Origin of the sequence: Helicobacter sp. WB40 (assembly GCF_027859275.1) — a bacterium.
Taxonomy (GTDB): Bacteria; Campylobacterota; Campylobacteria; order Campylobacterales; family Helicobacteraceae; genus Helicobacter_D; species Helicobacter_D ibis.
Genome location: NZ_JAQHXS010000009.1, coordinates 1 through 57,671 on the forward strand (window position 1 = coordinate 1; position 57,671 = coordinate 57,671).

Annotated in this window: 57 protein-coding genes, 4 tRNA genes and 1 pseudogene (1 of these 62 running past the window's edge); 35 read left to right on the plus strand and 27 right to left on the minus strand. The window is 32.5% G+C overall.

Annotated elements, in window-relative coordinates; genetic code table 11:
• Both PF022_RS07125 and PF022_RS07130 read left to right on the plus strand, forming a co-directional pair.
• Nucleotides 1–2,337: autotransporter outer membrane beta-barrel domain-containing protein (locus tag PF022_RS07125; RefSeq protein WP_271023340.1), on the plus strand; the 2,337-nt coding region annotated here is incomplete at its 5' end.
• A gap of 161 nt (nt 2,338–2,498) precedes the next feature.
• Nucleotides 2,499–3,203 (plus strand): SIMPL domain-containing protein, encoded by a 705-nt coding sequence (locus PF022_RS07130; protein ID WP_271021811.1) that lies wholly within the window; start codon nt 2,499–2,501, stop codon nt 3,201–3,203.
• Nucleotides 3,204–3,509: 306 nt separating this feature from the next.
• Here the strand turns inward: PF022_RS07130 and PF022_RS07135 are convergent.
• The 4 genes from PF022_RS07135 to PF022_RS07150 all read right to left on the minus strand — a co-directional run bounded on the left by PF022_RS07135 (nt 3,510) and on the right by PF022_RS07150 (nt 3,896).
• A tRNA-Ser gene (locus PF022_RS07135) sits at nt 3,510–3,597 on the minus strand.
• Between the two features lie 4 nt (nt 3,598–3,601).
• Nucleotides 3,602–3,676, minus strand: a tRNA-Cys gene (locus PF022_RS07140).
• Between the two features lie 19 nt (nt 3,677–3,695).
• Nucleotides 3,696–3,782 (minus strand) — tRNA-Leu (locus PF022_RS07145).
• Nucleotides 3,783–3,821: 39 nt separating this feature from the next.
• Nucleotides 3,822–3,896: transfer RNA gene (locus PF022_RS07150), tRNA-Gly, on the minus strand.
• A gap of 122 nt (nt 3,897–4,018) precedes the next feature.
• On the opposite strand from PF022_RS07150, the gene PF022_RS07155 reads away from it, so the two are divergent.
• From PF022_RS07155 to PF022_RS07170, 4 genes are all read left to right on the plus strand, one after another.
• Entirely contained in the window at nt 4,019–4,594 is a 576-nt protein-coding gene (locus PF022_RS07155) for a TlpA family protein disulfide reductase (RefSeq protein ID WP_271021812.1), read from the plus strand.
• Between the two features lie 2 nt (nt 4,595–4,596).
• Entirely contained in the window at nt 4,597–5,484 is an 888-nt protein-coding gene (ftsY, locus tag PF022_RS07160) for a signal recognition particle-docking protein FtsY (protein WP_271023341.1), read from the plus strand.
• Nucleotides 5,485–6,825 carry a DNA repair protein RadA gene (radA, locus tag PF022_RS07165; protein WP_271023342.1) on the plus strand — a complete coding sequence of 447 codons (1,341 nt, stop codon included), beginning with the start codon at nt 5,485–5,487 and terminating at the stop codon, nt 6,823–6,825. It abuts the gene before it with no gap.
• A 208-nt stretch (nt 6,826–7,033) separates the two neighbouring features.
• Nucleotides 7,034–7,351 carry a hypothetical protein gene (locus tag PF022_RS07170; RefSeq protein WP_271023343.1) on the plus strand — a complete coding sequence of 106 codons (318 nt, stop codon included), beginning with the start codon at nt 7,034–7,036 and terminating at the stop codon, nt 7,349–7,351.
• On the opposite strand, the gene PF022_RS07175 is transcribed toward PF022_RS07170, so the two are convergent.
• The 6 genes from PF022_RS07175 to PF022_RS07200 are packed head-to-tail and all read right to left on the minus strand — an operon-like array spanning nt 7,348 to nt 11,511.
• Nucleotides 7,348–8,499, minus strand: a complete 1,152-nt coding sequence (locus PF022_RS07175; RefSeq protein ID WP_271023346.1) for a sugar transporter — start codon at nt 8,497–8,499, stop codon at nt 7,348–7,350. The two genes, PF022_RS07170 and PF022_RS07175, sit on opposite strands and share 4 nt — an antisense overlap.
• Entirely contained in the window at nt 8,500–9,327 is an 828-nt protein-coding gene (locus PF022_RS07180) for a UDP-N-acetylmuramate dehydrogenase (RefSeq protein ID WP_271023348.1), read from the minus strand.
• Nucleotides 9,327–9,593 carry a flagellar biosynthesis protein FliQ gene (fliQ, locus tag PF022_RS07185; RefSeq protein ID WP_271021818.1) on the minus strand — a complete coding sequence of 89 codons (267 nt, stop codon included), beginning with the start codon at nt 9,591–9,593 and terminating at the stop codon, nt 9,327–9,329. The genes PF022_RS07180 and fliQ overlap by 1 nt, the downstream gene beginning before the upstream one ends.
• Before the next feature lie 9 nt (nt 9,594–9,602).
• Nucleotides 9,603–10,424 carry an enoyl-ACP reductase FabI gene (gene fabI / locus PF022_RS07190; protein WP_271023350.1) on the minus strand — a complete coding sequence of 274 codons (822 nt, stop codon included), beginning with the start codon at nt 10,422–10,424 and terminating at the stop codon, nt 9,603–9,605.
• Entirely contained in the window at nt 10,425–11,132 is a 708-nt protein-coding gene (locus PF022_RS07195; RefSeq protein WP_271021820.1) for a triose-phosphate isomerase, read from the minus strand.
• Nucleotides 11,107–11,511 carry a DUF1090 family protein gene (locus PF022_RS07200; protein ID WP_271023352.1) on the minus strand — a complete coding sequence of 135 codons (405 nt, stop codon included), beginning with the start codon at nt 11,509–11,511 and terminating at the stop codon, nt 11,107–11,109. The genes PF022_RS07195 and PF022_RS07200 overlap by 26 nt, the downstream gene beginning before the upstream one ends.
• Nucleotides 11,512–11,598: 87 nt before the next feature.
• Here PF022_RS07200 and PF022_RS07205 point away from each other — a divergent pair, with 87 nt between their 5' ends.
• A complete protein-coding gene (locus tag PF022_RS07205) occupies nt 11,599–12,678 on the plus strand; it encodes an FUSC family protein (RefSeq protein ID WP_271023353.1) in 1,080 nt (359 codons plus the stop codon).
• A gap of 24 nt (nt 12,679–12,702) precedes the next feature.
• On the opposite strand, the gene dcd is transcribed toward PF022_RS07205, so the two are convergent.
• Complete coding sequence (gene dcd / locus PF022_RS07210) at nt 12,703–13,263, minus strand: dCTP deaminase (RefSeq protein ID WP_271021823.1); 561 nt, start codon at nt 13,261–13,263, stop codon at nt 12,703–12,705.
• A 71-nt stretch (nt 13,264–13,334) separates the two neighbouring features.
• Here dcd and accB point away from each other — a divergent pair, with 71 nt between their 5' ends.
• The 4 genes from accB to dapF all read left to right on the plus strand — a co-directional run bounded on the left by accB (nt 13,335) and on the right by dapF (nt 16,757).
• A complete protein-coding gene (gene accB, locus PF022_RS07215) occupies nt 13,335–13,796 on the plus strand; it encodes an acetyl-CoA carboxylase biotin carboxyl carrier protein (RefSeq protein ID WP_271021824.1) in 462 nt (153 codons plus the stop codon).
• Nucleotides 13,796–15,142: an acetyl-CoA carboxylase biotin carboxylase subunit gene (locus tag PF022_RS07220; RefSeq protein ID WP_271023355.1), complete on the plus strand. Its 1,347-nt coding sequence runs from the start codon at nt 13,796–13,798 to the stop codon at nt 15,140–15,142. The genes accB and PF022_RS07220 overlap by 1 nt, the downstream gene beginning before the upstream one ends.
• 75 nt (nt 15,143–15,217) lie before the next feature.
• Nucleotides 15,218–15,970 (plus strand): flagellin, encoded by a 753-nt coding sequence (locus tag PF022_RS07225; protein ID WP_271021826.1) that lies wholly within the window; start codon nt 15,218–15,220, stop codon nt 15,968–15,970.
• Nucleotides 15,971–16,007: 37 nt separating this feature from the next.
• On the plus strand, nt 16,008–16,757 hold the full coding sequence (gene dapF / locus PF022_RS07230) for a diaminopimelate epimerase (RefSeq protein WP_271021827.1): 750 nt from the start codon (nt 16,008–16,010) through the stop codon (nt 16,755–16,757).
• On the opposite strand, the gene PF022_RS07235 is transcribed toward dapF, so the two are convergent.
• The 4 genes from PF022_RS07235 to PF022_RS07250 all read right to left on the minus strand — a co-directional run bounded on the left by PF022_RS07235 (nt 16,741) and on the right by PF022_RS07250 (nt 20,497).
• On the minus strand, nt 16,741–16,950 hold the full coding sequence (locus PF022_RS07235) for a hypothetical protein (RefSeq protein ID WP_271023356.1): 210 nt from the start codon (nt 16,948–16,950) through the stop codon (nt 16,741–16,743). The genes dapF and PF022_RS07235 overlap by 17 nt on opposite strands.
• Nucleotides 16,950–18,179, minus strand: a complete 1,230-nt coding sequence (locus PF022_RS07240) for a malic enzyme-like NAD(P)-binding protein (protein WP_271021829.1) — start codon at nt 18,177–18,179, stop codon at nt 16,950–16,952. The genes PF022_RS07235 and PF022_RS07240 overlap by 1 nt, the downstream gene beginning before the upstream one ends.
• A gap of 94 nt (nt 18,180–18,273) precedes the next feature.
• Nucleotides 18,274–20,181 carry a hypothetical protein gene (locus PF022_RS07245; protein WP_271023357.1) on the minus strand — a complete coding sequence of 636 codons (1,908 nt, stop codon included), beginning with the start codon at nt 20,179–20,181 and terminating at the stop codon, nt 18,274–18,276.
• A 10-nt stretch (nt 20,182–20,191) separates the two neighbouring features.
• Nucleotides 20,192–20,497 carry a hypothetical protein gene (locus PF022_RS07250; RefSeq protein WP_271023358.1) on the minus strand — a complete coding sequence of 102 codons (306 nt, stop codon included), beginning with the start codon at nt 20,495–20,497 and terminating at the stop codon, nt 20,192–20,194.
• Nucleotides 20,498–20,608: 111 nt separating this feature from the next.
• Between PF022_RS07250 and ileS the strand changes: the two genes are divergently transcribed.
• Nucleotides 20,609–23,377: an isoleucine--tRNA ligase gene (gene ileS, locus PF022_RS07255; protein ID WP_271023360.1), complete on the plus strand. Its 2,769-nt coding sequence runs from the start codon at nt 20,609–20,611 to the stop codon at nt 23,375–23,377.
• Nucleotides 23,368–23,502 (plus strand): hypothetical protein, encoded by a 135-nt coding sequence (locus PF022_RS07260; RefSeq protein WP_271021833.1) that lies wholly within the window; start codon nt 23,368–23,370, stop codon nt 23,500–23,502. Before ileS ends, PF022_RS07260 begins: the two co-directional genes overlap by 10 nt.
• A 7-nt stretch (nt 23,503–23,509) precedes the next feature.
• Here PF022_RS07260 and metK read toward each other — a convergent pair whose 3' ends face one another.
• Nucleotides 23,510–24,667 (minus strand): methionine adenosyltransferase, encoded by a 1,158-nt coding sequence (metK, locus tag PF022_RS07265; protein ID WP_271021834.1) that lies wholly within the window; start codon nt 24,665–24,667, stop codon nt 23,510–23,512.
• 201 nt (nt 24,668–24,868) lie between these two features.
• Between metK and PF022_RS07270 the strand changes: the two genes are divergently transcribed.
• A complete protein-coding gene (locus tag PF022_RS07270; protein ID WP_271021835.1) occupies nt 24,869–25,465 on the plus strand; it encodes a peroxiredoxin in 597 nt (198 codons plus the stop codon).
• 80 nt (nt 25,466–25,545) lie between these two features.
• On the opposite strand, the gene PF022_RS07275 is transcribed toward PF022_RS07270, so the two are convergent.
• On the minus strand, nt 25,546–26,406 hold the full coding sequence (locus tag PF022_RS07275; protein WP_407081418.1) for an HDOD domain-containing protein: 861 nt from the start codon (nt 26,404–26,406) through the stop codon (nt 25,546–25,548).
• Between the two features lie 141 nt (nt 26,407–26,547).
• Between PF022_RS07275 and PF022_RS07280 the strand changes: the two genes are divergently transcribed.
• The 8 genes from PF022_RS07280 to mshL all read left to right on the plus strand — a co-directional run bounded on the left by PF022_RS07280 (nt 26,548) and on the right by mshL (nt 31,990).
• Complete coding sequence (locus tag PF022_RS07280) at nt 26,548–27,246, plus strand: MqnA/MqnD/SBP family protein (RefSeq protein ID WP_271023361.1); 699 nt, start codon at nt 26,548–26,550, stop codon at nt 27,244–27,246.
• An 80-nt stretch (nt 27,247–27,326) separates the two neighbouring features.
• Nucleotides 27,327–27,740: a nucleoside-diphosphate kinase gene (gene ndk / locus PF022_RS07285; RefSeq protein WP_271021837.1), complete on the plus strand. Its 414-nt coding sequence runs from the start codon at nt 27,327–27,329 to the stop codon at nt 27,738–27,740.
• Nucleotides 27,741–27,748: 8 nt separating this feature from the next.
• Nucleotides 27,749–28,114, plus strand: coding sequence for a hypothetical protein (locus PF022_RS07290; protein ID WP_271021838.1), 366 nt, complete (start codon nt 27,749–27,751; stop codon nt 28,112–28,114).
• Nucleotides 28,115–28,117: 3 nt separating this feature from the next.
• Nucleotides 28,118–28,270 carry a 50S ribosomal protein L32 gene (gene rpmF, locus PF022_RS07295; protein ID WP_271021839.1) on the plus strand — a complete coding sequence of 51 codons (153 nt, stop codon included), beginning with the start codon at nt 28,118–28,120 and terminating at the stop codon, nt 28,268–28,270.
• Between the two features lie 5 nt (nt 28,271–28,275).
• Nucleotides 28,276–29,265 carry a phosphate acyltransferase PlsX gene (gene plsX / locus PF022_RS07300; protein ID WP_271023385.1) on the plus strand — a complete coding sequence of 330 codons (990 nt, stop codon included), beginning with the start codon at nt 28,276–28,278 and terminating at the stop codon, nt 29,263–29,265.
• 16 nt (nt 29,266–29,281) lie between these two features.
• Entirely contained in the window at nt 29,282–30,286 is a 1,005-nt protein-coding gene (locus PF022_RS07305; protein ID WP_271021840.1) for a beta-ketoacyl-ACP synthase III, read from the plus strand.
• An 8-nt stretch (nt 30,287–30,294) separates the two neighbouring features.
• The gene (locus tag PF022_RS07310) at nt 30,295–30,558 is read left to right on the plus strand and encodes a hypothetical protein (protein ID WP_271021841.1); all 264 of its coding nucleotides are present in this window, start codon (nt 30,295–30,297) and stop codon (nt 30,556–30,558) included.
• Between the two features lies 1 nt (nt 30,559).
• Nucleotides 30,560–31,990, plus strand: a complete 1,431-nt coding sequence (gene mshL / locus PF022_RS07315; RefSeq protein WP_271021842.1) for a pilus (MSHA type) biogenesis protein MshL — start codon at nt 30,560–30,562, stop codon at nt 31,988–31,990.
• Nucleotides 31,991–31,992: 2 nt separating this feature from the next.
• On the opposite strand, the gene recG is transcribed toward mshL, so the two are convergent.
• The 4 genes from recG to bamA are packed head-to-tail and all read right to left on the minus strand — an operon-like array spanning nt 31,993 to nt 38,460.
• Complete coding sequence (recG, locus tag PF022_RS07320) at nt 31,993–33,837, minus strand: ATP-dependent DNA helicase RecG (protein ID WP_271023362.1); 1,845 nt, start codon at nt 33,835–33,837, stop codon at nt 31,993–31,995.
• A gap of 2 nt (nt 33,838–33,839) precedes the next feature.
• Nucleotides 33,840–35,081 carry a M16 family metallopeptidase gene (locus tag PF022_RS07325; RefSeq protein WP_271023363.1) on the minus strand — a complete coding sequence of 414 codons (1,242 nt, stop codon included), beginning with the start codon at nt 35,079–35,081 and terminating at the stop codon, nt 33,840–33,842.
• A gap of 50 nt (nt 35,082–35,131) precedes the next feature.
• On the minus strand, nt 35,132–36,220 hold the full coding sequence (locus PF022_RS07330; RefSeq protein WP_271021845.1) for a dehypoxanthine futalosine cyclase: 1,089 nt from the start codon (nt 36,218–36,220) through the stop codon (nt 35,132–35,134).
• Nucleotides 36,220–38,460, minus strand: a complete 2,241-nt coding sequence (bamA, locus tag PF022_RS07335) for an outer membrane protein assembly factor BamA (protein ID WP_271021846.1) — start codon at nt 38,458–38,460, stop codon at nt 36,220–36,222. Before bamA ends, PF022_RS07330 begins: the two co-directional genes overlap by 1 nt.
• A gap of 130 nt (nt 38,461–38,590) precedes the next feature.
• On the opposite strand from bamA, the gene PF022_RS07340 reads away from it, so the two are divergent.
• The 3 genes from PF022_RS07340 to ispG all read left to right on the plus strand — a co-directional run bounded on the left by PF022_RS07340 (nt 38,591) and on the right by ispG (nt 42,740).
• Nucleotides 38,591–39,418 (plus strand): prephenate dehydrogenase, encoded by an 828-nt coding sequence (locus PF022_RS07340; RefSeq protein ID WP_271021847.1) that lies wholly within the window; start codon nt 38,591–38,593, stop codon nt 39,416–39,418.
• 66 nt (nt 39,419–39,484) lie between these two features.
• On the plus strand, nt 39,485–41,674 hold the full coding sequence (locus PF022_RS07345) for a WD40 repeat domain-containing protein (RefSeq protein ID WP_271023364.1): 2,190 nt from the start codon (nt 39,485–39,487) through the stop codon (nt 41,672–41,674).
• A complete protein-coding gene (gene ispG, locus PF022_RS07350) occupies nt 41,664–42,740 on the plus strand; it encodes a flavodoxin-dependent (E)-4-hydroxy-3-methylbut-2-enyl-diphosphate synthase (protein WP_271023365.1) in 1,077 nt (358 codons plus the stop codon). The genes PF022_RS07345 and ispG overlap by 11 nt, the downstream gene beginning before the upstream one ends.
• Before the next feature lies 1 nt (nt 42,741).
• Here ispG and PF022_RS07355 read toward each other — a convergent pair whose 3' ends face one another.
• The 5 genes and pseudogenes from PF022_RS07355 to PF022_RS07390 form a co-directional block, all read right to left on the minus strand.
• On the minus strand, nt 42,742–42,918 hold the full coding sequence (locus PF022_RS07355; RefSeq protein ID WP_271021850.1) for a hypothetical protein: 177 nt from the start codon (nt 42,916–42,918) through the stop codon (nt 42,742–42,744).
• A 69-nt stretch (nt 42,919–42,987) separates the two neighbouring features.
• Complete coding sequence (locus PF022_RS07360) at nt 42,988–43,278, minus strand: NAD-binding protein (RefSeq protein WP_333770893.1); 291 nt, start codon at nt 43,276–43,278, stop codon at nt 42,988–42,990.
• A gap of 139 nt (nt 43,279–43,417) precedes the next feature.
• Nucleotides 43,418–44,720, minus strand: a pseudogene (locus PF022_RS08850) (potassium transporter TrkG).
• 1 nt (nt 44,721) lies between these two features.
• The gene (locus PF022_RS07385) at nt 44,722–45,984 is read right to left on the minus strand and encodes a glutamate-5-semialdehyde dehydrogenase (RefSeq protein ID WP_271023370.1); all 1,263 of its coding nucleotides are present in this window, start codon (nt 45,982–45,984) and stop codon (nt 44,722–44,724) included.
• Between the two features lie 4 nt (nt 45,985–45,988).
• Nucleotides 45,989–48,094 (minus strand): RNA degradosome polyphosphate kinase, encoded by a 2,106-nt coding sequence (locus PF022_RS07390; RefSeq protein ID WP_271023371.1) that lies wholly within the window; start codon nt 48,092–48,094, stop codon nt 45,989–45,991.
• A 117-nt stretch (nt 48,095–48,211) separates the two neighbouring features.
• Here PF022_RS07390 and purM point away from each other — a divergent pair, with 117 nt between their 5' ends.
• The 3 genes from purM to PF022_RS07405 are packed head-to-tail and all read left to right on the plus strand — an operon-like array spanning nt 48,212 to nt 50,954.
• On the plus strand, nt 48,212–49,201 hold the full coding sequence (gene purM, locus PF022_RS07395) for a phosphoribosylformylglycinamidine cyclo-ligase (protein ID WP_271023372.1): 990 nt from the start codon (nt 48,212–48,214) through the stop codon (nt 49,199–49,201).
• Between the two features lie 56 nt (nt 49,202–49,257).
• A complete protein-coding gene (locus PF022_RS07400) occupies nt 49,258–50,166 on the plus strand; it encodes an SH3 domain-containing protein (protein ID WP_271023374.1) in 909 nt (302 codons plus the stop codon).
• Nucleotides 50,166–50,954, plus strand: coding sequence for a shikimate dehydrogenase (locus PF022_RS07405; protein WP_271021855.1), 789 nt, complete (start codon nt 50,166–50,168; stop codon nt 50,952–50,954). Before PF022_RS07400 ends, PF022_RS07405 begins: the two co-directional genes overlap by 1 nt.
• On the opposite strand, the gene PF022_RS07410 is transcribed toward PF022_RS07405, so the two are convergent.
• Nucleotides 50,943–51,725 (minus strand): pyridoxine 5'-phosphate synthase, encoded by a 783-nt coding sequence (locus PF022_RS07410; protein ID WP_271021856.1) that lies wholly within the window; start codon nt 51,723–51,725, stop codon nt 50,943–50,945. The two genes, PF022_RS07405 and PF022_RS07410, sit on opposite strands and share 12 nt — an antisense overlap.
• A 73-nt stretch (nt 51,726–51,798) precedes the next feature.
• On the opposite strand from PF022_RS07410, the gene PF022_RS07415 reads away from it, so the two are divergent.
• From PF022_RS07415 to ftsH, 7 genes are all read left to right on the plus strand, one after another.
• On the plus strand, nt 51,799–52,608 hold the full coding sequence (locus PF022_RS07415) for a 3'-5' exonuclease (RefSeq protein WP_271021857.1): 810 nt from the start codon (nt 51,799–51,801) through the stop codon (nt 52,606–52,608).
• A 9-nt stretch (nt 52,609–52,617) separates the two neighbouring features.
• Nucleotides 52,618–53,526: a PDC sensor domain-containing protein gene (locus PF022_RS07420; protein ID WP_271021858.1), complete on the plus strand. Its 909-nt coding sequence runs from the start codon at nt 52,618–52,620 to the stop codon at nt 53,524–53,526.
• Nucleotides 53,526–54,131, plus strand: a complete 606-nt coding sequence (gene hisH / locus PF022_RS07425; protein ID WP_271021859.1) for an imidazole glycerol phosphate synthase subunit HisH — start codon at nt 53,526–53,528, stop codon at nt 54,129–54,131. Before PF022_RS07420 ends, hisH begins: the two co-directional genes overlap by 1 nt.
• Before the next feature lie 2 nt (nt 54,132–54,133).
• Nucleotides 54,134–54,844 (plus strand): 1-(5-phosphoribosyl)-5-[(5-phosphoribosylamino)methylideneamino]imidazole-4-carboxamide isomerase, encoded by a 711-nt coding sequence (hisA, locus tag PF022_RS07430; RefSeq protein ID WP_271021860.1) that lies wholly within the window; start codon nt 54,134–54,136, stop codon nt 54,842–54,844.
• Between the two features lie 118 nt (nt 54,845–54,962).
• Nucleotides 54,963–55,337, plus strand: coding sequence for a chemotaxis response regulator CheY (locus tag PF022_RS07435; RefSeq protein WP_271021861.1), 375 nt, complete (start codon nt 54,963–54,965; stop codon nt 55,335–55,337).
• Nucleotides 55,338–55,339: 2 nt separating this feature from the next.
• Nucleotides 55,340–56,176 carry a 50S ribosomal protein L11 methyltransferase gene (prmA, locus tag PF022_RS07440; protein ID WP_271021862.1) on the plus strand — a complete coding sequence of 279 codons (837 nt, stop codon included), beginning with the start codon at nt 55,340–55,342 and terminating at the stop codon, nt 56,174–56,176.
• A gap of 9 nt (nt 56,177–56,185) precedes the next feature.
• On the plus strand, nt 56,186–57,671 hold the 5' portion of the coding sequence (ftsH, locus tag PF022_RS07445) for an ATP-dependent zinc metalloprotease FtsH (RefSeq protein ID WP_271023375.1). Its footprint extends 443 nt past the window's final position; only the first 1,486 of its 1,929 coding nucleotides appear in the window; it begins with the start codon at nt 56,186–56,188; the stop codon falls past the right edge of the window.

Consider the following 57,671-nt stretch of genomic DNA (forward strand, 5'->3'; position numbering starts at 1 on the left):
ATAGCTACACTTAATAATACTGGAAGCATTAATGGTAATATCAACCTAACTGATGTTAGTGGAAATGGTATTGGAACCCTTAATAACTCAGGAACAATTACTGGAAAAATTACTTTAAATGGTGGCAAACTGGATGCTTCTTCTGTTGCAACTATTAATACGCTTACTAACTATGAAACAGGTTCAATTGGTGAAATATTAGTTGGTGGCAATAGTGGTGGTCATATTGGAACTCTTAACAACTACGGAACAATTACAAATGGTATAACTATAGCTAATGGTTCTGGTTCAATTGTAAACTTAAACAACTACTCTACACTTGGAAATGTTGATACTGGTAAAGTTGGTTTAACTAACAATAACACAATCGACAATCTAAGAAACTATGAGACAGGTTCAATCGTATATGCTGGAACTGGAACAATCGATAAGCTTCTAGATAACAAAGGAACAATTGCTTTAGCAAATAGTGCAAATTCTATATCATTAAACAATGGTGTAAGAGTAAATAACTCTGGAGTAATTACTGGCTCTCAAAATGGTTCAGGTGCTATCCTTCTAGCTAGCGGTGGTGCAGCTATTTCTATTAACAATACTGGACTAGTTAATGTTAAAAACTATAAACAATCTCAAATTGGTGTTGACGGTGCAGATGCAAGTGTTAATATTGAATCTTGGAAACTAACTCTAAATGAAAGCACATCAACATTTAACAACACTCCTGGATATACATACAGAGTAAGTGATGAAAGATATCTATCAGGCACATTTATTCCTGCAGAAGTAACTCCTCCAACAGATGGAAGTGGTGGTGATACAGGTAGTGGTGCAGATGTTGCAACTCCAAAAGGTAAGTGGGTATTTACAACTATTGGTTCTGGTGCTAATACAGATTCAAATAAGATGAATGCTAATTCACATATCTATGTATCTACAAGTAATGAAGGTAAGTTTGAAAATGTAAACTTCCTAAATAATTCTATAGTGCTAGATCTATCAACTCAAGGCTTTGAAATAGGTCAAGTATATAATATGGATAATCTAGTATATGGTGTTGATAATAACGGTCTATTAACAGGTATAGGTTCTGCTGAATGGACCATTAAAGACAATGGTAGTGGCAATGGAACACTAGTATATGAATTAGATAGTGGTGCTTCAAGTGTTAATGGTGGTAGAGGTCTAACATCTGCTAACTTAGCAATCCAAGATGATCTATACACTATTAGTGATACATTCATTGATACAATAACTTCTGAAAATGGTGATGGAAAGAGAGTAAGAGGTTTCTCAATTGGTGTAGATGTAGCAAATGGTGCAGGTGCTATCTTGGCTCAAGGTTTAACAAATGTTAGTGCTAGAAGATCTCTATTTATTGATTCAATTACAACAACAGCTATCCAAGCTACAATTGATCAAACAAGTAGAACACAACAAGTTAGCTACAATGATAGTGATGTTAATTTTGAAAACCTAGCTAAATATGCTCAAATCTCTACAGATGCATATAGTGCGACATCAAATAGAGATACATATTTCTATGCGATACCTTACTATACAGCTGATAGCATGGATCTACAAGGTGGATTTGAAAACCTAAAAGGTAACACTTATGGTCTTGTTGCTGGTGCTCAAAAGAATCTATATGATGCAGGTATCGTTGGTATCTTCTTTGGATTTGAAAGTGGTAGCTATGATACAAGTGCTAGATTTACATCATACAACCAAGATGACTTAACATTCTATGGTGGTCTAAACTACTATAAAGTATTAGGTGGAACAGAAAGCAGAGAATACTATGTAAAAGCTATAGCTAAAGCTGCGTTAATTAGTTCAGATGTTTCAAGAAGCACAACAGCAGGAAGTGGAACTGGTGATGCAAGCGTAGATAGTGCTAACTTTGGTGCTGGCGCTGATTTAGGTATCAATTTCTATCTAACAGATGCTCATGTAATTTCACCAGAAATTGGTATAAGCTATGATAGATTAAATACTGATAGTTTTGTAATAGGCAATCAATATTATGAAGAAAGCGATGCAAATCTATTACAAGGTAAAATAGGATTTAACTGGTTAGCTCAATGGTCACCAGTATTTAGCACAAATTTCGGTGCAGGTATCAAAAACAACTTCACAGGTGATATTGATACAGCTGTAAGAATTGACAATAATCACATTAGCCAAACAGTTGATCTACCAAGCACATATCAATATGTTCAGGGTGGTCTAAGCTATATGATTACTAATAATGTTGAAGTTTCTCTAAACTACAATGGTAACTATTCAAGCGATACATCATCTCACTCAGGTCTATTAAGACTAGGTATGTGGTGGTAAGCAATTCTTCCCTCTAAGGGAGGAATAAATTCAATTCTTCACAATCTTCTTTCTTAAAAGTCTAAGCTTCAACACTAAGTTGGATCTTAGCTTTTAGAATTAACACTCTTTTTATTTTTTGTTGTAAAATCAAGTTTTAATTTAGAGAAAATGGAGTTTTTATGTCTAGAAGTAGTGCTTTTATATTGGGATTAGCATTTATAATTGGTAGTATAGTAGTCTTTTTTGGTGGTCTGAAACTTGGAGAGGAGTTTCTATCTAAAGAAAGAAGTGTTATTGTTAAGGGGCTAAGTCAAAGGGAAGTGGAAGCAGATATTATTGTCTTGCCGATACAATTTAGCAAAGCCAGTAATGATTTAAACGCTTTATCAATAGAGCTAGAGAGTGATTCTAAGAAAATTTATAACTTTTTGCTTGAATCTGGCTTTAGTAATGATGAAATAACCTTTATGCCAAATACTATAAATGACAAAATAGGTAATTCATATAATAGCGACGCTCAAATTGCGTATAGATATGATGGTTCTGGTGGACTTACTCTATATACTGATAAAATAAAACTTGCAAGAGATGTGATGAATAATTTATCAAGTTTGAGCAAACAAGGCGTTATCATACAAATTAATAATTATGAAATAGAATATTTATATACAAAACTAAATGATATAAAGCCTTTGATGATAGAGGAGGCTACAAATAATGCAAGAGAAGTTGCAAGTAAGTTTGCACAAGATTCTAATAGCAGTCTAGGTAAGATAAAGAAAGCTTCTCAAGGTCAATTTAGCATACAAAATAGAGATAAAAATACAAAGCATATAAAGACTATAAGGGTTGTATCTACTATTGAATACTATTTAAAAGATTAAGTTGTTCTTGTGTTTGTTAGTATGCTTTAATCTAAATAAGCTATAAAAGCTTTGTTTGGCTTTTGTCTTTAGTTTGTTAGTGGGAGTGATGTCTGCTTCCACTATATCTACATAAAATACTTAATAAGAAGCGTTTATATTTTGGTTTGCTCTAGCAAATAATAGTTAAAGTTTTATATTTCAATACAAACAAAATTTAGCATTTTGTAATATCGCTTGAATCTTTTCTTTTTACTTTTGTATTGACTTTACTTGTTGTGCTTGAACAATGCTAGAGAACAATGAAAATAAAGTGTGAAAATAAAGTGGCCGGGAGAGAGGGATTCGAACCCCCGGAGGTGTGACCCTCAACGGTTTTCAAGACCGCCGCTTTCGACCACTCAGCCATCTCCCGATAATGGAGGCGACACCCAGATTCGAACTGGGGAATCAAGGCTTTGCAGGCCCATGCCTTACCGCTTGGCTATGTCGCCAACAAAACAACAAAATAAGTGGTGCCCAGAGCCGGACTTGAACCGGCACGGACGCAATGTCCGAGGGATTTTAAGTCCCTTGTGTCTACCATTCCACCACCTGGGCTTATAAACATAAAATAAAAACTTATACTTTTTATGATTATGGAGCGGGAGACGGGGATCGAACCCGCGGCCCCAACCTTGGCAAGGTTGTGCTCTACCACTGAGCTACTCCCGCAAATTAAAAAAGAAATGTGATTATAGCTATGGTTTTTTTAAAATTTTATAAAATTTTACATTTAATAGTAAATTTTACAAAAAATGTTAGAATCGGCAAATTTTATTTTTTAGGTTTATGATATGAAATTAATTGTTATGTTGTTTATGATTTTTATGATTGTTGGTTGTGATACAAGAAAAGATATAGATGATGCACAAATCAAAAGTGAAAAATTAATAAATCTCACATTAAGTGCAAATAATGGTGAAAAGGTAGAGATAAAGCAGATACAAGCAACAAGCGATAATTTATTAGAAAATTTAGAAGTTAAAGGAAGTAGCGAGATTGTTTTGTTGTTTTTCTTTACTACTTGGTGTGAGCCTTGTTTGGGTGTTATGCCACATATGGAAAGATTGTCTATGCAATTTGATAACAAAGTCAAGATTTATGGAATCCCTATTGATGATTTTGTTGGAGAAATTGAGAATTTTGAAAGTAGTGTTATGCTGTTTGTAAATAGCAATGAAATTAAAATGCCAATCATTGTTGATAATTTTAGGCTTGAGTTGTTGGAATACTTGCAAAATATAGAAGGAATACCGTTACTAGCTTTATATGATAATGGATCATATGTTATTGATTATTTGGGTGCTATACCTGAAGAAATGCTTGAATTTGACATTACACAATTATTAAATAAAGATAATCAAGGATAGATATGTTTGGAATCTTTAAAAAAACTCTGCAAAAAACAACAGAAAATATAAAAGAGCTAATACCAAAAGCCAAGAAAAAGCTAAGCAAAGATGAGCTTGAGGAAATTTTGATATCTACTGATATGGATTATGAATTAGTCGAGCTAATACTCTCTCCTCTTGGTGATGAGATAAGTAAAAATGAACTTGAAGTTGCATTGCTTAGGTTATTCCGCGGAGAGAGCTATTATGATAAGGTAAAGGAAGTTAAAGTAGAAGCTAAGCCTTTTGTGGATTTGATAGTTGGGGTAAATGGAGCTGGTAAAACAACCACAATAGCAAAACTTGCAAATTTATATAAAAAGAATGGAAATAGCGTCATTTTAGGGGCTGGAGATACATTTCGTGCTGCTGCAATTGAGCAGTTGCAATTATGGGGAGATAGGCTAAAGATTCCTGTAATAGCTTCTAAACAAGGACATGATCCTAGTGCGGTCGCCTTTGATACTATAAGTTCTGCAGTGGCAAAAAATATAGATAATGTAATAATAGATACTGCAGGAAGATTGCACAATCAAAGTAATTTACAACAAGAATTAGAAAAAATAATGAGAATCTGCAACAAAGCAAAAGAAGGCTCACCACATAGGAAAATACTAATACTAGATGGCACTCAAGGCACTTCAGCAATAGAACAAGCAAAGATATTTAGCCAAACACTAAATGGTGTAAATGGTGTTATCATAACCAAGCTTGATGGCACAAGTAAGGGTGGGGCTATATTTAGCATTATACATACTCTAAGAGTGCCTGTGTTATACATTGGCGTAGGAGAGGGTGCTGATGATTTGGTAGAGTTTGATGAGAGTGAGTATATAAATACTATTTTAGATTCAATATATGGCAACTAAATGGCAAAGAAAAAAGTAGTAATTTATGAATGTCAGCATTGTGGATTCCAAAGTTCAAAGTGGCTTGGTAAATGCTCTAATTGTAATGCTTGGGATAGTTTTTTAGAATTAAAAGATGAGCATATACAAGCCTTTGGCACTACTCCTTTAGATGTAAAAATTACTCCAATAACAGAAATAAAAGATGAAGAATATATAAGGTTTAGCTCATGTGAGAGTGAGTTTGATATAGTGCTTGGTGGTGGAATCGTGCTTGGTGGGCTATATTTGGTTGGTGGAAGCCCCGGAGTTGGCAAATCAACTTTGCTACTTAAAATATCAAGTAATTTAGCAAAAAATAATAAATCCGTATTGTATGTAAGTGGCGAGGAGAGTGCATCTCAAATAAGAATGAGGGCAGAGAGATTAGATGCATTAGATGATAATTTGTATTTATTAAATGAAATAAAGCTAGAAGATATAATTAGTGCTATTAAAGCCAATCAAAATAAGTTTAGCATGCTTGTAATAGATAGTATCCAAACTATATATAGTGAAAAAATAAGCTCTAGTGCAGGTAGTGTATCGCAGGTTAGAGAAGTTACATTTGAGCTTATGCGACTTGCAAAAAGTTTGCAAATAAGTATTTTTATAATCGGACATATTACAAAAGATGGCTCTATTGCAGGTCCTAGAATCTTAGAACATATGGTTGATTGTGTGTTGTATTTTGAGGGGGATTCAAGTAGGGAGCTTAGATTTTTAAGAGGGTTTAAGAATCGTTTTGGAAATACTAGTGAGGTTGGTATTTTTGAGATGAAAAGAAATGGGTTAGTTGGTGCAAAAGAGGCTTCAAAGATGTTTTTTGCCTCTAAAGGAGCAAGTCCAGGCAGTGCATTAAGTGTAGTGCTAGAAGGTAGTAGGGCATTGGTGCTAGAAGTTCAAGCGTTAGTTAGTGATTGTGCTTATGGTATGCCTAAGCGTTCATCAACTGGGTTTGATAGTAATAGGCTAAATATGATTTTAGCACTCTTGGAGAGGAAGCTTGAGATTCCGCTAAATAGATATGATGTTTTTATTAATGTTACTGGTGGGATTAAAATTGTAGAGACTTCTGCAGACTTAGCAATTGTTGCTGCAATTATTTCTAGCTTTAGAAATAGAGTGATATCAAATTCTAGCGTGTTTATTGGTGAGGTTAGCTTGGTTGGTGATATTAGAGATGTCCCAAATATAGAACAACGACTAAAAGAAGCACAATCTCTAGGTATAGATAAAGCAATACTGCCTAAAAAACCACAAAATAGCACTATAAAATGCTTTGAAGTATGTGAGGTTACTAAGATAGTTGATTGGATGTAAATTTTTTATAATTTATATTTGTTGATGTAGTATGTATGGTAATACTATTTATAAGAAGTAAATTATGAAAAAAATTATTTCAGTATCCATGTTAATGTTTGTTTTGGCTACAAATTCATTTGCTATTAATTGCACCTTTTATGGAAATTGTCAAACAGATAAGCAACCTAATATTGCAAGATGTAGCTTGTAAATATCTTGGTATTTGTTGGTAGTTTTATTTAAAATCCATGCTAAAGGATTACTATGGAATATTTCTAAAGCTTTTAAAGGTATTTATGCGACAGTTATGATGAGTGATAAGCCTATGAGTCAAAGTGAGATTCTAAGCTTAATTAAACAACAAGAGAGTAGGTTTCTTATATATTCTAAAGAAAAACAAGATGAAAAATTACAAAAAGAAGAAAGCAAGGCAAATTCTACAAAAGAAAGTAAGGAAGCAAACGATGAAGTAGGTGTAGATGAGAATGTAGAAACTAAATTGCCAAAAGGAAATGATAGTGCAGGTTTGGAGCTAACAGCTTAGTGCTGTTGGCTAGATTTAATTGGTCTTATAAGAAAGTAAATCACACTAAGTAAGGCAATAGCACCTCCTGCATAGCCAATTAGTCCAATTGAAGCCCTCTCTACTACTATACCTCCGACAAATGCTCCTCCTCCTATGCCTATATTATAAATCCCAGAAAACATTGACATAGCAACGGGTGTGCCTTTTGTAACAGAGTTTATAACTAGTGATTGGAAAGTTAGGGCAAAGAGCATTATGCATAAGCTCCATACAATACATAGACTAACTAAAGCTATAGGATTCTTCGCAGAAACTGCTAGTAGGATTAAACTTAGCATAATCCCAAATAATGCAATGTATGGAAATATTTTTTCATTTTTTTTGTAGTATTTAGTAAATATCACACTGCTAACAAATCCCATAATCCCATATAGTGATAGCATTATGGTTATTACTTGATTGTTAAAGTATGCAATTTGTGCAAAAAATGGTTCTATATAGCTATATGCACTAAAGTGTGCCGTTATTATTGTTGCAGTAATTATATAGATAGTGATTAAATTTGGAGCTTTTAGAATCTCTGGCATATCTCTTAGCTTTATAGCACCTGCACTTGGCATTTTTGGGAATGTCTTTAAGATTGCAAAAAATACTAAAAACGCTACTATTCCTATACATAAAAATGTAACTCTCCAGCCTAGATACAAGCCTATTGTTCTGCCTATTGGTAGCCCTGCTACAAATGCTATTGCAGAGCCACTAACCACCATGCTTAAAGCAAGAGATTCTTTACCTTTAGGAGCTGCTTTGACTGCCATTGGGGTAGCAATAGACCAAAATATAGCATGAGATAGTGCAACTATGATTCTAGATATCATTAGTGTTGTGTAATTTGTGGATATAAAAGATATTATATGTGCTATTGCAAAGACTAAAATAACCCCTAAGAGCAACTTTTTTAGCTCCATTTTTGAAAATGTAAGCATAAGTGGTAATGAAGCTAATGCTACAACCCACGCATATATTGTAATTAGCAGTCCTGATTCTCTCTCGCCAATCCCAAAATCATTTGCTATTAGACTTAAAATACCTATTGGCACAAACTCTGAAGTATTTAATACAAATGCTGCAAAGCTAATTGCCAAAACGCCGATATATGCTTTCAATCATTCTCCTTGTAATATTTGGACTTCTTCTTGTAGTTGTATTTTGTGAATCTCTAGTGCTTTTTGTTTTGCTAGACTTATTAGCTCTATTGCGTCAAAAAACGATGAATCCCCTAGATTTATTAAAAAATTTGCATGTTTTGGGCTAAACATTAATGATTTATTCTTGCCAAAACCAATTCCTTTTAGTCCGCATTCTTCTATTATCTTCCCTGCAAAGTTATTTGGTGGATTTTTAAAACAGCTCCCAAAGCTTGGTTCTTTTGGCTGATTACTCCTCATTTGCCTAAATAATGGCACTAAAGATTCATTAAAGCCAACTTCTTTTTTGAAGATTCCTGCAAAGATAAGAGAATTTATATTGCTTGTTCTATATCCTAAGTTTAGTAGTTTATAATCTATAAACTCTAACTTGCGAGAATCTTTTATGCTTAAGATTCCTAAAAGATTCTTCTTTATCTCATATTCCTTTAAACCTGCATTCATTTTTATAATCCCACCAATTGAACCGGGCAAACCACATAAAATTTCAAAACCAGATAGATTGTTTTTCTTTGCATAAGAAAATAGTCTGCCACTTTTTGTATTTGCTCCTACTTCTAGGTAGTCTTCACAATCTTTTATATAGTCAAACTCATTTCCTAATTTTATTAGTTCATTTGTATTTGGTGCAACTAGCAAATTATTTGCAAAACCTATGATTTTTGGAGTTTTGTAAGTATTTAGAATCTCATAGTAATCAAGCGGAGATTCTATTATTGTTACTTCATTTATAGAGCCTATTTTTATGCTTGTGTATTTTGAGAAGTCTATTTGTTTTTTTTGCATTAAAAAATAAAAGTTGGCATCATGTTAAAGATTCTAGCAGTAAAGTCAAGTAGCATATTTAGCATCCATGGCATTGTAAAGATTATCACAACAATAACTGCTAGAATCTTTGGAACAAATGTAAGTGTCATTTCGTTTATTTGAGTGGTAGCCTGGAATATGCTTATTAATAAACCAACAACTAGTCCTACAAGCAACATAGGTAACGATAATATTAATGTTATTTTGTAGGTTTCTATTGCTAGATTCATAAGCTGTGCTTCCATACCTTTCCTTTATTTGTCTAGTTCCCAAACCATTGATGCTTTGCCATCTCTTTCTTCTACTGCACACATTCCCATTATATTGTATCCACAATCAACATAATGAATCTCTCCAGTGACCGCACTTGATAGAGGAGATAATAAATACATAGCAGAGTTTCCAACTTCCTCTATGCTTACATTTTTTCTTAAAGGAGAATTTAGTTCATTCCATTTTAATATGAATCTAAAATCACCAATACCGCTTGCTGCTAGTGTTTTTATTGGTCCTGCTGAAATTGCATTTACTCTTATGCCTCTAGCTCCTAAATCATGTGCTAAATATCTCACACTAGATTCTAGTGCCGCTTTTGCAACCCCCATTACATTATAGTGTGCTACATGCTTTACACTTCCTAAGTAGCTTAGAGTTAAAATTGAAGCATTATCATTTAGTAGTGGCTCAAATTCCCTGCATAGCTCTATTAGAGAATACACAGATATCCCCATAGCTGTGTTGAATGCTTCCTTGCTTGTATTAAGAAAGCTACCATCTAGTGCATCTTTTGGTGCAAATGCTACGCTATGCACGATAAAGTCAAGTTTGCCGAAATCTTTTTGTATTTGTTGTTTTAGCTTCTCAAAATGTTCTTTTTTGCTTACATCTAGTTCATATACATATTTAGAATCCCCAATTTCTTCTGCTATTGGTCTTACTCTTTTTTCTAATTGTTCATTTAGGTATGTTAGAGCTATTGTTGCACCTTGCTCTTTGCATGCCTTTGTTATCCCATATGCTATTGATTTGTTATTAGCAACTCCTACTATAAGTCCCTTTTTGCCTTGCATTATCATTTAACACTCCTTAGAATTTTCCAAAATTTTACAAAAGCTTCCTAGTTCCCAGCTAGCACTGCCAACTAAGATTCCATCAACTCCACTTATGCTTAGTATATCTTTTGTATTATCTGGCTTTACGCTCCCTCCATAAAGAAGTGGAATCTTACCTAATTTTTGTTTTAATTTACTATGCACATTTTCTATATCACTGCAAGTTGCACTAACTCCAGTGCCTATCGCCCATATTGGCTCATAAGCGATAATCAATTTATCATAATTTATATCAATTCCTAAAAGTTCAGATTCTAAGAAGCTTAAAGTAGAATCTAGTCCATTTTGCTTGGTTTTTAGATTCTCTCCTATGCAGTATATTATGGTAAATCCATATTGTTTAAAAAAGTTAAATTTTTCAATGCAAATTTCTTGGCTTTCTTTTATAATCTCTCTTCTCTCACTATGTCCTATTAGAATTGTATTTATATTAAATTCTTGTAGTTGATTTAGCCCTATTTCTCCTGTAACTGACCCACTTTCTATTGGATAGGCATTTTGAGAGCCTATTGTTAGATTTTTGAAACTATCTTCTAGGAGTGCTGTATTAGGAGGGAATACAAAAACTCTATTGTTTGAATCTTGACTTAGAGATTCATCTAGTTTTGTTATGAATTCTTGTGTGCTTTTTCTTGTGTGATTAGTTTTAAAGTTGCTTGCTATTATTTTCATTTACTTCCTTTTTTAATAGCTCTAATATAGATATTTCTAAGTTTAATTCTCTTTTTATATCAAGAACTTTTTGTTCTAGTTTTGATATTTTATCCATATCTTTGCCTTTGAATTTTGCCTTTTGCAAGTCATATTCTTTATCTTCTAATTTATCCTTTAGTTTATTGATTGTTTTTTGTTGATTTTCTATTATATCTTTATCGTTACAATATTTTAGATGATTGTTTAGTGCTATTGTTAGCTTTTCTTTGGTGTATTTTAGATTTGATTGTTTTGCTATGTTTATTTTTTGTTCTATTATTTTGGTTTTTATATCACATAAATTTCCTGCATTAAGAGACAATAAAGACATTGTAAAAGTCATAACAATTTTATTCATGGTAAGTCCTCCTTTTATGTTTGGTGCTAGATTTTGTAATTATATCAATATTTGGTGTTATAATGGTGCAAAAAGCAAGGTTGCGCCATGCAATACAATAAAATAATTGAAAGTGTAAAATTGATTTTTACATGGAATAAGAGTGATAGACTTTGGCAAATGCCATTTTTTGCTGGGCTTGGTGTTGGTATTATTTTGTTTATTGCGGGTTATTTTAATAGACCAGATTTAGGACTTGTAGCAATAATAGGCGCAAATATTTTTTTATATGTGCAAGATACGCCTATTTATCATAAAATGGTTGTTTGTTTTTGTTGTGCATTTGGTATGACTACTTCTTTTGCTTTAGGGCTTATTGGGCAGTCTTTTCCATTTTTGATACCTATTATAATTTTTTTTGTTACGATGATTAGTGCTCAAGTTGTTAGGTATTTTAGCATAGGTGCTCCGGGTTTTTTCTTTTTTACATTTGCTGCAATTTTAGGGACTTATATACATTTTGATATTAAAGATTATCCATTTGCCATAGGACTTGTTGCCTTAGGCACTATGCTTGCCAATGTTATGGTATTGCTTTACTCTTTAGTTGTTATATATGTCTTTCATCATTCTCCCAAGCCAGTGCCAAAGCTTGGAGAGTTTGGATTTGGAGTTATTGTTATTGATCCAATAATTATTGCCTTTTTTGTTGCGTTTTCTATGTATTTGCAGAGCTTTTTTGAGCTTGATAGAGGATATTGGGTTGGAATCTCTTGTGCTGCAGTTTTAACCGCTGTTACATTTAAGCAAATATGGGTCAAGCAATTTCAAAGAATTCTAGGCACTATTGTAGGTGTTTGCTTTTCGTATTTTTTATTGCATTTTTCACTCCCTCCCATATATTTTGCTTTGCTTATGATGTTTTTTATGTTTTGTGGAGAGTTTTTAGTAGTTAGAAATTATGCCTTAGCTATGGTGTTTCTAACGCCTTATTCTACATATTTAGCAGAGGTGTCTAGCTTTATGAATTATGACCCTGATTTGATTATCAAATCTAGAGTGTTTGATATTGTAATTGGTAGCTTAATTGGATTGCTTGGAGGAGCATTTATGCATTGGAGTGCATTAAGAGGAGTGATAGATAAAGTAGCTAGAAGGATTGTTTTTAGATGGATTGGTAGAGATTAGGCAAGATTGGGAGAATCCCAAAGACTATTTTAGGATTCTAGGTAGTGTAATTCCAGTTTGTTCTTGATACTTGCCTTTTTTATCTTTATAGCTTACTTCGCAATCCTTATCTCCTTGTAAAAATAGAACTTGTGCAATTCCCTCATTTGCATATATTTTTGCAGGTAGTGGCGTTGTATTGCTTATTTCTATTGTTATATGTCCTTCAAATTCTGGTTCAAAAGGAGTGACATTTACGATTATCCCACATCTTGCATAGGTGCTTTTACCAAGGCAAATAGCCAAAATATTTCTAGGAATCTTAAAATATTCAATAGTCCTTGCTAGTGCAAATGAGTTTGGAGGGACAATACACACATCGCCTATGAAATCAACAACATTGGCAGAATCAAAGTTTTTAGGATCTACAACCATAGCATTTATGTTTGTAAAAATTTTAAATTCATTGCTTACTCTTATATCGTAGCCATAGCTTGATAGTCCATAGCTTACAACGCCTTTTCCTACTTGATTTTCACAAAATGGCTCTATCATCTTGTGTTTTAGTGCCATTTCTCTTATCCAGCTATCTTCTTTTAATCCCATAATTTGCCTTAAAGTTTTTTACTATCATTTTGTGCTATTATAGCAAAAGAATTACATGAAAAAGGCTAGTTATGGATTTCAAAGAAATAAAAGAGTTAATTAAAATTTTTGATTCAAGCTCTCTTAGCTCTCTTAGTATTACAAAAGAAGATTCTAAAATTAAGCTAGAAAAGGGTGGTAAAGTAGCTCCACAAGCAATAATCCCAGCAAGTGTAGCACAAGCTCCACAACCACAAGCGATACCAAGTGAAATAAAGTCTCCTAGTGCAGAATCTGCTCCCAAAACTATAAGTGGTGAGACTATAAACTCTCCTATGGTTGGGACATTTTATAGATGTCCTTCTCCAAATGCACCAGCTTATGTAAATGTAGGCGATAAGGTTAAAAAAGGTCAAACTTTAGCAATTATTGAAGCTATGAAAATTATGAATGAAATTGAAGCAGAGTTTGATTGTGTGATAAAAGAGATATTGCCAAGCGATGCACAACCTGTAGAATACAATATGCCATTATTTGTAGTGGAGAAAATCTAATGTCTTTAAAGCGAGAGATTAATACCATTTTGGTAGCTAATCGTGGTGAGATAGCATTGCGTGCTATAAGAACAATAAAAGAAATGGGAAAGAGAGCTATAGCGGTGTATTCTACTGCTGATAAAGATGTTCATTACCTAGATTTAGCCGATGCGAAGGTGTGTATTGGTGGTGATAAAAGCAGTGAATCTTATTTAAATATACCTGCAATTATTTCTGCAGCGGAGCTTTTTAACGCAGATGCAATCTTTCCGGGATATGGATTTTTGAGCGAGAATCAAAACTTTGTAGAAATTTGCAAACATCATAATATAGAGTTCATAGGTCCAAATTCTGATGTAATGGCGCTAATGAGTGATAAAAGTAAAGCAAAAGAAGTAATGAAAAATGCTGGAGTGCCTGTAATACCAGGAAGTGATGGTGCAGTATCCTCAAAAGAAGAAGCCAAAAAATTAGCAAATGAAATGGGTTATCCTGTGATACTAAAAGCAGCAGCCGGTGGTGGTGGTAGAGGAATGAGGATTGTTGATAGTGAAGAAAATATGTTTAATGCATTCCTGGCAGCTGAAAGTGAGGCTATTAGTGCATTTGGTGATGGCACAATTTATATGGAGAAATTCATTGATAAGCCAAAGCACATAGAGGTTCAGATTCTAGCAGATAAGCATGGAAATGTCTTGCATGTGGGCGAGAGGGATTGTTCATTGCAACGAAGACATCAAAAGTTAATTGAAGAATCTCCTGCACCAACTTTGGAACCACAAACAAGAGAAAAACTTCTGCAAACTGCAATTACTGCAACTAAGGCTATAAAATATGTCGGTGCTGGAACTTACGAGTTTTTGCTAGATTCTAATCAAAATTTTTATTTTATGGAGATGAATACAAGGTTGCAAGTTGAGCACCCTGTAAGTGAGCTTGTAAGTGGGCTTGATATAATCGAGCTTATGATAAATATTGCAGAAGACAAAGAACTACCAAAGCAAGATGATATAAGATTTAATGGTTGTGCTATTGAATGCAGAATCACAGCAGAAGATCCTGTGAAATTCTATCCATCTGCTGGGAAAATAACAAAATGGATATCACCTGGTGGAAATAATGTAAGAATAGATACTCATGCTTATGCTGGATATAATGTGCCTATGTTCTATGATTCCATGATTGGTAAGCTTATCGTATGGGGCAAGAATCGCAATGAAGCAATATCAAGAATGAAAAGAGCATTAGATGAATTTTGCATAGAAGGCATAAAGACTACTATAGATTTTCATAAAGAAATGATGAAAAATGATGATTTTGTAAGAGGTGTGATACATACTAAATATTTGGAGCAAAAGTCATAAAAGTGGAATGAAAAATGCTTGATATTTGTAGTATAATATTTAACAAGGAAGTAAATTAAATTGAAAGGAGATATTATGAAAATTGGAAATACTGGTATAAATGAAAGTTTGGTATCTATAAATAAAGCCAAAGAAGAAGAAAAAGAGTCTATTAAAAAAATTGCATCTCCTAGACCAATAGAAGCTATTGATGGTGCTTCTTTAGCTATTGCTAATGAGTTATTAGCACAAGCAAATTCTATGTCTCAAGGTATTAGAAATGCAAATGATGCACTAGGTGTGCTACAAATTGCTGATGGTGCATTATCAGAAATTTCTAATTCTGCTATTAGAATGAACGAGCTTTCAGTTGCTTTGGGGAATCCTGCGTTAAATAGTGATCAAAGAGCAATGATTGAGAGCGAATCTCAAGCATTAACACAATCAATGAATGATTCTATCTCTCAAGCTACATTTAATGGAAAGAATGTTTTTGGTGGTCAAATGAGCTTCATGCTTGGTAGTGGTCCTATAGACTTTAGTTTGCAATCACCAAATACTTCTAGTTTGCAAGTTACAAACCAACAAAGCATTTTGGACTTTATAAGTAATGTCAGCTCAAAAAGAGGCGATATTGGTGCTGTTATGAATCGTATTGAATCTACAATTAATAGCGATATGAATACGGTTGTTAATCTAAGATCTGCTGAAAGCAATTTGCAAGACAATGATATTGCTGAAAATTACAATGAGCTAAACACTGCTAAATTAAAAGAAAATGCTTCATTGTATGTAGCTTCATTTAATGCACAATATCTTCAAAATAAATTCAATTCCCTATTAGGTTAATTTCATAGCCCTTTTTGGGCTATTTGCGAGTGTTGTTATGTTTTTTAGTAAGTATTCTGCTAGTGGCAATGACTTTATAATTACCCATTTATTTAAACACAATGTTATTCCATATTCTAAATTAGCACAAAAGATTTGCAATAGGCATGAAGGAATCGGTGCTGATGGACTTATTGTTCTAAAACCGCATGATAGCTATGATTATGAGTGGGAATTTTATAATCAAGATGGTAGCGTGGCTAGTATGTGTGGTAATGGTAGTAGAGCTGCTGGTGCATATGCTGTAAGTATGAATCTTACAGATAAGAATCATAGATTCTTAAGTGGTGCTGGTGTCATCAACATTAGAGTAGATAATAATATGGTCGAAAGTGAGCTTGGAATTGCCAATATCATAGATAAGAATATATTAGAGGCTAACTCATCTTGGTGGCTTATAGATACAGGCGTTCCGCATTTAGTAACTTTTGGAGATGACATTTTTGAGTTAGATTCGTCAGTAATGTCAGAATTAAGACACAAATACAATGCTAATGTAAATGTAGCAAAAATTGAGTGTAAGTATATTTCAATACGCACATTTGAGCGTGGAGTAGAGGGTGAAACTCTAGCTTGTGGGACTGGTATGGCTGCTATGTTTTATAGACTTTTATTAGAAGGTTGTGCAATGAATATGCAAGCCTTTAAACCGGCAAGCAAAGAGCTAGTTTATCTAAGAGAGGATAATAAAAGTTTATTTTTAAAAGGTGAGGTTAGAAAAGTTTGTGATTTTAGTTATGAAATTTGATTGTGAATCTATCTTTATTTAATATTATTTCGTATTTTTCTCTTGTTTGTAAGTCTATTAAAAAGCATTCATCGCCATTTTCTAAATCGTATCTTTCAGCAGGGTAGAGGGATAGTCGCCTCTCTACTTCCTCTATATCTTCGCATAATGCACTAAAACCAAACATTGTTAGCTTATATTGGAATTCTTCCATTAAAGATTCTTTTTTCTAGCTACACCGCTATTTATCGCAGATTGTGCAACTGCATTTGATACATACTCTTTTAGTCTTGTGTCAAATGGAGAAGGTATTATGTATTCCTTGCCAAATTCAAATTTTCTATTATGAATCTTTTCTAGCTCTTCTTTTAGGTCTTGTGGTATTTCTTTTTGTGCAAGTTCAGCTAATGCATTAGCAGCAACCATTTTCATTTCTTCATTTATGCTTCTTGCTTGAACCATTAATGCACCTTTGAAGATATATGGGAATCCTAATACATTATTGATTTGGTTTGGATAATCGCTTCTACCTGTTGCAATTATGGCATCTGGTCTTGCTTGTCTTGCTAGTAGCGGATCTATTTCTGGATCTGGATTGCTCATCACAAAAATCATAGGATTTTCATTCATATTTTCTATATCCGTAGCCTTAAGGATATTAGCCCTTGATAGCCCAAGTAACACATCAGCACCATCTAATGCTTCTTTGTAGCTATTTATTTCTCTATCTGTGGCGAATTCTTTTTTTGCACTATTTAGATCTTTTCTATTTGTTGTTATAGCACCTTTGCTATCAAACATTATAATCTCTTTTGCCCCTAGTTGTTTTGCCATTTTAGCGCATGCAATAGCAGCACCACCAGCACCTATTACTACTATTTTTAGAGATTCTATGCTTTTATTTGCTATTTTTGCACCATTGATAATACCTGCTGTGCTTATTATGGCAGTTCCATGTTGGTCATCGTGCATAATTGGTATATTTAGAATCTCTTTTAATTTCTTTTCTATATAGAAGCATTCTGGGGCTTTTATGTCTTCTAGGTTTATTCCTCCAAAAGTTGGTGCAATAGCTCTTATTATATCTATAAATTTATCTGGATCTGTTTCATCTACTTCGATATCAAAGGCATCTATATCTGCAAATTTCTTAAATAGCACAGCTTTACCTTCCATTACAGGCTTACCAGCTAGAGCTCCTATGTCTCCAAGCCCAAGCACGGCAGTTCCATTTGATATTACCGCTACTAAATTTCCTTTTGAAGTATAGTCATATGCCAATTGCGGGTTTTTTTGTATTTCTTTACATGGTGCAGCTACACCGGGTGAGTATGCTAAAGATAAATCATTTTCATTGTCTAGTTTAGTCTTTGGGCTTATTGCTACCTTGCCACCTTGATGATAAATAAGTGCATCTTTATTTAATTTTTCTAAATCTTTCATATTAGGTCTCTTTCAAGTGTTAAAAATTGTAAAATTTAATCTAAAAAAAGATAAATTCAAGTTTAAAATACTCTTTACTTTATTGTTTGATGCATCATTTATATATTGTGATTTTTGGGCTATTTATAGTGTTTGTAATAATATATTTTTTGTTGGCTATTGTTATTTCTCCATCTATTTTATTAGAATCTAGATTTGTTGTTATTTTTTGGGAATTTAGCGTTATTTTGTCAGACTTTAGTTGCATTCTACTTTGTATTGTATTGTTTTGAATCGTGCTATATATATATCCGCTAAATAACAGATTTGTAAGCTGTGGCTTTATGTGCTTGTTTATTTCTTTTGATAAGTTTGTATTGTTAAACTTTGCTTTATTTATGTCAAAATTTATATTTTTTGTATTTGTTGCTAAATCCAAATTTAGATGCATATTAGCAGTGCCACTTAGTATCTTTGGGATTTGTGGGAATATGTTTTGTATTGTTTTGGTGTTTATATTGTTTAACCTTAAGTTTAATCCTTGCTTTGTGTTTGATAGCATAAATGGATTTTTTGAATCTTTTTGTAGTATATCGCCTTGTATGGTTAAGTCATTGTTTGTAAGTTTGCCATTTGCTTGCACATGACCATTTAGCAAACTTTTATTGTTATATGATATATTTTGTATCTTTTCTATTTCTAATTTTAGTGGTATTTCTATGTTAAATGGCTTTATGCTTATTTTTCCATTTTCAGATTCTATGTTTGCTATTTGTGAATTAAGGCTACTTCTAATTATGCCATTACCATTTGCTAAATCTATATTTGTCCTTAGTTTAAACAAGCTAGATGGGAATCCTATTTTTGTTCTCTCTTCTAATAATGGGCTGTTTATAAAAAGCCTATCACTATTTAGCGTTATCGCACCAGAGATTCCATTGTTGAAGTCCCTTAAATTAAGCGATAAATCCAATGAACCATCAAAATATGCTTCTTTATTAAATAAAGTAAAAATATCTTTTGGATCCATTTGTGAAGCATTGGCTATGAGATTTTTTGGCTTTAGATTATTCAAGCTTAGTTCATAGTTTATCTTTGAGTTTTTTAAACCCAAATCTCCAACTATCATCATATTTTTAGAATCGCCTTTTGAAGTGCCACTACTTTTTATATAACCATTTAAAGGGACCTTAAACAATGGAGATAGAGGAGCTATATTTTCAAGTTGTATGTCAAATTGTGTGTTTGTGTTTAAAGAATGTATGTTTGTAACTCCATTTAGAGTTATATCGCCTATTGTTGAGTATATTGATAGTTCATGTTCTAGTGTATTGTTATCAACTATGGCTTTTAAATCTCCTGCAAAGCTTGTTCTTGGTATTTTTATTGAGAATTCTTCTTCTATTGTACTTCTATTTGCCTCACCGCCATCTATTTGCATATTTATAACGCCACCAAATACAGAATCTTTTATGGTTACATCTGCATTCATGGTTATGATTCCATCGCTATATTGTTTTTGATTCAATACCTTTAGAAGTTCTAATAAAGAAGCCTCTTTGGTGCTTAGAGTTAGATGGCTTATATTTAGATAATTTCCATTTATTATAATATCGCTATTTGATTGCAGAAAGTTGCTTTGCGAAATTATCGTGTAATTATTAAATTTACCACTTAATTTTCCTTCAATCCACTCGTTTTCTGATACATTATACTGCTTGTTATTGATTGTTGCTTTAAATCCTTTGGAATTTATAAAGAAGTTTCCATCTATGTTGCGTAAGAATAGGGAGTATTCGACATTTAAAAAAAGTTCTAATGCACCATCATAAGCACTAAAATCAACTAAAATTGATGTTGGAGATAGTGTAAATGAGTTGCTATACCATTGCGTATTTGTTATTTTGCTAAGCTTTGCGATTGCTATATTAGATACTATTTTATTGCCTATGCTAGAAAATAGCACAAGCGGAGTTAGTATTAGAAATGAAACGAAAAATAAAATAACTAGTTTAAGTTTCATATCTCAAAGCTTATAATTCACCAGAGCATCTTTTTTTGCATCGTTCGGCTTCTTGTGTGCCTTTGCCAAATTTCATATTGCAATCTTGCAAACAACCTTTTGTTTTTACTGCTTCACACATTCCTCTAACTTTCTCACATTCTGTGAGACATGATTTCTGGCTTTTATTATCCTTGCGACATTTATTTAGACAATCCTGTTTTATGTCATTACAGTTTGAGCTCTTATATCCAAAGCTCTGTCTGCCACCACCTTCACATCCAACTATAAATAAACCAAATCCAATAAGAGTTAATAAAATAAACAAATTCTTCATAAAAGAAAGTGTAGTGGAAAAATATTAAAAATAACTTTAATTTTGTTTAGAATAATGCTTATTTAAAGCTTATTGTTATAGAATCTAGGCATTTTATTTTTAGGATATTTTATGGATTATAAAGATACTTTAGAATTGCCATCTACTGAATTTCCAATGCGTGGGAATCTCGCACAAAATGAACCAAAAACATATAATAAATGGAAGCAAGATTTAGTCTATTCAAAAATGCTAGAAAATAGACAAGGTTGTGAAGAATTTAATTTGCACGATGGTCCTCCATATGCCAATGGACACTTACATATAGGGCATTCTTTAAACAAGATTCTAAAAGATTTTATTGTTAAATATCACTATTTTAATGGTAAGAAGGTTTATTATACTCCCGGTTGGGATTGTCATGGACTGCCAATAGAACAAAAGGTTGAAGAAAAAATAGGCAAGGGAAAAAAAGAAACTTTACCAAAGGTTAAAATTAGAGAGCTATGCAGGGAGTGGGCTACTAATTTTGTAAAGATTCAAGGTGATGAATTTCAATCATTAGGTGTGGTAGGTGATTTTGATAAACCATATAAAACTATGGAGTTTGCATTTGAAGCTGATATATATAAGGCATTGTGTGAAATAGCTAAAAATGGACTTTTATTAGAAAGAAGTAAGCCTGTATTTTGGAGCTGGGCTGCTAAGAGTGCTCTAGCTGAAGCTGAAGTTGAATATCAAGATAAAGAGGATTATTCGATTTTTGTTGCTTTTGAGCTTAAAAAAGATTCAGTAGATAAATTAAATATAAGTGGTATTGATAGTATAAAGGCAGTATTTTGGACGACTACCCCATGGACACTACCTGCAAATCAAGCAATAGCACTAAATCCAAATGAAATGTATGTAATAACAAAAGAGGGCTATATTTTAGCTAAGGAATTGTTATCTAGCATGGTTGATAAGGGTATTACAAAAGGTGAGATTTTATGTGAATATAAAGGAAGCCATTTTGAAAATCTAGTAGCTACTAATCCGCTAAATAATAGAGATTCTAGACTTATTTTAGGTGAGCATGTATTAATGAGTGGCGGAAGTGGGCTTGTGCATAGTGCTCCGGGGCATGGTGAAGATGATTATTATGTATGCTTAAAATATGATATACCAGTTATTATGCCTGTTGATGATGGTGGATTGTATGATAATACTTTAAAAACACAAGGATTATTAAAAGAAGATATAGTAGATGAATTTATAGGAATGCATATATTTAAGGCAAATGAGAGAATCTTAGAGCTTTTGGGTGATAACTTGCTTCATAGTTCAAAGTTTGTGCATTCTTATCCATTTTGTTGGAGAACACATAAGCCTGTAATTTATAGAGCAACAAAGCAGTGGTTTATTCTTATGGACAAGCCATTTTTTGAGGGTAAGACTTTAAGAGAAATTGCATTAAGTGAGCTAGATAAAACTAGATTCTATCCTGAACATGGGAAAAATAGAATCTATTCTATGATAGAAAATAGACCTGATTGGTGTATCTCAAGGCAGAGGGATTGGGGGGTTCCAATAGCTTTTTTTAACGATAAAGAAAGTGGTGAGCCAGTCTTGGATAAAGAAGTGCTTGATTATGTAGCAGATATATTTTATAAAGATGGTTGTGATGCATGGTGGGAGAGAGAGATTGTGGAATTATTACCAGAATCTTGGAAGCATAAAGCACAAACGCTAGAAAAAAGTAAGCATATATTAGATGTGTGGTTTGATAGTGGTAGCACATGGAAGGCAGTATTGCAAAGCGGAAATTATAATAGTGGAAATTATCCTGCTAGTATGTATTTAGAAGGTAGCGATCAGCATAGAGGTTGGTTCCAAAGTTCGCTTCTAATAAGCTGTGCTATAAATCATAAAGCACCATTTAAAAACATCGTAACTCATGGATTTACTATGGACGAACATGGTGAGAAGATGAGTAAATCAAAAGGGAATGTAATAGCGCCACAAGAGATTCTAAAAGAGCATGGTAGCGAGATACTTAGACTTTGGGTTGCGATGAGTGATTATCAAAATGACCAAAGAATCTCAAAAAATATATTAAAACAAGTTGGTGAAAATTATAGAAAAATAAGAAATACAATTAGATTCTTGCTTGCCAATACAAATGGATTAGATGAGCTTTACTATGAGTTTAGTGAGATTGATTTGTGGATACTAGAATCTGCTAAGAAATGCTTTGATAGCATACATGCTTTACTTGGAGAATATGAGTTTGCAAAGGCGATTCAAGAGCTAACTTATTTCTTAAATGCAGAGTTAAGTGGAATTTATCTTGATATTTGTAAGGATAATTTGTATTGCAATGCAATAGATTCAAAAGAAAGATTAGCCTCTCAAAGCGTTATGGCATTGATTGCTAGTAGATTATTTGCACTACTAGCTCCTATTTTGACTTATACCATAGATGAAGCATTGGGATATACCAAAAGCAAGGCATTGTTGCAACTATGTAATGGTGGAGATAGTGTATTTGATATTATTTACTCTCCGATGCCTTCTTTTGCTACTCCAAGTCATAACTTTGAATCTTTGCTTGAGTTTAGAAGTTTATTTTTAGAACAGATAGATATTTTAAAGAAAGATTCAAAAATAAAATCTACTTTAGAAGTTGATTTATTAGCGTTAAATAATACATTTAAAGAGTTACATTTATGGCTTATGGTAAGCAATGTTACTAATTCTAGCAATGAAGAGATTCTTGGAACTTTTAGTAGTGGTGGCATGGATTATAAGATAGTAAAGGCAAGTGGCAAGAAATGCCCAAGATGTTGGCAGTATCTATCAAAAGAAGAAGATAAACCATGCCCTAGATGTGATGAGGTATTGAGTAAAAAATGCAAATAACAGATGGATTTTTTGATTTTACTAAGCCCGTTGGGCTTGATGAGGTATTATTTAGTGCGGTTATTATTTGTGGATTGTTTTATTTGTGCTATGTATTTATAAGAAATAAGAATCTAAACAAGTAGAGCTTGTTTAGATTTTGAAATAAGATCTAATTTCTTCTGCTTTGTCTGTCTTTTCCCAAGTAAATTCAGGTAATTCTCTTCCGAAATGTCCGTAACTTGCAGTCTTTTGGTATATTGGTCTTAGTAGATCTAGAGATTCTATTATTCCTTTTGGTGTTAGTCTAAATATCTTTCTTACACATTCTTCAATCTTAGAATCTTCTACCTTTCCAGTGCCATGAGTATTTACTAGGATTGATACAGGTTCTACAACACCTATTGCGTATGCGATTTGTATTGTTGCTCTATCACAGATTCCACTCGCTACTAGATTCTTCGCTACATATCTCATAGCATAAGCACCGCTTCTATCTACTTTACTAGGGTCTTTTCCACTAAATGCACCACCACCATGTGGGCAACTACCACCATATGTATCTACAATTATCTTTCTACCAGTTAGTCCAGCATCTCCTTGAGGACCGCCTATTACAAATTTTCCTGTTGGATTTACAAAATATCTTATATTATCATTTGCAAATTGCTCTGGCAAAGCTTTTTTGATTACTTCTTCAATTACTGCTTGGTGTAGTGTTTCTTGCATTGTTTCTGGGCTATGTTGTGTTGATACTACTATTGTGTCAATGCCAACTGGAATCCCATTTTCGTATTTTACTGTTACTTGTGATTTTCCATCTGGTCTTAGGAATGGTAGAGTGCCATCTTTTCGCACTTGTGCTAGTTTTTCTGTGATTCTGTGAGATAGATATATTGGAAGAGGCATTAATACATCTGTTTCTTTACAAGCATATCCAAACATAAGTCCTTGATCACCCGCACCGATTTCGCCATCTTCTCTATCTACACCTTGATTTATATCTGGGCTTTGCTCTCCTATACCATTTAAAACACCAGCACTATGATAGTCAAAGCCATATTTTGCGTCTATATAGCCTATATCTCTAATTACATTTCTAGCAATGTCTTGCATTGGTGCATATGCTGTTGTTTTTAGCTCACCTGCTATTACGCAAAATCCATTTGATAGCAATGTCTCACAAGCAACTCTAGCTTTTGGGTCTCTTTGTATAATGTAGTCTAGTATTGCATCGCTTATTTGGTCTGCCATTTTATCTGGATGTCCTTCAGTTACAGATTCTGAAGTAAAAAGAAATTGATTTTTCATAAATTCACCTTGTATTTTTAATTTTTGTGATTATAGCATTATAAAACTTAATTGTGTGATGCTTTGTTTTATTTTTATCCTATGGAATGTGAAAAATAACTTTTTATGTTTTATATACTTCATATTTATAATTTTTGGATATAATCTAACTTAATGTTGATAGTTTTTATCAACAACTAAATTATTTTAAAAGGATTTTTAATGTTAGTAACTAAAAAAGCCCCAGATTTTAAAGCACCAGCTGTTTTAGCTGATAATAGAATTGTTGAAGATTTTGAGCTTTCTAGAAATTTAGGAAGAAATGGTGCAGTAGTATTCTTTTGGCCAAAAGACTTTACATTTGTTTGTCCATCAGAGATAATTGCTATGGATCATAGAGTGAAAGATTTCGCTGATAAGGGATTTAATGTTATTGGTGTATCTATTGATTCTGATGTAGTTCATTTTGCTTGGAAAAACACTCCTGTGAATCAAGGTGGTATTGGCAATGTTCAATTCCCTATGGTATCTGATATTACAAAGCAAATTTCAAGAGATTATGAAGTTCTAATCAATGAAGCTGTTGCTCTTAGAGGTTCTTTCTTAATTGATAAAAATCAAATTGTAAGACATGCAGTAATTAATGACCTTCCATTAGGTAGAAATATGGATGAAATGCTAAGAATGTGTGATGCATTAACATTTTTTGAAGAGCATGGTGAAGTATGTCCTGCTGGTTGGAACAAAGGTGATAAAGGTATGAGGGCTGATGCAAAAGGTGTTGCTGAGTATCTATCACAAAATGCTGATAAACTTTAATTAATTGATTGCTAAAGCATGGTTGGTATAACCAACCATGCTTACATAATTCTCTCTAATTGTTTTAATGTGATATTTATTTAAACTTCTTCATCTTCTTTTTGCAAGTTTGCTTTTGCAGTATTTGGTAACTTTTCCATGAAGTTTTCTATATCAAATGTTATATTTTGTGTTTTTGCTTCTTTTATTAGCGCTATTGCTTTTTTGCAATTAAAGGAACTAAGTGGATTGTATGGCTCAAATAGACAATTGATAATAGATAAAGCATATGCACTTTTTTTAGTTTCTGAAGAGGCGGAGTGTGGATTATTTATATATGTCACGCTTTGTATTAGAATTTCATCAAACTTCCAATAATCAAATAAGAATCCTAAAAATGATAAGCTGTCAATCCCGCAATATTTATCCTCTAACTCATGGATATTTTGGAAATTATTTTTCATATTTTCTGCTAAAAACTCTTTATCTTTATTTGACTTTATTAGTATTGAAGATAGTAAAATCATTCCGAGTCTTAATAGCATTGCACATGGTATTAATGTGTCTGATAATGCTTTATCTTCTTTGTTTAGCCAATTTGAAATAAATTCTGTTTCTTCTGCTGAATATCTTAAGAATGTATCTGTATCCAATCCATAAGGCGATACATCAACTACAAATTTTTTCTTCACAGCATCTGCTAAGATAGTATTTTTTACATTGCTTACACCAAGTAGTGATACAGCTTGTGGTATTGTTGATATTTGTCTTGAAATCCCATAATATGGCGAATTAGCTAGTTTTAATAATTCTGCTATTAATAATGGATCTTTTGAGATAATGGTTGCAACTTTTGATAATTCTAAATTATCTCCAGCAGTATTTATATAATCCCTAAGTTCAGATACTGTTGCAGGAAGCGGAGGCAAATTGTTTATGGTTTCTAATAATAACGAGTTCATGCGTATCTCCAAAAATACATAATTGATGTTTATAGTTTTACATCCTTCAATCATATAACTTGACAATTGTAGCATGTTTTGCAACATAAGTCATTATTTCGCAAAAAGTGTTAAAATGTGTAAAAACTTTAGGAAGTTAATATGAGATTTGGTAAGATAGATTATTTGAATCTTTTGCCTTTTGAAGTCTTTATGCGTAAATATCCTACTCCTTCTTATTGCAAGTTATTTTATAATAAGAAAAAATCGTATCCTGCAAAACTTAATATAGAATTTTTATTTAATAGAATCGATGCTGGTTTTATATCTTCAATCACAGCCATGAGGGCACAGAATGAAAGATTCCGCGTATTTGATGTAGGTATATGTGCTAAAAAAGAAGTAAAAAGCGTAATTTGCATAAAAGATGATCTAGGAAATGATTATCAATCTGCTACTTCAAATGCTCTTCTTAAAGTGTTAGGGCTTCAAGGTAGGGTATTAATAGGAGATAGGGCTTTAAGATATGTATTAGATTCATCAACAAATAAACAAGACTACATAGATATGTGTCTTTTTTGGGTGGAGAAGGAGAGGATACCTTTTGTTTTTGGTAGATTATGTGCTAGAAAGCATAAGGAGTTTTTTTGTAAAGTTGCTTTGCTTTTTGCAAAGTCTCATGTAAAAATACCTCATTATATAATTGATGAATATTCCAAAAAGAGTGGCGTATCAAAAGAAGATATATTGGAATATTTGAATCTGCTTACATATAAAATAGATAAAAAAACTAAAATAGGCTTATATAGATTCTATAGAAAAGCTAGGATTTTAGGAGTGAAATCACCAAAAAGATTTTAATAACATTTTGATTTAATATTTAATGTAGTTTTGTTTTTGTATAATTGACGCTTTAAATTTTTAATTTCTTAGGAGCGAGAATGGAACAGACATTGTCCATAATAAAGCCAGATGCCGTTAAAAAAAATGTTATTGGTAAGATAGTAGATAGATTCGAGAGCAATGGTTTAAGAGTGGTAGCTATGAAGAGATTACATCTTGGAAGATGTGATGCAAAAGAATTTTACGCTGTTCATAAAGAAAGACCATTTTTTAATGATTTAGTGGATTTTATGGTTAGCGGTCCAGTTGTTGTTATGGTGCTTGAAGGACTAAATGCAGTAGCAAAAAATAGAGAATTAATGGGTGCTACAAATCCAAAAGAAGCAGCTGTAGGCACGATTAGAGCGGATTTTGCAGATAGCATTGATGCTAATGCTGTTCATGGTAGCGATAGTTTAGATAATGCAAAAAAGGAAATAGAATTTTTCTTTGCAAAAAGAGAAATTTGTTAATAATATAGATGAATAAAATACCATTTTTAAAAGCATTTCAGATATGCAGGAATGGTGATAAGATTCCATTTAGTGTATCATTAGATAGTGTTAGTTTAGATGGTTATTTGTGTTTTGAATCATCTCATAGTGATTTTTTGAGATTATGTGCCAAACTGACCGGAAGCGTGAATCTAGTTTGCGACATTAGTGGTGATGAATACTTAGAGAATCTAGATGAAAATTTGGATTTTTATCTAAGCAATGGAGCAGTTAGTTTGAGTAATGAAACTTTCGAAGAAGTTTTAGAGTGTGAAGGTGGAATTATCGATTTTGAAGATATTCTTAGAAGCGAGATAGAAATTATTATTTGTGATTATCATATTAAGGAGTAAAAAATGGCAGTACCAAAGAGAAGAGTTAGTAAAACTAGAGCAGCTAAAAGAAGAACACATTACAAAATTACATTGTCTATGCCTGTGAAAGATAGTGATGGAACTTGGAAAATGCCTCATAGAATGAATAAATTCACTGGAAGTTATAAAAATTAAGTTTAATAATGAGAATCGCAGTTGATGCAATGGGTGGGGATTTTGGTGCTTCCCCACTTGTTGAAGGTGCTATATCAGCATTAAAGGAAAAGAACTTTACGCTTGTGCTCGTTGGAAATGAAGAGGTGTTAACACCGCTTGTTCCTTCATCTTTTGCTAATAGAGTTCAGATTGTTCATTGTGATGATGTCATTACGATGGATGATCTAGCTACTTCAGCAATTAAGCGAAAAAATAGTTCAATTTATGTAGCTATTGATATGCTAAAAAATAAAAGTGTTGATGCAGTAGTGTCTGCTGGACATAGCGGTGCTACTATGAGTTTAGCTACTTTAAGAATAGGCAGATTAAGTGGAATCTCTCGTCCTGCTATATGCACTCTTATGCCTAGAATCGACGGAAATAAAAGTTTGGTTGTAGATGCTGGGGCTAATGTAGATTGCAAGGCAGAGAATCTATTTGAGTTTGGGATTATGGGGCATGAGTATGCATGTTCTATATTGAAGTATCAAAATGCACGAATTGGGATATTATCCAACGGAGAAGAAGAGTGTAAGGGTAATGAGATTAGCAAGAATGCTTTTATGTATTTAAAGTCCCACCCTTCCTTTATCGGTAATATAGAGGGCAATAATATATTTGATGCTTCAGTTGAAGTTATAGTTTGTGATGGTTTTGTTGGTAATATAGTGTTAAAAACTAGTGAAGGAGTTGCAGATTCAATAGTGTATCTGTTAAAAACCTATATAAAATCATCGCCACTTGGCACTTTTGGTTCTTTGTTTTTAAAGAGTGTTTTTAGCAAACTTAAAAAGCAAATTGATTATGCAGAATATGGTGGTGCTCCATTGCTTGGCATTGATGGAAATGTAATTATTTGCCATGGCAAGAGTAATTCAAAGGCTATGAAGAATGCCATTTTTCAAGCTATTGCTAGTATAGAAAATAATATCAACGATAGAATATTATCTGCGTTAGCTAAATATAAGTCATAATTTAAAGGAGCAACTAATGGATAAACCTATATATGCGGCACTAAAATCCATTGGTGCTTGTATACCAGATAGGATAGTTACTAATGATGACTTAGCTCAAATAGTAGATACTAGTGATGAGTGGATTACTAAAAGAACGGGTATAAAAGAGAGGCGATTTGCCTCAAGTAATCAAGCAACTAGCGATTTGGCTATAAATGCTGCTAAAGTAGCATTAAATAGAGCCAATATAAAACCTTCTGATATTGATATGGTTATAGTTGCAACTATATCACCAGACTTTTTATGTATGCCATCTACTGCATGTGTTGTATCTAGTGCTTTAGGCATTGTTGGCAAACCAGCCTTTGATATTTCAGCAGCTTGTAGCGGATTTATTTATCTATTATCTTTGGCGAAGTCTTTTATTGAATCTAAAACATGTAAAAATATATTGATAATCGGTGCAGAGAAACTATCTAGCATAATTGATATGGAAGATAGAAGCACATGTGTTTTGTTTGGTGATGGTGCTGGTGCGGCTGTTATTGGTGCTACTTGTGATATCTCTAAAAGCATTTTAGATGTCAATATTTCATCAAATGGTGAGTATCAAGATTTTTTAATGACACCCGGCTGTGGTAGTAGGAATCCAATTACAAATGATACGATAAATGATAGATTGCAGTTTATAAAAATGAAAGGCAATGAAACTTTTAAGATTGCTGTAAAAACATTAACAAATGATGTAGTTGAGATTCTAAAGAGAAATAATCTTTCAAAAGATGATATTGATTTTTTTGTGCCACATCAAGCGAACTTACGGATTATTTCTGCAGTTGGTGAGGCTTTGCAATTCCCAGATGACAAAGTTGCAAAAACGGTGCATAAATACGGCAATACTTCAGCTGCTTCTATACCAATTACGATTAATGAACTATTTGAGGAGGGCAAGATTAAAGATGGCTCAAGATTATTGTTAGATGCTTTTGGTGGTGGTCTAACTTGGGGCTCTGCATTGCTTAGTTTTAATTCCGTTTAGGATATTTTATGAAGCTATTATTATTTTTTATTCCATTCTTTCTTGTTGCAAGAGACTTCTCTTATGATCCTTTTTTGTATGATATAGATGAGGTTCATGTAAATGGTATTTTGCTAGATAGAGTAAATATTAATGGTAATTGGTATAAAAAGGGTGAGGTATTTGAAGATTATTTAATTTATGATATACAAAATAGATGTGTGGTGCTAAAAGACAATGATGAGGTTAGTAGGCATTGTATAGGTAAAGTTAGTAATTTTAATATCAAATAATATGAATTTTAAGCTTTTATTTTTACTTTTTATTTTTTATTCTTCTTTGATTGCTGATTGCAAGTATCGCTCTTTTTCTCTATCTGTCCCAAAAGATTCAGAACTATCAATAAGAGATATATTAGGTGAGCTTGGTGAGGAATGTTATTTTAGTGTTATTTATAATGAAGATGAGGTTTCTTCATTATTGGATAAAGAGTTACCTATTATAAATATAAAGGACAAGAATCTTGATTATGTTTTTAGTGTTTTGTTTAGACATGCTAATTTACATTATTTCTATAAAAATGACACACTAAAGCTAAAATACAAGCATTCTAAAACATTTGACTTAAACTATATAAACACGAATCGAATCGGCAATAGTAGCACTTCAGTATCAATAAATAATGAAGAAAGCAAGGGTTCTAGTGGTGCTGATATGATTAGTCTTAGTCGTTCTGGGGTTGATATACAAAGTGAAGATGGATTTAATTTTTGGGCTAATATTGAAGATGAATTAAAAGAAATGCTAACTAATAGCGAGGATTCTGATGTTGTGGTCAATAGAGGGGCTGGATTAATAACCATAAGAGCTACAAGAACTAATTTAGATAGGGTTGAATCTTATATTAAAAGTTTGCACTCTAGGCTTCAAAGGCAGGTTTTAATAGATGTAAATATCTTAAGTGTTGTTCATAAAAATTCATATACAACAGGTATAAATTGGGATAGCTTATATAATCTCCAAAACTTAACCATACCATTTACTGCAGATTCTGCCAACTTAGAAAATAGTAGTGGCATTAATGTGTCAAATGGTGAATTTAAGTATGGCATTAACATTTATTCACAAGCTTTAAGTCTAAATAGGGTAGTTGAGTTTTTACAAACCTATGGAAATGTATATTCTATCTCAAATCCAAAAGTGCTAACTTTAAATAATCAACCAGCAATGATAAGTGTTGGAGATATTTTACGATATAAAAAAAGTTCCATATATCAAAATACAAATGCACAAACAACGCTAACAAATACAGACAATGAATATCCAAGCATTTTTGCAGGTGTATTGCTTGATATAACTCCATTAATATTTGATGATGAGATTATGCTAAAGATAAACCCATCAATAACCAAAACAAAAGACGATAACTTAAAACAAACACAAGCCTTAGAATCTCCTCCGAATCTAACAACAAATCAGCTCTCATCAATTGTTAGAGTAAAAAATAATGAGCAAGTTATTTTGGGGGGATTAATCTCAAAAAATACAACAAATGTTCAAAATAAAATTCCACTCTTAGGACATATAATTCCGCCTTTATTTTCATACACACAAGATGTATCACACATTGAAGAAATAGTGTTTATAATACAGCCAAAAATAATAGAAAATAAAGAACTAAAGGAATTAAGCTTAGAATCTTTGGGGTATAAAATATTGGAATAATTTTAAGATTCTAGTTTGTCTATCGAATCTTTTGCTTTTTGTGTTATGTGTTCTTCAAAGTTATACCAGTTAAACTCTGAACCACTTTGTTTTACTCCGCTTAGCATATCTCCACCTTTTCTTCTTTGCAGGTCTAGCTTTGCTACTTCAAAGCCATTTTGTATTTCACAAAATTGTGCTAGTTTTTCTATGTTTTGTTTTTTTGTGTATAAGAAGCAAAATCCTTTAAGCCCATTTCTGCTAACCCTGCCTCTTAATTGATGTAATGTAGCAAATCCAAAGTTTTCTGCACCTGATATTACAATAGTAGATAGTCTTGGTAAGGAGATTCCAACTTCTACAACCGTTGTTGATAGTAATATTTCACCATTTTGTTGAAATTCTTCTAATATTTGTTCTTTGTTTTTATCCTTGCCATGCACTAAATGCACTCTCTTAAAGTGTCTCTCCCAAAATTCTTTTGCTTCTTTTATTGGTTTGTAGATGTTGTTTTCTGATTTTTTCTCAACTAGGGGATAGATGATTATTGTTTGGTTGCCTTTTTTTGTTTCTAGCTTTATGTGTTCTAGGAGACTTGCAAAGTCATTATTTGTTATCACCTTTGATGTTATATCTTTTTTGAAAGGCAAATCATTTATAAAAGTAAAGGATAGTAGAGAGGATTCTATCATCGCCATTGTTCTTGGTATTGGAGTGGCAGAGAATTGCAAAAAATGTGGCTTTTTGCCTTCTTTTTCAAGTGATTTATCAAGTATATTTCTTTGTTTTGTGCCAAATCTATGTTGCTCATCTATCATTACTAATGGCATATCTAAGGTGTTGTTATCTATATTTGTGTATAGAATCTTATGTGTCCCTATTATGAAGTGATATTTGCTAAAATCTAAGTCTTTTTTGTTCTTTATACATAAGCCAACATTGATTTCTTGTGGTAGCATTTTTAATGCTTCATTATAGATTTGCTGTGCGAGAATCGAGGTTGGTGCCATTAATATGCATTGTCTTGGATAGCACAATATGCATGCAGCAAAAATCAAAATAGTCTTGCCACACCCAACATCACCTACTATTATTCTTCTACTTGCTAGATTGCTATTTAGTGATATTTCTATATCTCTTATTGCGTCTTTTTGTCCATTTGTAAGATTAAATGGTAGGCTATTTATCCATTTTTCTAACAGCTTTTTATTGTTTAGTTTTTCTAGGCTTTTAAAGTGTAATACTTTGCCCTTTAGCTCTAGCATGTAATTATAAATTTCAGCAAAGGCTAGAGCTTTTTTTGTTTGCATGTCAAATTCTTTGTTATGTGTAAAGCTTTTTAAAAAATCACTAGTTGGATTGTGTATTGCATGAAGTCTTTTTAGGATTTTAGATTCTATGTTTGGGTAGGCTTGTATTAGCACATCTAGTGTGATTGATTTTATAAAATCTCTTAGAATCGTTATTTGTTTGCCTACTAGCTTTTTGTTGAAATGCAAAATAATTTCATCTTCTTGCGTGATTACTTTTGGCTGTTTGATTGTGAATCTTCCATTATATATTCCGCCAATGCCACTTACAATCATTTCTTTTCCAAGTGTAAAGATGTTTTTATGATATGGCTTGGCGTTAAATATAAATAAATTTATTTTCTCACTACCATCTATAGATAAGACTATGGCGTTAATAATGGCATTTTTGCCTATTTTATTGTAGCTGTGAATCACTATCTTTACTACAATTGTTGAATTTATCTCTAAAGATCCAGTTAGTTTGCCATTTGTGTATTTTGCAGGTGGGTATTTTATGTATAAGTCAAGCAGGTTACAAATACCAAGTTTTTTGATATTTTCTGGTATTTGTATCAAGATTAATTAGCACTCACAATAGAGAATGTAAGTTTGCCTATTTCTTTATGCTCTTTTATATAGTCATTAACTTCTTTTAGGCTTAGTTTTTCTATCTCTTTCAATACTTTGGAGTTAAAGTCAAGTGGTAAATTGTCATAATAATTTCTAAATGTGCTACTAAGTCTTTGTGATAGCGTTTCGTTTCTTAGTGGTTCACTACCTAGCAGATATTTTTTAGCAGCGTCTAGTTCTTTTTGTGTGATTCCATTTTTTATAAAATTATCTACAACTTCACTTACGAGTTTTTTTGCTTCTTCTTCATTTTTTAGACTTGTTTGTAGATAACCATGTGCATACGAGTATGTCTTGCTCGGTAGTAATCTTAAAACAGCTGTATATGCTAAGCCTCTTTTTACTCTTATCTCTTCCATCATTCTGCTACCAAATCCACTTCCACCAAGCACAAATGAAGCAACCTTTAAAATCGCACTTTCTTTTTCTAAGTCTTTTACATACAATGGTGCTGCAAAGTATATATATGCTTGTTGTGTTTCTTTTTTTATTGTTTTTGTTCCTTGTTTATCATTTGCTTGTATGTTAGCGATTTCTACCTTTTTGCCACTTGGTAGAATCTTTAGTGTTTGTTGTATTTTTTGAGATATATCATCTAGTTTTATATCTCCACCTAAGATTATTGTTGCATTTTCTAAGTTTATATATGAATTGTAGAAACTTTCTATATCTTTTAGCGTTATTGCTTCTATTGATTTTTGTGTTCCAATCGATGTGTTTTGCAGTGCCGTGCCTTTAAAAATCATCTCCTTTAGACCTTTGTTGGCTTGATAGTCGAAGTCATTTTCTTTTTCGAGTATGGAGATTATTGTATTTTCCTTGACCTTATTTAGTGCTGTTTTTGTAAAATTTGGATTGCTTAGTAATTCATTTAGCAATGTTAATGCATTATCTATTTCGTCTTTTGTTCCGCTAAGTGTGAAGTTCATAGTTTCAAATCCACTGCCTACACTAAGAGATAATGCCCTCTCTTCTAGTTTTTCTGAAAATTTTGTTACACCAAGCTTTTTTGTCCCTTCATTTAGTATGCTACTTGTTAGGTTAGAGATTCCAAGCTCTTTGCCATCACTAACGCTACCAGCACCTTTAAATACTATTTGTATAAAAAATAGTGGAAGCTGTGAGTTGTTTTCATAAATTACAGGAATGTTTGTGTTGTTTATCTGTAGATGTTTTAGTTCTACTGCCATTAAAAATCCTTTCATAAAGAATACACTAATTAATATTGTAAAAATTTTTTTCATTCAAAATACTCCAAAATATCATAAGCTGTATTTCGCTTTGCTGCAATTCCGCCTATGTCTTTTATTAGCTTTATCATCTCTTGTTGATTCATAGAGTTTTTAGCACCAGCTGCTGCTACTACATTTTCTTCCATCATTGTGCTACCTAAGTCGTTTGCCCCAAAAAGTAGTGCAATCTGACCTATGTGTGAACCTTGTGTTACCCAACTGCTTTGTATATTTTGAAAATTATCCAAAAAGATTCTACTACATGCAAGCAATCTTAAGTATCTATTTGATGAGGCTTTCATTAGATTGGGGAACTCATCTTTTAGCGGGGTGAAAGCAGGTTGAAAACTCCAAAGTATAAATGCTCTAAATCCATTTGTCTCATCTTGTAAATTTCTTATCCTATCCCAGTGTTCTAATATATCATCATCGCTCTCTACGCTGCCAAACATCATTGTAGCTGTGCTTCTTATATCTAGTTTGTGGGCTTGTCTATGCACATTAATCCATTCATCAGAATCTAGCTTTTTAGGAGCTATTATATCTCTTACTCTATCGCTTAGGATTTCTGCTCCAGCACCCGGAATTGATGATAGACCACTATTTTTTAATCTTTGTAATACTTCAGTGATTGATATTTTTGATACTTTTGCTATGTAGTTTATTTCTATTGCTGAAAATCCATGTATTGTAATTTGCGGATATTTATTTGCAATATGTGATACTAGAGATTCATACCACTCTATTTTTAAGCTTGGATGCACACCACCTTGGAATAGTATTTGTGTTCCACCTATTGCTAATAATTCTTCAATTTTTTTATCAATTTCATCAAAGCTTAAAATGTATGTATCTTTTTCTCCTACTTTACGCTTAAAAGCACAGAATTTACAATCCACCCAACATATATTTGTGTAATTTATATTTCTATCCACCACAAATGTTGTTATGTTTCTTGGGTGAAGTTTTGATTTTATATTTTGAGCCATTTCTCCCAATTCACGCAAAGACGCATTTTTCATTAAATGAAGAATCTCATCTTTGCTAACTCTTGGTAGTTTTACTTTAACTATGGCATTGTCTATTTTTTGTGTCATTAGAATCTTTGACCCATAGTAAATTCAAATGAAGATGTCTCATCTCCTGTTTTATCATTAAGTGCTCTTGGGAATACGAAGTTAATAACACCAATTGGAGATACCCACTCAATCCCAACACCTGCTGAATATCTTGTTATCTCTGAAATATCATTCTCTCCTATCATACCATAGTCAAAGAAGGCATTTAGCCTCATTTGCACAGTTTCAAATAGTCCATAGCTCAACTCAGCAGTGTTGTAGAACATTTGCTTTCCACCGATTCTCACGCCGTATTCGTCTTTTGGAGTGATTGATCTACTTTGATAACCCCTTACACTACTTATACCACCTAGATAGAATTTCTCACTCATAGGTAGATATCCGCCGTCATTTATATATCCAGCTCTAGCTCTATATCTAAAGATAAGATCTATATCAACCCAATCTTCAACTGATTTGTAGTAATTGAAGCTTCCATAGTATTTTGTAAATTCCGCATCTCCACCAATTCCAGCAAATTCGACATTAGCTGCAACTCTAATGCCGCTTTTAGGGAAGAAATAAGCATCTGTGTTATCAAAGCTAAGTCCAGGAATCACAGATGATTTTGTATATTTACCTCTGTAATACAATAGATAAAATGGATTTTCAAATTCTGATAGTCTTGATTCTTGGAATGTATAACCAAGCGTTAAGTCTAGTTGGTCCCATACTCTCTTGCCGCCTACAAGGCTAAAACCAGTTGAGATTTCTCTATAATCATAGTCATAATAGTCGGTTCTATACACATCAGTTGCTAAGCTATAATCACTATCTAAGATCGCAGGATTGTATAAGTTTAGTCTATATGAAGTTGATACTTCACTTTTGTCAAAATATAATCCAGCAGTTAGACCGCTACCAAATATGTTTCTATCTTTTATAGATATACTACCCATAGCACCATCATAGCTACCATAACCAACACCAAATGTAAATTCACCAGTCTTTGCTTCTTTTACATTTACTAGTAAGTCAATATGTTCTTCATCAACTCTTCTTTCTTCTATTGTTACATTATCAAAGTTACCAGTTCTCATTATGGCATTTTTAGAATCTCTAATCTTGCCCATTTTGTATTCATCGCCGGGAGCTAATAATACATTTCTTCTAATTACTCTATCTATTGTTTTTGAGTTACCAGAAATTAGTACATCTCTTACCTTCACTTTTCTGCCCGGTTGCACATAATATATAATTCTTACTTCGCCAGTGTCAGGGTTTTTGTCTAAATCAGGATTTACTCTAGTAAATGCGTATCCTAAATCACCAACTTTATATTTAAGCTCTTCCATATCGGCTCGCATTTTGTTTATGTTAAATATTTTGCCTTCTTTTGTTTTGATGACTTCTTTTAGCTCCTCTAATGGCATTATATCTTCTTCTAATACTACATCTATACTTGATACTCTATATTTCTTGCCCTCGTTAATGTAAAAGTCAAGCTCTGCTTCATATGTCGTAAAATCCGTTCTTAAAAATGGACTTGAAACTTCAGCATCCAAGTATCCCTTTTGCATGTATAAGTCTCTAATTCTAGCCGCATCTGCTTCTATTTCATTTATTTGTAATTTCCCGTTATTAAAACCCCACATCCAACCTATAAAGTCTTTTTCTTTGTTTGCAGTTACAGATTCAATTCTTGAAGTCCATATGCTTTCTCTACCATAGTAGTTTGCTTTTTTAATGATGATTTCTTCGCCTTTATTGATTTCAAATGTTACTTTTAGAACTTTTGGTGCTATTGTTTCTGTTTTTACTTCAACGATAGTGTCATAGAAACCTTGCTTTTCTAGTAGTTCTATTATTCTTTTTCTTGTGTTGGCAATTTTTATTTCATCATATACATCGCCTTTTTTTAACCCTAGCTCTTTATTTAGTGTGGCTTGTTCTTTGCCTGCACCATATCCGCTTATAATCAAACTTGCTATTATTGGTTTTTCTACAAAGTGATATGTTAAAACACCATTTTCTTCTGTTACCCATATATCTTGGAAATATCCTTGCTTATAGAAGTCTTGGATTGATTGATCTACTCTGTTTAAATCTAGTTGTTCGTTTAGTTTGATTTTTGCAATTTCATTTGCAATTAGTGGTGATATATAGTTCAAGTTTTCATATTTAACTTCTTTGATAATAGGTAAATCAGCGGCATTCAAATTCGCAGAAATAGCTATAGCAGCAGCAATAGACGACATAAATTTTGGAGTTAATTTCATTACAAACATTCCTCAAATTAAAATAAACAATAAACTAGATTATAGCTTTTTTGAAATTAAAGATAACAAAACTATAAAATAAAATATATAATTTTGCTAAATTTTAAATTCTACTTTTGGTTGGTGTGGAATGCAAGCAGGTATTATAGGACTTGGATTAATTGGTGGCTCTTTGGGTTTGGCTTTAAAAGATATAGGAATGTTTAAGGTTATTTACGGGCTAGATATCAATGAGATTCATATGCAACAAGCTTTATCTTTAGGGCTCGTTGATGAATGCGTTAGTTTTTGTGATATTAAAGAATGCGATGTTATATTTTTAGCAACTCCTGTTGGAGCTATTTTGGATATGCTACCTAAATTTATTGGGATTAAGCCACATGCTACAATTATAGATCTAGGTAGCACAAAAAGCTTAATTTCAGACAATATTCCACAAGAGATTCGTAAAAATTTCGTATGTGCTCATCCTATGAGTGGGACAGAGAACTTTGGTCCAAAAGCTGCATTTAAAGAATTGTTGCCACATCACATTGTTGTATTAACTGATTTGGATAAAAGCGGTGATTTGCAAGTTGCAATGGCTAAAGAAATATTTGTAGCATTAAAAATGAACATAATAAAAATGGATTCAAAATTACATGATAATCATGCAGCCTTTATTAGTCATCTCCCACATATTATAAGTTATGCACTAGCAAATGTGGTTCTAAGTCAAAAGAATCCTAAAGATATTCTAGCACTTGCTGGAGGCGGGTTTAAAAGTATGGTTAGAATCGCAAAAAGCTCTCCAAAAATGTGGTGTGATATATCAAAGCAAAATAAAGATTGGCTATTAGAATCTTTAGAGATTTTTGATAAAGAAATACAAGTTGCACTTGATATGCTAAAGGAAGAAGATTGGGAGAAACTAGAAAAATGGATGGCAAATGCTAATAGCCTTTATGAGATTTTTTAAGTTTGTGCTTTAATAATTAAAAAGATAAAATGCTTTTAATTTATATAAATATTTCAAGGAATCATTTTGTTACCTATTAAAAATCATTTAAGATTAGTTGGAAGTGTGCTAAGCATAGCGACAAACAAAACTCACATAATATGTATTGATAACTTTTATAATATTTCGACATTTTTTTTAGAAAATAAGGTAATTGACAAAACCTTGAATCTTTCAAAGACAGCAGAACCATTACATCACTTCTCAAAGGCAGTTGCAGTATCAAATAGGGATTCAAAGCTTGGTGTTGGCTTTGCAAAAACACCCAAAGCAATTATTCTATCAGCTACTCCTGAGATAGCTCCTATTGCTTCGCTAGATTGGCAAAAACTAGAGGTTTCAAAAGTAACCTTTTCAAAAGAGGACAACTTTGTCTCAACTGGAGGCGAAGATGGCAGGGTGTTGCTTTATTCTGCGGATAATTACAGCTTTTTAATTGGTCTTCCGCCTTTTCCTGATTATATTGCCTCTATAGTTTTTAGTGATGCTGATAGTTTGCTTTTTGCTTCTTGTTTTAATGGTAAGGCAGTGGTATTTGATGTGGAGAAAAATAGAACATTGCTTGATATAGAATGCGAATCAATAATCGAAGATGCTCTATTTTTCGATAATGATACTAAATTGTTCTGTGTAACAAAAAATGGATATACGATAGTTTATGACTTGTTAAGCAAAGAAAAAATAAGTGAATTTCAAATACAGGGAGCTTGGCTTACTATATGTCAGAAGTTGCCAAACCCAAACTTTGCAGTTGTAGGTGGTAAAAATAAATCAATGTATATTATGAATCTTTATGCAAATAAAATAATAGATTCAATTACTATGGAGAATCTTGGTCTTACAGCAATGTTTTTAGATTCATCTATTTTGTATGTAGGACATAGTGATGGTGCTATTGATATTATTGATTTAGATTCTTGCAAAGAAGAAATGTTGGAATGCTTAAGCAATGATGATTTAATAGGTGCAATTAAATTAATTAGAGAACAAAATATATTTTTACAAACTTTAGAAGAATATATAACTAAAATTGAAACTTTATGGAAGACAAAATTGCAAGAAGCCATAGATTTACTAGCAGTAGATAAGATAAATGAAGCACAAGAAGTTGTAGAACCTTTTATGAAAGATCCTAAAAAGAAAGAAGAATTTGATTATTATTGGCAACAAAAGGCATCAGTTGCTAGTTTTTTAGATGCCATAGAAGCAAATAATCTGCAAGAAGCTTACATACTGGTTGATAAATATCCTTACTTAAAAGAAACAATAGCTTTTAGTCAGATAGATTCTAAGTGGGATAAGTCCTTTGAAGCGGCTAAAAGATTATTAGCACAAAATGCACAAATAAATTTGCCAAAAGCCCAAGAGTTATTAAATCCTTTTGCTAATGTAAAATGTAAAAAAGAAGCGGTAATGATGTTGCTTAGAAATACAAGTAAGTTTTTACAGGCAGAAGAAGAGTATAAAGCTAAGCGTTTTGAAGAATATTTTAAACTTTGTGATAGATTCCCATTTTTACAAGAGACGCTAATATATAAAAGTGCACTTTTAATTGGAGATCAGATAATGCAAAGAATTAATGCATTAGAAAACCAAGGAGAATATCAAAAAGCTCATGATGTATGCAAATTATTAGCTTCAATGATTCCATTTAAAATTGTTGCCAACGATAAGTTAAAGAGTTTAAAATTAAAACTAGAGTTTATGCAAGCATATAGTGAAAATAAATTATCAGAACTATTTGCAATGGCTGAATCTAATTATGAATTGCGTTCTTTAAAGGAATGCAGGAAAATATATGATGATTTTAAAGCAAAGGAAAAGATGGCATTTTCTTTTGCGTCTAAGGGCAAGGGTAAAGAGGTTTTAGACACATTAAAGGAATATTTACATATTGAGTGTTGGAGAGATAAGATAGCTTCTATTTTGAAGCTTGCTTATTTGTCTGAATTTATGCTAAATGCACCGGGAAAGGCTGGAGCAATAGAGGGCGTAAGTTGGAAAGAGACATTTCAATATTACATAGAAAGATATAGCAAAGATGAAGAAATAAAGAAAATAGCCGAAGAAATGGGATTAATAGATGTGTTAAATAGTATCACGTTTGAAGGAAATAGAGAAGGTTATTTGAGTGCTATTGTTGCAGATTCTTTGCTATCTATTGATGATAAACCATTAGTGCAGCATGAAACATCAGAAGGTAAAAATGAAAAATAGATGTAAAACAAAAGTAATAAATGTAGGTGATGTAAAAGTTGGCGGAGATTCTCCTATTTCTGTGCAAAGCATGACATTTACTAAAACTGCAGATATAGAATCTACAAAAGCACAAATAGATGCGTTGCAATTAGCAGGTTGCGATATAGTTAGAGTAGCAGTTAGCGATAAAGAAGATGCAAATGCACTAAAAACTCTAAAACAAAGCATACAAATGCCACTTGTAGCAGATATACATTTTAGATACAAATTAGCATTAATTGCTGCACAAAGCGTTGATTGTATAAGGATTAATCCCGGAAATATAGGCTCTAAAGATAAAATAAAAGCAGTAGTAGATGCATGTAAAGAAAGAAATATACCAATTAGAATCGGGGTGAATGCTGGAAGCTTGGAGAAGCAGTTTGAAAACAAATATGGAGCGACTGCTAAGGGCATGGTTGAATCTGCACTTTATAATATTAAGCTTTTAGAGGATTTTGGATTTAGTGATATTAAAGTTTCGCTCAAAGCAAGTGATGTAGAAAGAACGATGGAAAGTTATAGAATGCTTCGTCCAATGGTTAGATATCCATTTCACTTGGGGGTTACTGAAGCAGGGGATTTAGAATCTTCAATGATTAAAAGCTCTATGGCTTTAGGCGGACTTTTAATGGAGGGTATAGGCGATACTTTAAGAGTGTCTATAACTGGTGAGTTAGAAAAGGAGGTTGAGGTTGCTAGATCGATTCTTAGATATAGTGGTAGGCAAAAGGAGGGCATTACTTATATTTCATGTCCAACTTGTGGTAGATTACAAGCAGATTTAGTTCCACTACTAAAAGAGATAAAAGAAAAAATGCCAAAAATAAAAACTCCAATGCAACTATCAGTAATGGGTTGTGCTGTAAATGCACTAGGAGAGGCAAAGCATGCAGATGTAGCAATTGCCTTTGGGAGTGGCGATGGGCTTATTATAAAAAAAGGCACAATAATAGGAAAGTATAAAGAGAGAGAGTTAATTGATGTATTTATAAAAGAAGTTCTAATTACAGAACAAGAAATGCTAGAAAAACAAGGGATATAGATTATATTTTTATATTTTCTATATCTATTCTAGTTCCTAAGAATATAATTTTTGCACTTTCATATATAATTTCATTTTCGTCTATTTGTGATATTATCCAATCTTTGTCTTTATTTTTCTTTATTGCTATTATTTGTATTTCTGATTCTAGTTCTTTTTTGGTAAGTATTGATTGCAATATTTCTCTTGCTGTTTTATTTGCGATCAGTTACTTGCATTTTGAAGGTTCTAAGCATATTTGAAATATCTATATATTCAAATTCTGGGTGTGCAATAAAGCTTCTCGTTCTGGGTATATTACTTTTGAGGCACCAAGCTTTGATAATATGCTACCATGAACTGTTGTTATTGCTTTGGCTATTATATTTTTTACACCTATTTTCTTTAGTGTCATCAGTGTTAATATGCTAGATTCTATATTTTCTCCAATGCTTACAATAACAAAATCTAAATTTGAAAAACCAGTCTCTTTTAGCGCATTTACATCAGTTGAATTTAGTATAAACACCATATCAGTTTTATCAGCCAGATCTTTAATTTAAGATTCGTTTTTATCGGCTATAATTACATGTTTGACTTGATCTATTAATCCATTTGCAATGTAGTATCCAAATTTACCAAGTCCAATTACTCCATAAGTATTCTTGTTCATTTTTTCCTATACTAAGATTTTTGCTTCATAGTCTATTTTGACATTTTTTTTGATTTGCAAATAAAGTTAATGCAAATGCTAATATACCGACTTTACCAGATAGCATTAGCAATATTATTATTGTTTTGCCAATAGTATCGAAGTTGGCAGATAAACTTAACACACCCCAATCTCCCATAGATAATCCAACTGTTCCAAATGCAGAACACACTTCAAATAAAATTGCCAAAAATCCTCTGCTACCACCATCTTCAAAAAGTGTAAGAATCATAACGCAAACACTAATATACACAGAGGATAGCACTATAATTGCAAATGATTTTGTAATTGTTTCTTGTTCTTTTTTTATTGAGAATCGTTACTTCATTTGAGTTTCTTAATACTTTGTAGGCACAAATTAGCAAGATAGCAAGAGTGGTTACCTTTATCCCACCAGCAGTCCCACCAGGAGCACCACCTATTGCCATAAAAATAGAGCCAAAACATAAACTTGAATCTTGAAACAGACTTAAATCAAGCGTATTAAACCCAGAAGTTCTATAATTTATAGATGTGAAGTATGAAGCTAGAATCTTTTGCCAAAGGCTTAAGTCCCCTATACTTTTTGGATTTTTGTATTCTAAAAGAAATACAGATAGAAATGTAATTACTATCAACACCCCAGTCATTATTAGTACCAACTTTGTATGTGTTGATAACTTCTTTCTTTGATGTGTTGCTTTATAATATATTTCTAATAGCACGAAATATCCAAGCCCACCTATTATTATTAGAGTGGTGATTATCAAACTTATAAACACATCATCTTTATTACCCCATAAGTCCTGTTTCAAATACTGAGAATCCGGCGTTATTAAAAGCTGAAATGCTATTAAATATGCCAAGCCAAATTGATTTTATAAAACCAAAATCAAGCAAGAATCTTAAAGATAGTAAAATAGCACCAATACCCTCTATTAACAAAACAATTAAGAATAATTTTTTAAAAAAGTTAATCGCTCCAAGAGTTGTAGGAAGAGATAAGTTGTCTTTTAGTCAAGCTCTATTTTTAATCGCAAAATTAAATAAATAAAGCTAGTTACACTCATATATCCAAAGCCACCAATTTGGATTATAAGTAAAATCACAAATTATCCTAAAACACTAAAATCACTCTCAGTATTCTTAAATATTAGTCCAGTAACACTAACTGCAGAAGATGAGGTAAAAAGAGCATCAATAAAGCTTAAATTACCTTTGTGCATTATAGGTAAAGTTAGCACAAATGCACCAATAATAGCGATGATTATATATCCTATAAGTAGGATTCTAGCACTTGTTCTATTCATATTAAACTCTAATTTGTCCGTTTCCTATTATTTTGTATTTATAGCTTGTTAGAGATTCTATTCCCATTGGACCTCTTGCATGTATTTTTGAAGTTGATATTCCAACTTCAGCTCCAAACCCAAACTCACCCCCATCGCTAAATCTAGTAGAAGCATTGACATACACGCATGCACTATCTATGGTATCTAAGAATTCTTGTGCAATATTGTTGTCTTCGCATAATATAGATTCGCTATGACCACTGCTAAATTCGTTTATATGTTCTATTGCCCCATTTAAGCCATCTACTATTTTTAGATTCAAAATATTGTCATTATATTCTATATGATAGCTACAAGCTTGAATCTCATCGCATTGTATATTGTGTGCCTTTAACACTTTTACACACTCACTACTACCTTTTAGAATCGTGTTTTTTTCTATTAGTTTTAATGCTACTTTTGGCAGGAATTCATCAGCTATACTCTTATCAATTAAGAGGCATTCACAGGAGTTACATACGCTTGGGCGAGATGTTTTGGCGTTTATTATTATGCCGATTGCTTTATTTTGATTGCAACTGCTATGTGCAAATATATGGCACACTCCCTTGTCTTGTTTTATCACAGGGATTAGAGAGTTTTCTAAGACAAAGTTTATTAGTCCTTCACCGCCTCTTGGAATTATTAAATCTATGTAATTTTTTGCTCTTAGCATTCGCTTTAAGTCATCTCTATTTTGCATTGCTTGTAGCATTGTTATGCTGTTTTTTGGGATTTTGTATTTGTCCATATTTGTAAAGAAACATGATGTAATTGCTTCATTTGAATTTTGTGCTTCTTTGCCACCTTTTAATATGCATACATTGCCACTTTTTATGCACAAAGCTGCTGTATCACTTGTTACATTTGGTCTAGATTCATAAATTATCCCAATTACTCCTATTGGTGTTGATACTTTTTGTATATCTAGTTTTGCGTGATTTTGGAATCTATATATCTCTTTGCCTATTGGATTTTCTAGTAGGGCGATTTTATGTATAGATTCTTGTATTGATTTTAGTTTTTTGTCATTTAGCTCAAGTCTTTCAAGCATAGCACTGCTTAAGCCCATACTTTCTGCAATCTTCATATCTCTGCTGTTTGCTTTTATTATATTAGTAGCATTGTGGATAATTGATTCTGCAGTGCCTTGCAGGAATGAGATGATATTTTCATGCTTTATTTTAGCTAGTTTTGTTTTTGCATTTTTTGCATTTTTGAATATTTCGTCGATATTTTGCATTTTCCTAACTTTCTTTAAAGATTCTGCGAGATAGCTTTTTTGCCTTGCTTTCTTCTTTATGTTTTAGTGTGTTAAAAATTGTGTTTGTATAATCTTCTAGGAATTTTTGGCTACTTATTGTTTTATCCCCATCTTTTGATGATAGCTTTTTGTATTCACCATTTTCTTGCAGTTCATGTGCTCTAATTGTATCTTCTATTTGTATTTTTAGGATTCCAAATAATTTATCGCTCAAAGCTTGTTCAAATATCGGTGTCATAAGCTCTACTCTTCTTTCTAAATTTCTAGGCATTAAATCTGCACTAGCAAAGTATATTTGCGTTTGAGAATGTTTAAAGTAGAAGATTCTTGCATGTTCTAGGTATTTTCCAACGATTGAAATTACTCTTATATTTTCGCTGACATTTTTTATCCCAGGACGCAAACAGCATACACCTCTTACTATTAAGTCTATTTTTACTCCAGCATTTGAGGCTTTATATAGTGCAAGTATCACATCGGTATCTACAATTGCATTTACCTTTAGGATAATTCTCCCATCGCTACCTTTCTTTGCTTCACCATCTATTAGTTCTAGTATCTTTGGCTTTATTTGTAGTGGTGCTGCAAAAAGTGTTGATAGCTTTGATTTGTGTGAGAATCCAGATAGAGTATGGAAGAACTTTGTTGCATCTTGTGTGAATTCTCTCTTAGAAGTCATATAGCTTATATCAGTGTAGATTCTAGCTGTGCTTGGGTTGTAGTTACCTGTGCTAAGATGGACATATTCTTTTAGTTCTCTTCCTATACTTTTTATTACAAGGGCTATTTTTGCATGCACTTTCAAGCCCGGAACGCCATATATTACATGTGCTCCTGCGTCTTCTAGTGCTTTTGCCCAATGTAGATTATTTTCTTCATCAAATCGTGCTTTTAGTTCCACTAATGCAGTTACTTGTTTGCCATTTTCTGCTGCTTCTATTAATGCTTTTACGATTGGGGAATTTTTGCCAACCCTATAAAGCGTCATTCGTATGGAGAATACTTCTGGGTCTTTTGCAGCACTTTGTATAAAATGCACAACAGGATCAAAACTCTCATATGGCTGATAAAATAGCACATCTTGTGTATCTAAAATAGTAAAAATATCTGCTTCTAAATCTAGTGGAGGAAGAATCTTTGGTGTATAGTTTGAGAATGTCAAATGTGCAAAATTCTTATTTCCTACAATTTCCCACAATACATTTGAATTCATTGGCATTTTGCACTCATATATGTCTTCTTGTTCGATTTTTATGTAGTTTGTTATGAAACTTTTTAATTCCAAATCCTCGCTTTGCTCAATTTGCAGTCTTATTATTTCGCCTTTTCTCCTTGATTTTAGCCCTTCAGTCATTAATGCTAAAAAGTCATCAGCCTCTTCTTCTTCTATCTCCATATCCGCATTTCTAGTAACTCTAAAAGCAGTCAAACTAAGTGCTCTAAATCCTGGAAAAAGCTCATGAATAAACTCTGCTACAACACTATCTGTGCGAAAATACATATCATCTAGCTTTATAAAGCCCGGTAGCATTCTTGATATTCTTGCCATGCCAAATTTTATTTCATTTTCATTTTCTATGTTTTGTAGTTTTAATGCTAATACATAACTTAGATTGTTTAGATGAGGGAATGGGTGGGTTGCATCAACTGCAATGGGGACTATAATCGGATATAAATGGTTTAAAAAATAATCTTGCAATTCTTCCTTTTGCTTTTTATCGGCTTCTTTATAATCTTTTATTAAAAGCCCTTCTTTACTTAGTGATTCTTTTATTTCATAGTAGCAAGATTCTAGTAGTTTTTGTTCTTTGTTTATATAGTTTCTTATTTCATCTAGTTGTTCTTTTGGAGTTAAGCCATCTGCACTGCTTTCTGCGATTCCTGCTGTATATAGTCTCTTTAGCCCTGCAACTCTAACCATGTAAAATTCATCTAAATTAGTCCCATAAATTGCAATAAATTTTAGTCTCTCAAGCAATGGATTATTTTTGTTTTGTGCTTCGCTTAATACTCTTGTGTTGAATCTTAACCATGATAGTTCTCTATTTATGAAATTACTTGTTTGATTTAATGATTTTGCCGTTGCCATATCCACCCCTAAAATTAAAACTAAAATTTAAGATTATATAAATAATCTCTTAAATGAAGCTTCTATGGTTTAAGTTGTATTAGTGTATGATTTCCAAAAATCATTATGGAGTTTTCAATGAAACTTGACTATAAGGATTCAGGTGTCAATATACAAGAAGGTAACGAGCTTGTAGAGAATTTAAAAGAAGTAGTAAAAAAGACATTTAATAATCAAGTAATAGGTGGAATTGGTTCATTTAGCGGTGCTTACGCCATGCCTAGTGGATATAAAGAACCTGTGATGTTAGCTGCTACAGATGGAGTTGGCACAAAGCTAAAGTTAGCAATACAAGCAAACAAGCTCAATACAATAGGAATCGACTTGGTTGCTATGTGCGTGAATGACCTTATTTGTAATTTTGCAGAACCATTATTCTTTTTAGATTATTATGCAACTGGGAAGCTTGATAAAAACAGGGCATTAGAAGTGATAAAAGGTATAGCATCTGGTTGCATGGAAGCAGAATGTGCTCTAATAGGTGGTGAGAGTGCAGAGATGCCTGGAATTTATAGTGATAATGATTTTGATTTGGCTGGGTTTGCTGTTGGTGTAGCTGAAAGAGAGATTGTAGAGAGAGAGAATAATCTAAAAAGCGGAGATGTAGTAATCGCTCTAAGTAGTAGTGGAATCCACTCAAATGGGTATTCTCTAGTTAGAAAAATAATAGAGACAAATAATATTGATATATATTCTAAATTTGGAGATTCCACGCTAATAGATTCAATGCTTACTCCTACAAAAATTTATGTAAAAACATTTAAAAAAATCTCCAAAAACATAAAGGCTCTAGCACATATTACAGGTGGTGGATTGATTGAGAATATCCCTAGAATCTTGCCTAAGAATCTTGATTGCTATATTTTTGAAAAAGATATACAAAAGTTGCCTATTTTTGAATTTTTAGAACAATATATTAAAGATAATGATAAATATAGAACATTTAATATGGGCGTTGGAATGGTGCTTGTATGCAGTAAAGAAAATGTAGATTCAGTCTTAAAAGATAGTGGTGGTTATATTTTAGGCGAGATAAAAGAGGGAAGCAGTCGTGTTGCGTTTGTTTAATATATAAGATTATGGTAGAATGCAAAGCTAAATGAAACTAAAAATTGAGTGGGGCAATGATAAGAGGTATCATAAATTTTTTTAAGGTTTATCCTTTACCAATTTTCGTTCTTCTTTTAACATTTGCTATTTATTATTCTATTTTTGAAGTTGTTAGAAATAGTGATAATAATGGAAGCAGAGCTGTTACCGAAGAGGAATCTATGATGTCTCAAAACTCTGATGCAAATGCTACAAAAATAACGACAATAACACCTGATCACATACCACAATTAATACCTCAATTGCCAGAGGATGATGTGCAACTTGCACAAAAGAATAATGATTATCTAAGCTCTAAAGTAAAATCGCTAAATATTAGAGAACTACCAAATGCTAATTCAAATATAGTTGGAAAACTAACGCCTAGTATAAGAGTTGTGATACTAGAGGATTTAGGAGAATGGGTAAAAGTAGGAATGGATAATGGAAATGTTGGGTTTGTTGTTAAAGCTTATACAAAGCTTATGGAATCTCCATTGCTAGAAACTCAAACAAAGCCTAAAGTAAAAATATCACTTGACAATAAAGAATTATATACATCTTCTGTGCCTAGATTAAATATTAGAGAACTACCAAATGCTAATTCAAATATAGTTGGAAAACTAACGCCTGATATAAAAGTTGTGATATTAGAGGATTTAGGAGAGTGGGTAAAAATAGGCAGTGATGTTGAGCTTGGGTTTGTGTTAAAAAGATTCTTGAAGTTGGCTAATTTTAATGAAGAACTTTTAGAGCAAGAAGACTTATTTACTTCAATGGTGCCTAGATTAAATGTTAGAGAAAATCCAAGCGTAGAATCTGTAATACTAGATAAATTAACACCTGAAGATAGGGTGCAAATAATACAAGAAGAAGGCGAGTGGGCGAAGATTTCTGGCACTAAAAATGGCTGGGTTGTTAAGCGTTCTTTAAAGAGATTGTAATGCAATTTGCAGTTGTTGGAAATCCTATATCGCATTCTTGCTCTCCATTATTACATAATAGTGCCTTTATTGATTTAGGAATTAGAGGTGCTTATGGTAGGTATTTATTAGATGAATCTAAGAATTTTTCTGCTTTGAAGGAGCTAGGATTAAATGGTGCAAATATAACAATCCCATTTAAAGAAGTCGCCTTTAATAATTGTGATTTTGTGCATGGAATCGCACAAAAAATTGGCGTTGTAAATACAATTATCTTTAAAAATTCTAAGCTTCATGGCTATAACACAGATGCAGATGGGTTTTTTATGAGTTTAGACAATGAAGTAAAGAGTGCATTAATAATAGGTGCAGGTGGCTCTTCAAAAGCACTAGCACATATATTAAAAGATAATAATATTAAAATAACCATTATTAATCGTTCAAAGGATAGATTGGAGAGTTTTATAAAAAGTGGTTTTGAATCTTATGCGTTTGAAGATTATATTCACACTCCACATGATGCAATAATAAATACAACTCCTTCAAGTTTAAATAAGATTCTACCTATGGATAAAAGTAGTTTGCAAAAGATTTTTGAATCTGCAAAGATAGCTTATGATTTGCTGTATGGAATAGAATCTCCATTTTTAAGACTGGCACACACTATGAGGCTAAAGACTAAAGATGGCAAAGAAATGCTTGTAAATCAGGCTATCTTGGCATTTGAAATTTTTATGGATAGATTTTGTGTGAAATATGACAAGAAAGCCCTAAGAGATAGTATGTATAAGGCTTCATTATTGTTTTGAGTTTATTATTGTTAGCATATCTTTTATGGCTTGCTCTAATCCTGTAAATATTGCACGAGAAATTATGCTATGACCTATATTTAGCTCTGTTATTTCTTCTATATTCAGTATTGGCTCTATGTTGTTGTAGTTTAGCCCATGACCTGCTGCTACTTCTAGTTTTAATTCCTTAGCTATTTTTGCTGCTTCTTGTATATCTATTAGACTATTATTTAGCCCTTCTTGTAGTTCTAGTCTTAATTTTGATAGCTCATTTATTGTATTGTGTGTGCGTGGTAGATTAGAAAATAGCATTAAATGCAAGTTAGCATAAAGCCCAGTATGAATCTCTACCATATCAGCACCAAGTTTGGCACATTGCTCAACGCAATTACAATCTATAAAAAGCGATACTTCAGTGCCCACTTTGTGAAAATCATCGATTATTTTTTGTATTGTCGAGCTATTATTTTTTATATTTAATCCACCCTCTGTTGTTAGTTCTTTTCTTTTTTCTGGGACTAGAGTTATTCTGTGTGGTGCAATTTTTAGTAGGTATTTAATTATGTTTTCATTAATTGAAGTCTCTACATTTAGCGGAAGGAATGAAGAGTTTGCAATTTTTAAGACATCATCATCATGTATATGTCTTCTATCTTCTCTTAAGTGGATTGTGATTTGATATGCACCGGCTCTTTTTGCTATAAATACTGCTTCAAGTGGGTCTGGTTCATTTATCCCCCTTGCTTCTCTTAGTGTTGCTATGTGGTCTATATTTACTCCAAGTTTCATTGTGTCCTCCTATTGGAATTATGTGCATATTTTGTTAGGATTGTAGCTAAGATTCTATAAAAAAGGTTTTATTGTGGTTATGGTGTTTGATTGTGAGACGATCCCTGATGTCTTGCTTATTAAGTCGTGTTTGAAAGAAGAGTTTAAGAGTAGGAATATTGAATTTACAAGCGATTATGAAATAAGCAAAAATGCAATGCAGATTCAAAAAGAAATTAGTGGAAGCGAGTTTTTGCCATTGCCATATCATAAGATAGTTTCGATTTCTGCTGTATTTTGCGATGATTATGGTAATTTTAAAAAAGTAGGAAGCTTTAGTGCTATTGATGAAAATAGAGAAGAATCTTTAATTAAGGCATTTTTTGATTATCTAAATAATCATCAGCCAAAGTTAGTAAGTTTTAATGGTAGAAATTTTGATATTCCTGTATTGCTACTTAGAGCTATGAAATATAAAATACAAGCTGAATCTTATTTTGAGATAGAAAATCAAAAATATAATAAAAATAAATGGGACAATTATAGACAGAGATATAGCGAGAGATTTCATACAGATTTGTTTGATGTTTTGAGTAATTATTCTTTTGCTAGGGGTTTGAAGCTCGATGTGGTAGCAAACTTACTTGATTTTCCCGGCAAATATGATGTAAGTGGTGATATGGTGTTGGATTTGTATTATGATGACAATTTAGACAAAATTGACGAATATTGTCAAAGCGATGTTTTGAATACTTATGGTGTGTATTTAAATTATGAGCTATTGCAGGGGAATTTATCTTTAGATGATTATAGAGAGATATTAGATTCTTGGCGAAAGTTATTACCAAAAGATAAAGCATATTATAGAATCTTTTTTGATAAAATTTCTGCACAGCTTAATTAAGGGAAATATATGCTTTCAAGAGAAATAGTTCAATTTAGCGAAATGAGACATGAGATTCGTGCTTATTTGTGTTTTTTGCTACAAAAAAATATAGCAAATAATCTTCCACATATAGAACTAAATAAAATAATAGAAGGACTTCATAAGGTAAGCTCTGAAGTGAAAATTTTTGAGCTTTTGTATGTGCTAGATTCTAGTGGGAATCTTGTTTTTGATGCTATTTCGCCTGATAGTAGCATAGACTATAAAAAGGGGCAAAACCATAATGACAGATCATATTTTCATCGCTCCATAAAAGAGAAGCAGTCAATTCTAACAGATCCGTATCCATCAAGTGCTAGTGGAAACTTGGTAGTAACAATATCGTATCCACTATATAACAACAAAGGTGAATTAGTATATGTTGTATGTATGGATATTCCGCTTGATAAGACTGCTTTGCTTGTTAAGCCGATGCCACTTTTTGGCTTTTTTGTTGGGTTTAGAAAATTTATCTATTTTGTAGTATCAGTTGCGTTGTTTTTTGTTAGTTTGCTATTGTTAGTTCGAGGTAGTTTTAGTATATTGGATTCTGTTGATAATTTTATGTTTTTTGATATACAAGATGTTTTTGAGGCGACTATTTTAATCACGCTATCATTGGCTATTTTTGATTTGGTTAGAGCTATATTTGAAGAGGAAGTCTTAGGTAGGCAAAAGTCTCAAGATTCCAAAATGGTTCATAAGACAATGATAAGATTCTTGGGTTCTATTGTTATTGCTTTGGCTATTGAGGCTTTGATGTTGGTGTTTAAATTTACTATTATTGAGCCTGAAAAGTTAATCTATGCTGTATATTTAATAGGCGGAGTAACATTGCTTTTAGTTGGACTTTCATTATATATGAGGTTTGCTACAAATTTAAAGAGAGATGATTGATGTTTGGTATTGTAAATTATAATGTTGGAAATTTAGCAAGTGTGCAAAATGCATTAAAAAAAGCCGGAGTAGATGCAATAATCGAATCTAATCCAAGTAAGTTAAAAGAATACGATAAGCTTCTTCTTCCTGGGGTTGGTGCATTTGGAGATGCAATGGAGCATTTAAGAGATTCTGGTATGTTTGAATCTATACTAGAATATACAAAGAGTGGAAAGTATTTGCTTGGTATTTGTCTTGGAATGCAAATTTTGTTTGAAAAGAGTTGTGAGTTTGGTGAGAATCTTGGGCTTGGACTGATAGAAGGAGAAATAACGCAAATACCAAAAAGCAGTAACGAGATAAAAATACCTCATGCAGGTTGGAATCTAGTGAGTAAAGTTAGGGATAGTGCCTTGCTAGATGGGCTTAATGATAGGGAGTATTTATATTTTACACATAGCTATTGTGTTAGAGATTTAAAGCATGCACTTTGTGTTACAGAATATGGCGTGAAATTTTCTAGCATTGTAAATAAAGATAATATATTTGGGATTCAGCCACACCCTGAAAAATCACATGATGTAGGCATTAAAATCCTGCAAAATTTTATTAAGTTGAGATAGATATGCAAATAATTCCAGCAATAGATTTAAAAGATAAAAACGCAGTAAGGCTAAGTCAAGGCAAAATGGATAGTGTAAAAATATATAGCACAAATCCGGTTGAGTTAGCATTGTCGTTTATGGACATGGGTGCTAGTTATTTGCATATTGTGGATTTAGATGGTGCAATACATGGAAGCCCAAAGAATCTAGAAGTAATAGCACAAATAGCAAAAGACACAAGGCTAAAGATTCAAGTAGGTGGTGGGATTCGTAATGAAGAGACTATTTGTAAATACTTAGAACTTGGGGTGCATAGGGTTATTTTAGGGTCTATTGCATTAAGTAATCCGCAGTTTGCAAAGGAAATGGCTGATAAATATAAAATAATAATAGGTATAGATGCTAAAGATGGTTATGTAGCTACACAAGGGTGGGACAAACAAGAAGATATCTTGGCAGTTAGTTTTGCTAAAGAATTTAAAGATAGCAATATAGAAGCAATAATATGTACTGATATTGCAAGAGATGGTATGTTAAATGGTGTCAATGTAGAATTCACAAAAGAAATAGCGAAAAATAGTGGAAAATTTACCATTGCCAGTGGTGGTTTGTCATCTCAAAGTGATGTTGATGAGTTATATAAATCACATGTAGATGGTGTAATTGTGGGTAAAGCATTTTATGAGAATAAATTAGATTTAAAAATGCTATTTTGTAAATATTTAGATTAGTAATTTGTGTGTTTATCATAAAAATTTGTAATTTTATTGTAAGACATGGATATTTATGATATCATGTCAAACTTTATTATCTTAAAAATTATTAAGTTTATTTTATAAGGAGCCTACCTTGAAAATGGTTGTTGTTGATGATAGTTCAACTATGAGAAGGATTATAAAAAATACATTGGCTAGACTTGGTTATGAAGATATTCTAGAGGGAGAGAATGGCGTTGAAGGTTGGGAGAAGATGGATTCAAATCCTGATGTTAAAGTTCTCATCACTGACTGGAATATGCCAGAAATGAATGGCTTGGACTTGGTAAAAAAAGTTAGAGCTGATGATAGATTCAAAGATATACCAATAATTATGGTTACAACAGAAGGTGGAAAGACAGAAGTTATAACAGCTCTTAAGGCAGGTGTTAATAACTATATCGTTAAACCATTTACTCCTCAAGTCCTAAAAGAAAAGTTGGAAGTTGTTCTTGGCGTTAATGACTAATTATGGATTCTCTTTATAATTGCCTAGCTATAGAAGCAGATAAGTTTTTATGGCTCTTTATAGATAAAGCCATGGAATTGACTGGAGAGGCAATAGAAGAGGTTGAGGGTGGCTTTATTGTACGAACCACACAAGATGTCGAAAAAATAGAGCAGAATCTAAGGGAATTTCTACAATATCTACAACAAACTTTTGGCGAAACAATTACCCTAAAGACCAAGATAACACAAGAAGAAAATAAAGATTGGATTTGCAACTATAAAAATTCGGTTCAACCGGTGCTATGTGGTAGGTTCTATATAAGACCATCATGGCATGATAGCTTAAACAATGATGAGATTATAGATATAATAGTTGATCCAGCTTTAGCATTTGGTAGTGGTCATCATGGTAGCACCTATGGTTGCTTGATTGCGTTAAGTAGTATTGATTTAGTAGGCAAGAATCTTGTTGATGTTGGTTGTGGTAGCGGTATTTTATCTATTGCAGCTAAGAAAGCAGGTGCTAATGTTTGGAGTTGCGATACTGATAGTATAGCAGTAGAATCTACTAAGGATAATGCTTCTAAGAATAACCTACAAATAGATAATGTATGGGAAGGCACTTTAACAACTATGAGTTGCAATAATGTTAAGTTTGATGTCATTGTTGCAAACATATTAGCAGATATAATAGTAACAATACCATTTGAAAAGTATATAAAAAAGGGTGGCATATTGATACTATCTGGGATACTGGAACAATATATACAAAAGGTTTTAGATAGATTTGATAATTTTAAAAAACTCTCTTGTGAAATTAATGATGAATGGGCTACAATAATACTACAACTTAATTAAGGAATTTAAATGCAAAAACAGAATAACGAGAACAATGACAAAAAACAAAATAATTTTTTTAATCAGAATCCACTTTTAGTATTTGCCATTTTTGCAATCATCGCTATTGTTGTGTTTAAGTTTATTTCTCCAGTCGGAGATGCTTCAAATAGACTTAGTGGGGCAAGTTCTACAAAAAATATCAATTATTATGAATTAAAAAAATTAATAGAAAATAAAGAAGTGGATTTTGTAGCTATTGGTCAAAGTGTGTTGAAGGCTACTTCAAATACAAATGGCACAAAGACTATATATGTTACACAAAGAGTGAATCCAGATAATACGCTAATACCGCTACTAGATGAAAAGGGAGTGGAATATACAGGTTATAGCGAGAGTAATTGGCTTAGTGATATGCTATTTGGCTGGGTGTTGCCTATATTTATTTTCTTTGCGATTTGGATGTTTTTGGCATCAAGAATGCAAAAGAATATGGGAAATGGAATTTTGGGCATTGGTAGTTCAAAAAAGTTAGTAAATGCTGAAAAGCCTAATGTAAAGTTTGATGACATGGCTGGTAATGTTGAGGCTAAAGATGAGGTTGTGGAAATTGTAGATTTTTTAAAGAATCCAGATAGATATGCTGCACTTGGCGCTAAGATTCCAAAGGGTGTTTTATTAGTTGGTCCTCCGGGAACTGGTAAGACATTGCTAGCAAAGGCTGTTGCAGGTGAGGCAAATGTTCCATTCTTTTCTGTTAGTGGAAGTAGTTTTATTGAGATGTTTGTAGGTGTTGGTGCAAGTAGAGTTAGAGATTTGTTTGAAAATGCAAAAAAAGAAGCACCTAGCATAATTTTTATAGATGAGATTGATGCAATCGGTAAGAGTAGAGCTGCAGGTGGAATGATTAGTGGGAATGATGAAAGAGAACAAACTTTAAATCAGCTTTTAGCAGAAATGGATGGGTTTAATTCTGATTTATCTCCTGTTATTGTTCTTGCTGCTACAAATAGACCAGAAGTGCTTGATCCAGCGTTGCTTAGACCTGGTAGATTTGATAGACAAGTGTTGGTTGATAAGCCAGACTTTGAAGGAAGAATCGAAATATTAAAGGTTCATATAAAAAATATTAAGTTAGCAAAAAATGTTGATTTGTTTGAAGTATCAAAATTAACTGCTGGACTTGCTGGTGCTGATTTAGCTAATATAGTTAATGAAGCTGCACTACTTGCAGGTAGAAATGCTAAAAAAGAGGTCGAACAGAGTGATTTCTTAGAGGCAGTTGAGAGGGGTATTGCAGGTTTAGAAAAAAAATCAAGGAGAATCTCACCAAAAGAAAAGAAAATAGTTGCATACCATGAGAGTGGTCATGCGTTAATTGCCGAGATTACAAAAGGTGCAAAAAAAGTAACCAAAGTATCAATAATCCCTAGAGGTTTAGCTGCACTTGGGTATACGCTAAATACCCCTGAAGAAAATAAATATTTAATGCAAAAGCATGAGCTTTTAGCTGAAG

What these genes read in the sequence shown, in the direction of transcription:
- rpmF (WP_271021839.1), top strand. Translation starts at nt 28,118, where the DNA reads ATGGCAGTACCAAAGAGAAGAGTTAGTAAAACTAGAGCAGCTAAAAGA.
- bamA (WP_271021846.1), bottom strand. Translation starts at nt 38,460, where the DNA reads ATGAAATTAACTCCAAAATTTATGTCGTCTATTGCTGCTGCTATAGCT.
- PF022_RS07260 (WP_271021833.1), top strand. Translation starts at nt 23,368, where the DNA reads ATGCAAATAACAGATGGATTTTTTGATTTTACTAAGCCCGTTGGGCTT.
- PF022_RS07310 (WP_271021841.1), top strand. Translation starts at nt 30,295, where the DNA reads ATGAAGCTATTATTATTTTTTATTCCATTCTTTCTTGTTGCAAGAGAC.
- ispG (WP_271023365.1), top strand. Translation starts at nt 41,664, where the DNA reads ATGAAAAATAGATGTAAAACAAAAGTAATAAATGTAGGTGATGTAAAA.
- PF022_RS07330 (WP_271021845.1), bottom strand. Translation starts at nt 36,220, where the DNA reads ATGACACAAAAAATAGACAATGCCATAGTTAAAGTAAAACTACCAAGA.
- PF022_RS07390 (WP_271023371.1), bottom strand. Translation starts at nt 48,094, where the DNA reads ATGGCAACGGCAAAATCATTAAATCAAACAAGTAATTTCATAAATAGA.
- metK (WP_271021834.1), bottom strand. Translation starts at nt 24,667, where the DNA reads ATGAAAAATCAATTTCTTTTTACTTCAGAATCTGTAACTGAAGGACAT.
- PF022_RS07275 (WP_407081418.1), bottom strand. Translation starts at nt 26,406, where the DNA reads ATGAACTCGTTATTATTAGAAACCATAAACAATTTGCCTCCGCTTCCT.
- PF022_RS07200 (WP_271023352.1), bottom strand. Translation starts at nt 11,511, where the DNA reads ATGAATAAAATTGTTATGACTTTTACAATGTCTTTATTGTCTCTTAAT.
- ndk (WP_271021837.1), top strand. Translation starts at nt 27,327, where the DNA reads ATGGAACAGACATTGTCCATAATAAAGCCAGATGCCGTTAAAAAAAAT.
- dapF (WP_271021827.1), top strand. Translation starts at nt 16,008, where the DNA reads ATGTTTTTTAGTAAGTATTCTGCTAGTGGCAATGACTTTATAATTACC.
- PF022_RS07180 (WP_271023348.1), bottom strand. Translation starts at nt 9,327, where the DNA reads ATGCAAAAAAAACAAATAGACTTCTCAAAATACACAAGCATAAAAATA.
- PF022_RS07195 (WP_271021820.1), bottom strand. Translation starts at nt 11,132, where the DNA reads ATGAAAATAATAGCAAGCAACTTTAAAACTAATCACACAAGAAAAAGC.
- mshL (WP_271021842.1), top strand. Translation starts at nt 30,560, where the DNA reads ATGAATTTTAAGCTTTTATTTTTACTTTTTATTTTTTATTCTTCTTTG.
- PF022_RS07130 (WP_271021811.1), top strand. Translation starts at nt 2,499, where the DNA reads ATGTCTAGAAGTAGTGCTTTTATATTGGGATTAGCATTTATAATTGGT.
- ftsY (WP_271023341.1), top strand. Translation starts at nt 4,597, where the DNA reads ATGTTTGGAATCTTTAAAAAAACTCTGCAAAAAACAACAGAAAATATA.
- fliQ (WP_271021818.1), bottom strand. Translation starts at nt 9,593, where the DNA reads ATGGAAGCACAGCTTATGAATCTAGCAATAGAAACCTACAAAATAACA.
- ileS (WP_271023360.1), top strand. Translation starts at nt 20,609, where the DNA reads ATGGATTATAAAGATACTTTAGAATTGCCATCTACTGAATTTCCAATG.
- dcd (WP_271021823.1), bottom strand. Translation starts at nt 13,263, where the DNA reads ATGGGATTAAAAGAAGATAGCTGGATAAGAGAAATGGCACTAAAACAC.
- PF022_RS07290 (WP_271021838.1), top strand. Translation starts at nt 27,749, where the DNA reads ATGAATAAAATACCATTTTTAAAAGCATTTCAGATATGCAGGAATGGT.
- hisH (WP_271021859.1), top strand. Translation starts at nt 53,526, where the DNA reads ATGTTTGGTATTGTAAATTATAATGTTGGAAATTTAGCAAGTGTGCAA.
- PF022_RS07400 (WP_271023374.1), top strand. Translation starts at nt 49,258, where the DNA reads ATGATAAGAGGTATCATAAATTTTTTTAAGGTTTATCCTTTACCAATT.
- prmA (WP_271021862.1), top strand. Translation starts at nt 55,340, where the DNA reads ATGGATTCTCTTTATAATTGCCTAGCTATAGAAGCAGATAAGTTTTTA.
- PF022_RS07225 (WP_271021826.1), top strand. Translation starts at nt 15,218, where the DNA reads ATGAAAATTGGAAATACTGGTATAAATGAAAGTTTGGTATCTATAAAT.
- PF022_RS07205 (WP_271023353.1), top strand. Translation starts at nt 11,599, where the DNA reads ATGCAATACAATAAAATAATTGAAAGTGTAAAATTGATTTTTACATGG.
- PF022_RS07250 (WP_271023358.1), bottom strand. Translation starts at nt 20,497, where the DNA reads ATGAAGAATTTGTTTATTTTATTAACTCTTATTGGATTTGGTTTATTT.
- PF022_RS07280 (WP_271023361.1), top strand. Translation starts at nt 26,548, where the DNA reads ATGAGATTTGGTAAGATAGATTATTTGAATCTTTTGCCTTTTGAAGTC.
- PF022_RS07325 (WP_271023363.1), bottom strand. Translation starts at nt 35,081, where the DNA reads ATGGCAGTAGAACTAAAACATCTACAGATAAACAACACAAACATTCCT.
- PF022_RS07240 (WP_271021829.1), bottom strand. Translation starts at nt 18,179, where the DNA reads ATGAAAGATTTAGAAAAATTAAATAAAGATGCACTTATTTATCATCAA.
- PF022_RS07340 (WP_271021847.1), top strand. Translation starts at nt 38,591, where the DNA reads ATGCAAGCAGGTATTATAGGACTTGGATTAATTGGTGGCTCTTTGGGT.
- PF022_RS07235 (WP_271023356.1), bottom strand. Translation starts at nt 16,950, where the DNA reads ATGGAAGAATTCCAATATAAGCTAACAATGTTTGGTTTTAGTGCATTA.
- hisA (WP_271021860.1), top strand. Translation starts at nt 54,134, where the DNA reads ATGCAAATAATTCCAGCAATAGATTTAAAAGATAAAAACGCAGTAAGG.
- PF022_RS07270 (WP_271021835.1), top strand. Translation starts at nt 24,869, where the DNA reads ATGTTAGTAACTAAAAAAGCCCCAGATTTTAAAGCACCAGCTGTTTTA.
- accB (WP_271021824.1), top strand. Translation starts at nt 13,335, where the DNA reads ATGGATTTCAAAGAAATAAAAGAGTTAATTAAAATTTTTGATTCAAGC.
- PF022_RS07420 (WP_271021858.1), top strand. Translation starts at nt 52,618, where the DNA reads ATGCTTTCAAGAGAAATAGTTCAATTTAGCGAAATGAGACATGAGATT.
- PF022_RS07245 (WP_271023357.1), bottom strand. Translation starts at nt 20,181, where the DNA reads ATGAAACTTAAACTAGTTATTTTATTTTTCGTTTCATTTCTAATACTA.
- PF022_RS07220 (WP_271023355.1), top strand. Translation starts at nt 13,796, where the DNA reads ATGTCTTTAAAGCGAGAGATTAATACCATTTTGGTAGCTAATCGTGGT.
- radA (WP_271023342.1), top strand. Translation starts at nt 5,485, where the DNA reads ATGGCAAAGAAAAAAGTAGTAATTTATGAATGTCAGCATTGTGGATTC.
- PF022_RS07155 (WP_271021812.1), top strand. Translation starts at nt 4,019, where the DNA reads ATGAAATTAATTGTTATGTTGTTTATGATTTTTATGATTGTTGGTTGT.
- fabI (WP_271023350.1), bottom strand. Translation starts at nt 10,424, where the DNA reads ATGATAATGCAAGGCAAAAAGGGACTTATAGTAGGAGTTGCTAATAAC.
- PF022_RS07385 (WP_271023370.1), bottom strand. Translation starts at nt 45,984, where the DNA reads ATGCAAAATATCGACGAAATATTCAAAAATGCAAAAAATGCAAAAACA.
- PF022_RS07405 (WP_271021855.1), top strand. Translation starts at nt 50,166, where the DNA reads ATGCAATTTGCAGTTGTTGGAAATCCTATATCGCATTCTTGCTCTCCA.
- PF022_RS07410 (WP_271021856.1), bottom strand. Translation starts at nt 51,725, where the DNA reads ATGAAACTTGGAGTAAATATAGACCACATAGCAACACTAAGAGAAGCA.
- purM (WP_271023372.1), top strand. Translation starts at nt 48,212, where the DNA reads ATGAAACTTGACTATAAGGATTCAGGTGTCAATATACAAGAAGGTAAC.
- PF022_RS07305 (WP_271021840.1), top strand. Translation starts at nt 29,282, where the DNA reads ATGGATAAACCTATATATGCGGCACTAAAATCCATTGGTGCTTGTATA.